Origin of the sequence: Acinetobacter sp. SH024, from assembly GCF_000163635.1 — a bacterium.
GTDB classification, from domain to species: domain Bacteria; phylum Pseudomonadota; class Gammaproteobacteria; order Pseudomonadales; family Moraxellaceae; genus Acinetobacter; species Acinetobacter pittii.
Genome location: NZ_GG753603.1, coordinates 234,469 through 291,345, shown reverse-complemented (window position 1 = coordinate 291,345; position 56,877 = coordinate 234,469). Strand labels below are relative to the sequence as shown.

57 protein-coding genes and 6 tRNA genes are annotated in these 56,877 nt (G+C 39.9%); 29 read left to right on the top strand and 34 right to left on the bottom strand.

From position 1 onward, the window contains the following. Positions 1-55: 55 nt before the first annotated feature. The 9 genes from HMPREF0013_RS20170 to HMPREF0013_RS20130 all read right to left on the bottom strand — a co-directional run bounded on the left by HMPREF0013_RS20170 (position 56) and on the right by HMPREF0013_RS20130 (position 9,638). A complete protein-coding gene (locus HMPREF0013_RS20170; protein ID WP_005078486.1) occupies positions 56-880 on the bottom strand; it encodes a putative RNA methyltransferase in 825 nt (274 codons plus the stop codon). A gap of 2 nt (positions 881-882) precedes the next feature. Next, positions 883-1,215 carry a hypothetical protein gene (locus tag HMPREF0013_RS20165; RefSeq protein WP_005804527.1) on the bottom strand — a complete coding sequence of 111 codons (333 nt, stop codon included), beginning with the start codon at positions 1,213-1,215 and terminating at the stop codon, positions 883-885. A gap of 59 nt (positions 1,216-1,274) precedes the next feature. Continuing rightward, positions 1,275-2,393 carry a phospho-N-acetylmuramoyl-pentapeptide-transferase gene (gene mraY, locus HMPREF0013_RS20160; RefSeq protein ID WP_002116751.1) on the bottom strand — a complete coding sequence of 373 codons (1,119 nt, stop codon included), beginning with the start codon at positions 2,391-2,393 and terminating at the stop codon, positions 1,275-1,277. Then, the gene (locus HMPREF0013_RS20155; RefSeq protein ID WP_002116900.1) at positions 2,394-3,794 is read right to left on the bottom strand and encodes a UDP-N-acetylmuramoyl-tripeptide--D-alanyl-D-alanine ligase; all 1,401 of its coding nucleotides are present in this window, start codon (positions 3,792-3,794) and stop codon (positions 2,394-2,396) included. A gap of 8 nt (positions 3,795-3,802) precedes the next feature. Continuing rightward, a complete protein-coding gene (locus HMPREF0013_RS20150) occupies positions 3,803-5,302 on the bottom strand; it encodes a UDP-N-acetylmuramoyl-L-alanyl-D-glutamate--2,6-diaminopimelate ligase (RefSeq protein ID WP_005804526.1) in 1,500 nt (499 codons plus the stop codon). Positions 5,303-5,305: 3 nt separating this feature from the next. Continuing rightward, positions 5,306-7,138, bottom strand: coding sequence for a penicillin-binding protein PBP3 (ftsI, locus tag HMPREF0013_RS20145; protein WP_002117016.1), 1,833 nt, complete (start codon positions 7,136-7,138; stop codon positions 5,306-5,308). Positions 7,139-7,149: 11 nt separating this feature from the next. Continuing rightward, on the bottom strand, positions 7,150-7,482 hold the full coding sequence (ftsL, locus tag HMPREF0013_RS20140) for a cell division protein FtsL (RefSeq protein ID WP_002116847.1): 333 nt from the start codon (positions 7,480-7,482) through the stop codon (positions 7,150-7,152). Then, the gene (rsmH, locus tag HMPREF0013_RS20135) at positions 7,482-8,405 is read right to left on the bottom strand and encodes a 16S rRNA (cytosine(1402)-N(4))-methyltransferase RsmH (RefSeq protein ID WP_002116998.1); all 924 of its coding nucleotides are present in this window, start codon (positions 8,403-8,405) and stop codon (positions 7,482-7,484) included. The genes ftsL and rsmH overlap by 1 nt, the downstream gene beginning before the upstream one ends. 231 nt (positions 8,406-8,636) lie before the next feature. Beyond that, positions 8,637-9,638 (bottom strand): sulfate ABC transporter substrate-binding protein, encoded by a 1,002-nt coding sequence (locus HMPREF0013_RS20130; RefSeq protein WP_005067060.1) that lies wholly within the window; start codon positions 9,636-9,638, stop codon positions 8,637-8,639. Between the two features lie 399 nt (positions 9,639-10,037). Here HMPREF0013_RS20130 and HMPREF0013_RS20125 point away from each other — a divergent pair, with 399 nt between their 5' ends. The 8 genes from HMPREF0013_RS20125 (at position 10,038) to HMPREF0013_RS20090 (ending at position 15,068) form a co-directional block, all read left to right on the top strand. Beyond that, complete coding sequence (locus HMPREF0013_RS20125; protein WP_002116889.1) at positions 10,038-10,337, top strand: hypothetical protein; 300 nt, start codon at positions 10,038-10,040, stop codon at positions 10,335-10,337. 117 nt (positions 10,338-10,454) lie between these two features. Next, positions 10,455-11,963: a glutamate--tRNA ligase gene (gltX, locus tag HMPREF0013_RS20120; protein ID WP_005067056.1), complete on the top strand. Its 1,509-nt coding sequence runs from the start codon at positions 10,455-10,457 to the stop codon at positions 11,961-11,963. A gap of 57 nt (positions 11,964-12,020) precedes the next feature. Beyond that, positions 12,021-12,096 (top strand) — tRNA-Ala (locus HMPREF0013_RS20115). 25 nt (positions 12,097-12,121) lie between these two features. Continuing rightward, a tRNA-Glu gene (locus tag HMPREF0013_RS20110) sits at positions 12,122-12,197 on the top strand. 128 nt (positions 12,198-12,325) lie between these two features. Continuing rightward, entirely contained in the window at positions 12,326-13,747 is a 1,422-nt protein-coding gene (locus HMPREF0013_RS20105; RefSeq protein ID WP_005067053.1) for an amino acid permease, read from the top strand. A gap of 120 nt (positions 13,748-13,867) precedes the next feature. Then, entirely contained in the window at positions 13,868-14,767 is a 900-nt protein-coding gene (locus HMPREF0013_RS20100) for a hypothetical protein (protein ID WP_078210317.1), read from the top strand. A gap of 121 nt (positions 14,768-14,888) precedes the next feature. Next, positions 14,889-14,964: transfer RNA gene (locus HMPREF0013_RS20095), tRNA-Glu, on the top strand. Positions 14,965-14,992: 28 nt separating this feature from the next. Beyond that, positions 14,993-15,068 (top strand) — tRNA-Glu (locus HMPREF0013_RS20090). 90 nt (positions 15,069-15,158) lie between these two features. Here the strand turns inward: HMPREF0013_RS20090 and HMPREF0013_RS20085 are convergent. Next, the gene (locus HMPREF0013_RS20085; protein ID WP_002116860.1) at positions 15,159-16,106 is read right to left on the bottom strand and encodes a hypothetical protein; all 948 of its coding nucleotides are present in this window, start codon (positions 16,104-16,106) and stop codon (positions 15,159-15,161) included. Positions 16,107-16,379: 273 nt separating this feature from the next. Between HMPREF0013_RS20085 and HMPREF0013_RS20080 the strand changes: the two genes are divergently transcribed. Then, positions 16,380-16,718: a hypothetical protein gene (locus HMPREF0013_RS20080; protein WP_002117013.1), complete on the top strand. Its 339-nt coding sequence runs from the start codon at positions 16,380-16,382 to the stop codon at positions 16,716-16,718. A 19-nt stretch (positions 16,719-16,737) separates the two neighbouring features. Here HMPREF0013_RS20080 and HMPREF0013_RS20075 read toward each other — a convergent pair whose 3' ends face one another. From HMPREF0013_RS20075 to HMPREF0013_RS20040, 9 genes are all read right to left on the bottom strand, one after another. Further along, positions 16,738-17,694: a cation diffusion facilitator family transporter gene (locus HMPREF0013_RS20075; RefSeq protein WP_005804524.1), complete on the bottom strand. Its 957-nt coding sequence runs from the start codon at positions 17,692-17,694 to the stop codon at positions 16,738-16,740. Positions 17,695-17,826: 132 nt separating this feature from the next. Next, positions 17,827-20,985, bottom strand: a complete 3,159-nt coding sequence (locus tag HMPREF0013_RS20070) for an efflux RND transporter permease subunit (protein WP_025464173.1) — start codon at positions 20,983-20,985, stop codon at positions 17,827-17,829. Then, positions 20,975-22,183 (bottom strand): efflux RND transporter periplasmic adaptor subunit, encoded by a 1,209-nt coding sequence (locus HMPREF0013_RS20065; RefSeq protein ID WP_005804521.1) that lies wholly within the window; start codon positions 22,181-22,183, stop codon positions 20,975-20,977. Before HMPREF0013_RS20065 ends, HMPREF0013_RS20070 begins: the two co-directional genes overlap by 11 nt. Then, the gene (locus tag HMPREF0013_RS20060) at positions 22,183-23,592 is read right to left on the bottom strand and encodes a TolC family protein (protein ID WP_005804520.1); all 1,410 of its coding nucleotides are present in this window, start codon (positions 23,590-23,592) and stop codon (positions 22,183-22,185) included. The genes HMPREF0013_RS20065 and HMPREF0013_RS20060 overlap by 1 nt, the downstream gene beginning before the upstream one ends. 57 nt (positions 23,593-23,649) lie before the next feature. Further along, positions 23,650-24,042 (bottom strand): cation efflux protein, CzcI-like, encoded by a 393-nt coding sequence (locus HMPREF0013_RS20055; protein ID WP_031944216.1) that lies wholly within the window; start codon positions 24,040-24,042, stop codon positions 23,650-23,652. Between the two features lie 196 nt (positions 24,043-24,238). Beyond that, positions 24,239-24,412, bottom strand: a complete 174-nt coding sequence (locus tag HMPREF0013_RS24740) for a hypothetical protein (RefSeq protein WP_191113142.1) — start codon at positions 24,410-24,412, stop codon at positions 24,239-24,241. Between the two features lie 144 nt (positions 24,413-24,556). Further along, positions 24,557-25,174, bottom strand: coding sequence for a methyltransferase family protein (locus HMPREF0013_RS20050; RefSeq protein ID WP_002116753.1), 618 nt, complete (start codon positions 25,172-25,174; stop codon positions 24,557-24,559). Further along, positions 25,165-25,359, bottom strand: coding sequence for a hypothetical protein (locus HMPREF0013_RS25365; protein WP_005804517.1), 195 nt, complete (start codon positions 25,357-25,359; stop codon positions 25,165-25,167). Before HMPREF0013_RS25365 ends, HMPREF0013_RS20050 begins: the two co-directional genes overlap by 10 nt. A gap of 56 nt (positions 25,360-25,415) precedes the next feature. Further along, on the bottom strand, positions 25,416-25,814 hold the full coding sequence (locus HMPREF0013_RS20040) for a cation efflux protein, CzcI-like (protein WP_005804516.1): 399 nt from the start codon (positions 25,812-25,814) through the stop codon (positions 25,416-25,418). A gap of 147 nt (positions 25,815-25,961) precedes the next feature. Between HMPREF0013_RS20040 and HMPREF0013_RS20035 the strand changes: the two genes are divergently transcribed. Together HMPREF0013_RS20035 and HMPREF0013_RS20030 are read left to right on the top strand one after the other, a co-directional pair. Further along, entirely contained in the window at positions 25,962-26,654 is a 693-nt protein-coding gene (locus tag HMPREF0013_RS20035) for a hypothetical protein (protein ID WP_005804515.1), read from the top strand. A gap of 339 nt (positions 26,655-26,993) precedes the next feature. After that, on the top strand, positions 26,994-27,377 hold the full coding sequence (locus tag HMPREF0013_RS20030; RefSeq protein ID WP_002116715.1) for a tetratricopeptide repeat protein: 384 nt from the start codon (positions 26,994-26,996) through the stop codon (positions 27,375-27,377). A gap of 43 nt (positions 27,378-27,420) precedes the next feature. Here HMPREF0013_RS20030 and ettA read toward each other — a convergent pair whose 3' ends face one another. Continuing rightward, positions 27,421-29,082, bottom strand: a complete 1,662-nt coding sequence (gene ettA / locus HMPREF0013_RS20025) for an energy-dependent translational throttle protein EttA (protein WP_005067029.1) — start codon at positions 29,080-29,082, stop codon at positions 27,421-27,423. Between the two features lie 295 nt (positions 29,083-29,377). Between ettA and HMPREF0013_RS20020 the strand changes: the two genes are divergently transcribed. Continuing rightward, positions 29,378-30,655 (top strand): O-acetylhomoserine aminocarboxypropyltransferase/cysteine synthase family protein, encoded by a 1,278-nt coding sequence (locus HMPREF0013_RS20020; RefSeq protein ID WP_005804514.1) that lies wholly within the window; start codon positions 29,378-29,380, stop codon positions 30,653-30,655. Between the two features lie 274 nt (positions 30,656-30,929). Beyond that, a complete protein-coding gene (locus HMPREF0013_RS20015) occupies positions 30,930-31,820 on the top strand; it encodes an SDR family NAD(P)-dependent oxidoreductase (protein ID WP_002116932.1) in 891 nt (296 codons plus the stop codon). Between the two features lie 68 nt (positions 31,821-31,888). Here HMPREF0013_RS20015 and HMPREF0013_RS20010 read toward each other — a convergent pair whose 3' ends face one another. Next, a complete protein-coding gene (locus HMPREF0013_RS20010) occupies positions 31,889-34,075 on the bottom strand; it encodes a SulP family inorganic anion transporter (protein ID WP_005804513.1) in 2,187 nt (728 codons plus the stop codon). 295 nt (positions 34,076-34,370) lie between these two features. Next, positions 34,371-36,719 carry a Tex family protein gene (locus HMPREF0013_RS20005; RefSeq protein ID WP_002116875.1) on the bottom strand — a complete coding sequence of 783 codons (2,349 nt, stop codon included), beginning with the start codon at positions 36,717-36,719 and terminating at the stop codon, positions 34,371-34,373. Positions 36,720-37,375: 656 nt separating this feature from the next. On the opposite strand from HMPREF0013_RS20005, the gene ompR reads away from it, so the two are divergent. The 5 genes from ompR (at position 37,376) to HMPREF0013_RS19985 (ending at position 41,883) form a co-directional block, all read left to right on the top strand. Next, positions 37,376-38,140: a two-component system response regulator OmpR gene (gene ompR / locus HMPREF0013_RS20000; protein WP_000060753.1), complete on the top strand. Its 765-nt coding sequence runs from the start codon at positions 37,376-37,378 to the stop codon at positions 38,138-38,140. A 17-nt stretch (positions 38,141-38,157) separates the two neighbouring features. Beyond that, positions 38,158-39,615 (top strand): ATP-binding protein, encoded by a 1,458-nt coding sequence (locus HMPREF0013_RS19995; protein WP_005804509.1) that lies wholly within the window; start codon positions 38,158-38,160, stop codon positions 39,613-39,615. Between the two features lie 33 nt (positions 39,616-39,648). Beyond that, positions 39,649-39,771, top strand: a complete 123-nt coding sequence (locus HMPREF0013_RS24735; RefSeq protein WP_078210314.1) for a hypothetical protein — start codon at positions 39,649-39,651, stop codon at positions 39,769-39,771. Positions 39,772-39,806: 35 nt separating this feature from the next. Further along, positions 39,807-41,321, top strand: coding sequence for an acetyl-CoA hydrolase/transferase family protein (locus HMPREF0013_RS19990; protein WP_002116671.1), 1,515 nt, complete (start codon positions 39,807-39,809; stop codon positions 41,319-41,321). Between the two features lie 130 nt (positions 41,322-41,451). Continuing rightward, a complete protein-coding gene (locus HMPREF0013_RS19985; RefSeq protein ID WP_005804508.1) occupies positions 41,452-41,883 on the top strand; it encodes a GNAT family acetyltransferase in 432 nt (143 codons plus the stop codon). Positions 41,884-42,052: 169 nt separating this feature from the next. On the opposite strand, the gene HMPREF0013_RS19980 is transcribed toward HMPREF0013_RS19985, so the two are convergent. From HMPREF0013_RS19980 to HMPREF0013_RS19970, 3 genes are all read right to left on the bottom strand, one after another. Then, positions 42,053-42,128: transfer RNA gene (locus HMPREF0013_RS19980), tRNA-Phe, on the bottom strand. A 126-nt stretch (positions 42,129-42,254) separates the two neighbouring features. Further along, positions 42,255-42,330 (bottom strand) — tRNA-Phe (locus tag HMPREF0013_RS19975). Positions 42,331-42,436: 106 nt separating this feature from the next. After that, positions 42,437-42,820 carry a GNAT family N-acetyltransferase gene (locus tag HMPREF0013_RS19970; protein WP_002116928.1) on the bottom strand — a complete coding sequence of 128 codons (384 nt, stop codon included), beginning with the start codon at positions 42,818-42,820 and terminating at the stop codon, positions 42,437-42,439. Between the two features lie 102 nt (positions 42,821-42,922). Here HMPREF0013_RS19970 and hisB point away from each other — a divergent pair, with 102 nt between their 5' ends. The 5 genes from hisB (at position 42,923) to hisA (ending at position 46,386) form a co-directional block, all read left to right on the top strand. Beyond that, on the top strand, positions 42,923-43,516 hold the full coding sequence (hisB, locus tag HMPREF0013_RS19965) for an imidazoleglycerol-phosphate dehydratase HisB (RefSeq protein WP_002116767.1): 594 nt from the start codon (positions 42,923-42,925) through the stop codon (positions 43,514-43,516). Continuing rightward, the gene (gene hisH, locus HMPREF0013_RS19960; protein WP_002116911.1) at positions 43,516-44,133 is read left to right on the top strand and encodes an imidazole glycerol phosphate synthase subunit HisH; all 618 of its coding nucleotides are present in this window, start codon (positions 43,516-43,518) and stop codon (positions 44,131-44,133) included. Before hisB ends, hisH begins: the two co-directional genes overlap by 1 nt. 149 nt (positions 44,134-44,282) lie before the next feature. Further along, positions 44,283-44,831 (top strand): DUF805 domain-containing protein, encoded by a 549-nt coding sequence (locus HMPREF0013_RS19955; RefSeq protein WP_005804506.1) that lies wholly within the window; start codon positions 44,283-44,285, stop codon positions 44,829-44,831. Positions 44,832-44,918: 87 nt separating this feature from the next. Next, on the top strand, positions 44,919-45,560 hold the full coding sequence (locus HMPREF0013_RS19950; RefSeq protein ID WP_005804505.1) for a 3'-5' exonuclease: 642 nt from the start codon (positions 44,919-44,921) through the stop codon (positions 45,558-45,560). Between the two features lie 94 nt (positions 45,561-45,654). Beyond that, positions 45,655-46,386, top strand: coding sequence for a 1-(5-phosphoribosyl)-5-[(5-phosphoribosylamino)methylideneamino]imidazole-4-carboxamide isomerase (hisA, locus tag HMPREF0013_RS19945; protein ID WP_000905538.1), 732 nt, complete (start codon positions 45,655-45,657; stop codon positions 46,384-46,386). A gap of 68 nt (positions 46,387-46,454) precedes the next feature. Here hisA and HMPREF0013_RS19940 read toward each other — a convergent pair whose 3' ends face one another. After that, entirely contained in the window at positions 46,455-47,006 is a 552-nt protein-coding gene (locus HMPREF0013_RS19940; RefSeq protein WP_005804503.1) for a helix-turn-helix domain-containing protein, read from the bottom strand. Between the two features lie 97 nt (positions 47,007-47,103). On the opposite strand from HMPREF0013_RS19940, the gene HMPREF0013_RS19935 reads away from it, so the two are divergent. Further along, on the top strand, positions 47,104-48,006 hold the full coding sequence (locus HMPREF0013_RS19935) for a DMT family transporter (RefSeq protein ID WP_005804502.1): 903 nt from the start codon (positions 47,104-47,106) through the stop codon (positions 48,004-48,006). 40 nt (positions 48,007-48,046) lie between these two features. Here HMPREF0013_RS19935 and HMPREF0013_RS19930 read toward each other — a convergent pair whose 3' ends face one another. From HMPREF0013_RS19930 to HMPREF0013_RS19915, 4 genes are read right to left on the bottom strand one after another with little or no spacing between them, the layout of a single operon-like run. Continuing rightward, entirely contained in the window at positions 48,047-48,352 is a 306-nt protein-coding gene (locus HMPREF0013_RS19930; RefSeq protein ID WP_005804501.1) for an antibiotic biosynthesis monooxygenase family protein, read from the bottom strand. Between the two features lie 3 nt (positions 48,353-48,355). Further along, complete coding sequence (locus HMPREF0013_RS19925; RefSeq protein ID WP_005300857.1) at positions 48,356-48,748, bottom strand: DUF4870 family protein; 393 nt, start codon at positions 48,746-48,748, stop codon at positions 48,356-48,358. Positions 48,749-48,784: 36 nt separating this feature from the next. After that, complete coding sequence (locus HMPREF0013_RS19920) at positions 48,785-49,414, bottom strand: DUF1294 domain-containing protein (protein ID WP_005078530.1); 630 nt, start codon at positions 49,412-49,414, stop codon at positions 48,785-48,787. 12 nt (positions 49,415-49,426) lie between these two features. Beyond that, on the bottom strand, positions 49,427-50,377 hold the full coding sequence (locus tag HMPREF0013_RS19915) for a homoserine kinase (RefSeq protein WP_002117011.1): 951 nt from the start codon (positions 50,375-50,377) through the stop codon (positions 49,427-49,429). A 112-nt stretch (positions 50,378-50,489) separates the two neighbouring features. Here HMPREF0013_RS19915 and hisF point away from each other — a divergent pair, with 112 nt between their 5' ends. Continuing rightward, on the top strand, positions 50,490-51,248 hold the full coding sequence (hisF, locus tag HMPREF0013_RS19910; protein ID WP_025464171.1) for an imidazole glycerol phosphate synthase subunit HisF: 759 nt from the start codon (positions 50,490-50,492) through the stop codon (positions 51,246-51,248). A gap of 41 nt (positions 51,249-51,289) precedes the next feature. On the opposite strand, the gene HMPREF0013_RS19905 is transcribed toward hisF, so the two are convergent. Then, positions 51,290-51,928 carry a hypothetical protein gene (locus HMPREF0013_RS19905; protein ID WP_025464170.1) on the bottom strand — a complete coding sequence of 213 codons (639 nt, stop codon included), beginning with the start codon at positions 51,926-51,928 and terminating at the stop codon, positions 51,290-51,292. 108 nt (positions 51,929-52,036) lie between these two features. Between HMPREF0013_RS19905 and HMPREF0013_RS19900 the strand changes: the two genes are divergently transcribed. The 3 genes from HMPREF0013_RS19900 to HMPREF0013_RS24730 all read left to right on the top strand — a co-directional run bounded on the left by HMPREF0013_RS19900 (position 52,037) and on the right by HMPREF0013_RS24730 (position 54,070). Then, positions 52,037-53,041: an AraC family transcriptional regulator gene (locus HMPREF0013_RS19900; protein WP_005804497.1), complete on the top strand. Its 1,005-nt coding sequence runs from the start codon at positions 52,037-52,039 to the stop codon at positions 53,039-53,041. A gap of 132 nt (positions 53,042-53,173) precedes the next feature. Beyond that, positions 53,174-53,863 (top strand): aquaporin Z, encoded by a 690-nt coding sequence (aqpZ, locus tag HMPREF0013_RS19895; protein WP_001045987.1) that lies wholly within the window; start codon positions 53,174-53,176, stop codon positions 53,861-53,863. A gap of 42 nt (positions 53,864-53,905) precedes the next feature. Beyond that, positions 53,906-54,070: a hypothetical protein gene (locus tag HMPREF0013_RS24730; protein ID WP_005804496.1), complete on the top strand. Its 165-nt coding sequence runs from the start codon at positions 53,906-53,908 to the stop codon at positions 54,068-54,070. Between the two features lie 10 nt (positions 54,071-54,080). Here HMPREF0013_RS24730 and HMPREF0013_RS19890 read toward each other — a convergent pair whose 3' ends face one another. From HMPREF0013_RS19890 to HMPREF0013_RS19880, 3 genes are all read right to left on the bottom strand, one after another. Continuing rightward, positions 54,081-54,323 carry a hypothetical protein gene (locus HMPREF0013_RS19890; protein ID WP_005804495.1) on the bottom strand — a complete coding sequence of 81 codons (243 nt, stop codon included), beginning with the start codon at positions 54,321-54,323 and terminating at the stop codon, positions 54,081-54,083. 45 nt (positions 54,324-54,368) lie between these two features. Continuing rightward, the gene (locus HMPREF0013_RS19885) at positions 54,369-54,968 is read right to left on the bottom strand and encodes a LysE family translocator (protein ID WP_005804494.1); all 600 of its coding nucleotides are present in this window, start codon (positions 54,966-54,968) and stop codon (positions 54,369-54,371) included. A 98-nt stretch (positions 54,969-55,066) separates the two neighbouring features. Continuing rightward, positions 55,067-56,146: a DNA/RNA non-specific endonuclease gene (locus HMPREF0013_RS19880; protein WP_005804493.1), complete on the bottom strand. Its 1,080-nt coding sequence runs from the start codon at positions 56,144-56,146 to the stop codon at positions 55,067-55,069. Positions 56,147-56,401: 255 nt separating this feature from the next. Here HMPREF0013_RS19880 and HMPREF0013_RS19875 point away from each other — a divergent pair, with 255 nt between their 5' ends. After that, positions 56,402-56,845: a hypothetical protein gene (locus HMPREF0013_RS19875; RefSeq protein WP_005804492.1), complete on the top strand. Its 444-nt coding sequence runs from the start codon at positions 56,402-56,404 to the stop codon at positions 56,843-56,845. Positions 56,846-56,877 lie beyond the last annotated feature (32 nt).

The window sequence follows — 56,877 nt, the reverse complement described above, 5'->3', positions numbered from 1 at the left end:
AAAAAAGAAGCCATCATCAGATGGTCTTCTTTTTTTGCGCTCTTAAAATAGATCGTTAGATGGCTTTTTTATTGCGCTTCTGAAAGACATAAATTTGAAAAGATGCAGTTATTTCTAATTGTGACTGCTGCTCTAACTGCGAACGGCGCTCAGGAGAGGCTTTATAAGCATAAGGTGTCATAGCAATCAGATTTTTTAGAGCCTGTTGATCAAGCACAAAAGGCGCATCAATAATTTGCTCTTGCTTTAATTCAAACAAATCTTGTAGTTGCTCTACAAACTTTTCTGGTGTGTGAGGATTAACTTGCTCAAATAAAGCCTCACGCATGGCATACAAATGTTCAGAAGCAGGCGTAACAACAATTAAATGACCCTCATCTTTTAAAACACGCGCAATTTCTGCTTGCGGAATTGGGCTAAATAAACTGGTGCAAGCATCCATACTCCTATCCAATACAGGTAAAGTTGCTCCTGTTCCCACCACCCAAGTTACTTCAGTGTTGAGTTTTGCCGCACGTTGTACCGCGTTTTTTGCAATATCAACTCCAACACACTGCTCAACAACTTGCTGCATAGCACTTGTATAGTAGCCCTCACCACATCCGATATCGAGTATTGCTTTTACATCTAATTGCTTTAATAAAGCGACTACAGCCTGCTGTAAAGGCTGATAATAACCACCTTGCAAGAAAGCTCGTCGCGCATCGACTGACTCGGGCGTATCCCCTGGGTTTTTACTATGTTTATGTTGCACCACATGTAAATTGACATAGCCTTGTTTAGCTACATCATAACTATGTCCTTGCTCACATCGCCAAGTTCGTTCAGTTAAATTCAGGGACTGACGACACACAGGACACATTAAAACTTGCTTAGCCACTTTTAATTATTCTCTTGTTCTTTTTGTTGTAAATAAGTCTTTGCGTGTAGTCCAACAAAGGTGCGGCCTGCATTTGTACCATTAATCCATTCATCGACCTGAAACAAATCAAACAGACCTACTTTGACTAACGTTGGAATTGCGATCTTCAGCTCTTCCTCAATTTGTCCTCTTTGCCCTGCATTATATAATTCAATATTGTGCAGCATTGTCGCTACAGTTCCTGTTTGCACCTGACTTCCATCTTTAAGTATGACTTGAGGTAATACTTCGCCCTCTCCAACTACTTTTTGATTAATCACAGATAATTGGTCTAGACCAGCAACTTTTGTCATTCACCTCTCCAATAAAAAAAGCCAGTAGAACTGGCTTTATATTGACACTAAAATAAGATCTATCGCAATTTTAAAGTCATTAGACCTAAAACTACTAATATAATTGTAATAATCCAAAAACGGATCACAACTTGCGTTTCTTTCCAGCCCTGCTTTTCATAGTGATGATGCAGCGGCGCCATTAAGAACACACGTTTATTACGCATACGCAAGGAACCGATTTGTAAGAATACAGATACTGCCTCCATTACAAATACACCACCCATAATTGCAAATACGATTTCTTGACGAACCATAACTGCAATTGTTCCAAGCATCGCACCTAAAGCTAAAGCACCGACATCGCCCATAAACACTTGAGCAGGATGCGCGTTATACCAAAGGAATGCCAAACCAGCACCAATCATGGCAGAACAGATTACTACGAGTTCAGATGTATATTTCACATATGGAATATGTAAGTAGTTAGCGAAACGGATGTCACCAGACAAGTAAGCAAATACGCCTAAGCCCGTAGCTACCATGACAACTGGCATGATTGCCAAGCCATCTAAACCATCTGTTAAGTTAACTGCGTTAGAAGCACCATTAATCACTAGATAGGTAAATACAATAAATGCCAGACCTAAAGGAACAATTGAGAGTGGAATTGAAAGATTCTTAAAGAATGGAATCAATAAATCCAACATGTTTGCGGTATGTTCTGCATTTGACTGTTGAGTTGCGATTAAATATAACGCAATACCAGCACCCAGCGATGCAACAGAAGTCCAGAAAAACTTCTTACGTGCAGGTAAACCTGCATTGTCTTTATAGCGAATTTTAATCCAGTCATCTGCCCAGCCTACAGCACCGAATACAACCATTACACCAAGCACAATCCAGACATAAGGGTTAGATAAATCAGCCCATAGTAAAGTACTAATACCAATTGAAAGCAGAATTAAAATTCCGCCCATCGTTGGTGTACCCATTTTTTTAGCATGATTTTCAGGAGCAAACGAACTTACTGCCTGACCGTATTTTAACGCTTGTAATTTACGAATCATGATCGGCCCAAGGACCAGACCAATGGTCAGTGAAGTTAATACACTGAGTAAAGAACGTAATGTTAAATAACGAACGACCTGAAACGAGCTGTGATAGCCCGCAAGTTGTTCAAACAACCATAACAGCATTTAAAGTTTCTCCATCAAATCAGCCATCAACGTTTCCATATGAGTAAAGCGAGAACCTTTAAACAGGAAACTCATGGACTGGGGTTGATGTGTTTGGATTAGATTGATTAAAAATGGAAGCGCCTCAGCTTGTGTCTGAAATGCTTTCACTTTATTAGAATGAGAGTCTGCACCCTCGAGAGCAGCTGGAGCGAACTGTCCAACTGCAATAATATGATCTAAAGGAAGTTCGGCAAGATCACGACCTAAATCATAATGCTCTTGCCAACTGCTATCACCTAACTCACCAATATCCCCCATGACCATCACTTTTACGCCTTGTTGCTGCAACAACACTTGTGCAGCAGCACGCATAGAAGTCGGATTGGCATTGTAGGTATCATCAATAAATAAGTAAGGTGACTTTTGAATAAAGTTAAGACGACCTTTGGCCCCCTGAGCTTGCTCTAGTCCTTGGACAATATCTTCTAGTCCAATACCAATTGCTAAAGCAAAAGCTACAGCTGCGGTCGCATTTTGAACATTATGCTCACCCGCAAAAGGAAGCTTAACTGCACTGCTACCTTGTGGTGTATGAAGGCTAAAATTCGTTGATTGAGGCAATAACTCCACATCTGTTGCATAGACATCGCCTCCTACACCAAATGTAGAAATACGATGAGCTTTCGCAGCATCAAGAATTTCGGCAGTGAAGTCATCTTGTTGCGGCACGATTGCAACGCCATTTGGTAAAATGTGACGATAAATTTCCGATTTTGCGCGGCAAATACCTTCACGGCCACCAAACTCGCCTAAATGAGCTGTACCAATATTTAATATGCCCGCAACATGAGGCTGAACGAGTTTTGATGTGTAATCAATCTCGCCTTGATGGCTTGCACCCAACTCCATCACCGCATATTGATGTTCCTTGCGAAGCTCTAGCAACATCATTGGTACACCAAGGTCATTATTTAAATTGCCTCGGGTGATTAGTGTCGGTGCTAAGCGCGACAATATACTTCCCAGCATTTCTTTGGTTGTAGTTTTACCACTACTTCCAGTTAAGGCAATCACCTTTAATTGTGAGTTTTGCTCACGGCGATAAGCGCCGAGTTGCCCTAAAGCCAATCGGGTATCGGCAACAACGAGTTGCGCAATATCTACATCTAGCGGACGTTCAACAATAGCTATTTGACAACCATTTGCAGCAACTTGCGCAACGAAATCATGCGCATCGAAACGCTCACCTTTTAGTGCTAAAAAGGCATCCCCAGTTTCCGCATGACGAGAGTCCGTCAAAATACGTTTAATTTCAGTTTGAGGGATTTGGTCTTTATGCCAGTAGCCCTGTGTTGCCTGTTGTAATTGTTGAGCTGTCCACGGTTCCAAAGGCACGGTACTGGTGGTTGAAGTATGCATAATTTGTCCTATTGTGCAGGGTAAGCAGCGTCTACAGTGTGATGTTGTGCATCAATCGCAGAACGCACTTCAACAACATCATCAAACCAGTGACGTACGCCATTAATTTCTTGATAATTTTCATGTCCTTTACCGGCAATCACAACAATATCACCAGCCTGAGCCTGCTGTGCAACAAATTTAATTGCTTCACGGCGGTCATGAATTTCATGCATACGGTGCCCTGAAAAATCGATTCCTTGCTTCATGTCAGCAAAAATTTGTTCAGGGTCTTCTGTTCTTGGGTTATCCGACGTCAAAATAACTGGATTTGCGCCGTCTAAAGCTGCTTGAGTCATTAATGGGCGCTTACCGCGATCACGGTCCCCGCCACACCCAAATACAGCCCAAAGTTGATTCGAAACATGACGTTTTAATGTTTTAAGCACTTGAATTAATGCATCTGGTGTATGCGCATAATCAACAACAAATAAACGCTCACCATCACGAATAACTTGCATTCGACCTGGAGCACCAATCAGCTCAGGAACGAAAGCTACTAGCGCTTTTAAATTAAAACCTGCTTGCTCAGTAGCAATAAGAGCTGCAACCAAGTTTTCGACATTAAAATGCCCTAACAATGGACTTTGCACAGCAAAAGAACCTTGCGGGCTCACTAAATTAAATGTCGCCCCCGCTAAACTGTAACTCAGGTCAGTAATATAATAATCAGCAGTATTTTGAGTAAGTGAATACGTTAAAATTTTCGGTTGAGCAGGATTTTGCTTTGCTGCATTAATCATGAGAGCTGCATGCTCATCATCTAAATTAATAACAGCTACTTTTAAAGAGCTAAAACGGAATAAAAGAGCCTTCGCTTCAGCATACGCCTCTAAAGTGCCATGGTAATCCAGATGGTCACGACTCAAATTGCTATAAACAGCAATCTCAATCGCACAACCATTTAAACGACCTTGTTCCAAACCATGTGAACTTGCCTCTAAAGAAGCAAAAGTCGCACCTTGTTTTGCATAATCATGCAATGCATTTTGCAGTTGTAAAGCATCAAGCGTAGTGTGAGTTGATGGTGTTAAGTCTGGTAAAATACCATTGCCTGTAGTGCCCATCACAGCACAGCGCTGTTGTTGAGAGCTAATTAATTCAGCCACTAGACGCGAAATTGTGGTTTTACCATTTGTACCAGTCACTGCAATAATACGCACTGGTACTACGGGATCTATATGCTGTAAATAACGTTCTTGCCATTCACCCATACGTTGACGCACATCAGAACGCACCCACTCATTTGCTACGCCCAACTCAGTCTCGCTAATAATGGCAAGTGCACCATTAGCTAAAGCTGACTCAGCAAAAGCGCGTGTTTTTTCAGGTTGGCTATAACTGGTCAAAGCGATAAAGATCTGGCCTGACGCAACCTTACGGCTGTCTAAACTAAAGCCTTGAAAAGGCTGTTTAGACCACTGTGCATCGATCTCGACTGGATTAATTTCTTGGAAAGAAACAGACATAGCTTACCTGCGAATAGGATTTTCTGGAGTATCAAGGGGCTTATCAAGCGGCACATTCATTAAGCGCAATGATTCTTGCATAATTCGTGCGAAAACAGGGGCCGCAACCAAACCACCGTAATAACGGCCTTGTGGATTTTCAACAACTACAATAACCGCTAAACGAGGATCACTAATCGGAGCTACGCCTGCAAATAAAGCACGGTATTCATTATTTGAATAACCTTTACGATCTGCACGAAGTTTATGAGCTGTACCTGTTTTACCACCAACGCGATAACCCGGAATATTAGCTTGCTTTGCAGTACCGCCCGGCATCGTCACCTGCTCAAGCATAAGCAAAACCTGATCAGCAATTTTTGGAGCAAGAACTTGCTCACCTTTAGGAGCTTGGTCGAGTTTATGCAAACTTAGAGGCATTTTTACCCCATGGTTTGCAAGCATTGCATAGCCTTGCGCCAACTGAAGAATAGTTGCATTTAGACCATAACCGTAAGCCATGGTACCAATTTGGGAAGAGTTTAACTTGCTTACAGGAAGTACTAAACCAGAGCTTTCACCAGGGAACTTCACAGCAGAACGCTTACCAAAGCCAGCACGGTTAAAGAAGCTTGGTAATGTTTCCTTAGGAAGTGACAACGCAATTTTTGCCGAACCCACGTTTGATGACTTAATAATTACGCCACTAACAGTCAAAGCACCATAGTTATGCGTATCACGAATAGTATGCCAGCCTAAACGCATTGAACCTGGCGAAGTGTTGACAATCGTATTTGGGGTATATTGTCCAGTTTCGAGTGCAGCAGAAACTGTAAAAGGCTTCATGGTAGAACCCGGCTCGAACATATCAATCGCACCGCGGTTACGCATGGCATCTTTATTAGATAAACCGTTTTTATCATTCGGGTTATAAGATGGCCAACTGGTCATAGCCAGAATTTCGCCTGTTTTAACATCTACAGCAATTGCTGTCGCCGAACGGGCGTTATTTGCGACACCAGCAGCAGTCAACTCACGGTACATAATGTATTGCAAACGAGAGTCGATACTTAAAGTGATGTTTTCGCCTGGTTCACCTTCACGAATAACCTCTGATACTTTTAAGCGGTTACCACGTTTATCACGAATAATTTTTTGTTCGCCATCTACCCCAGACAGTTGTTTATTCAACTGCATTTCCAAGCCTTCAATCCCTTGGCCCTCACTATTGGTTAAACCAATAATCTGAGCATTTGGCTGCGGTTGAGGATAATAACGTTTATATGTTTTTTCAGCATAAACGCCTTGGAAGTTACCCTTTGTAATGAGATCGGCCTGTTGTGGCGGCACTTCTTTTTTCAAAACCAAATAACGAGAACGTGGCCGCGCATTCATCTGTTTTTTTAGATCTGCACGATCTAAACCAACCACATCCGCTAACTCATCAAGGTTTAGGTTTTTATCTGGTAATTGTCGTTTTAACTTACGATTATTTGGATCTTTTTTTAATTCCGCTGTAATTTCGTCATATAAATGCTTGGTATCAAAGTAATCACGTGGATCAATGACAATTTTCATAATAGGCGTACTAATGGCCAAAGGCACGCCATGACGGTCGCTAATAACCCCACGCATTGCCTCAATACGTTCAGTACGCAAAATATTGGCATTGGCCTTGTTTTGTAAAAAGTCTTTATTAATCACTTGCACATAAAATGCACGTGCAATTAATACAACAAAACAGAGCAGTACTGTTGCCCAGAGCAGATAAAACCGCCACATATCAAAGGCAAGAGTTGGTTTTTCCGAAATAGACTGCTGTTTTTTCCGTGTTTGCTTTGTTCGCTTATCTACCATACAGCAAGGCCTTACTTATTTTGCTCTGAGGTCATCGGTAAAGAAATTACCACCGTTTCTGCAGCAGGTGGCGAAAACATGCGTAGTTGAGTTACAGCACGCGTACCAATCTGTGCTGTTGCACCAAAGGTTTGTTGCTCAATAAGCAAACGCCCCCATTCAGCATTGAGATCATCACGTTCACGCATATAAGAGCTGAGCTCTCTATAATCATGACGATATTCAAATACTTGAAATACCACCATCATGGCACTGATAAAAACAAGCGCCACTAATACGGTGTATGCCACAACTTTTTTGACCACTTTATTTTCGGTGGTTTCAATTTCATCACTGCTTTTCATTACGCGCCTTTTTGTTCCAAGCGTTCAGCAACCCGAAGCCATGCACTACGTGAACGTGGGTTCGCTTTTACTTCTTCTTCACTTGCACGAACCCGTGAAATTTTCTTTAACCTTCTTGTATCTACCTGTTGCTGAGGCATTCCCCAGCCAATATCTTCTGCCAAAGTCGATTCTTTTTGAATAAATTGTTTGATTAAACGATCTTCAAGAGAATGAAAGCTAATCACAGACAAACGCCCTTTTGGTTTTAGTAAGTCTACAGCTTGTGGTAAAAATACTTCAATATCATCTAGTTCTTTATTAATAGCAATACGAATTGCCTGAAATGTACGTGTTGCTGGATGTTTATGTTTTTCCCATTTTGGATGAGCTGTTTTAACAAGTTCTGCCAATTGGGCTGTCGTGTCTAGTTTTCCAGCTTGTTTAATCGCTTTTGCAATACGTCGACTATAACGCTCTTCGCCATATTGATAAATAATATTTGCTAATTGTTCTTCTTCAATTTCAAGTAACCACTCAGCTGCGGTTAACCCCTTAGAATTATCCATTCGCATGTCTAGAGGACCATCTTGCATAAAACTGAAACCACGTTCAGCTTGGTCGAGTTGAGGAGATGAAACTCCTAAGTCAGCCATAATGCCATCAACACTCATCACACCAATTTCCTGCATTTTTTCTTTAATATCAGCAAAACTGGCATGAATAATGGTAAATCTCGGGTCTTCTTGCGCCAAAGCAGCTGCAACTTCCAAAGCTTGAGGGTCTTTATCAAATGCATATACTCGTGCATTTTCATCAAGTTTCGAGAGCAATAAACGTGTATGCCCACCTCGTCCGAAGGTTGCATCGATATACACCCCTGTTGTGCGATCTGCCAATAAGCTCTCAACGGTCTCAAAAAGTAAGACAGAAATATGCGACATAGGTGTTAAATCATTGCGTAAAAATGTAACTGCACATTATCACCTTGTTTATGACCAACGCCAAACGGCTTTTTGTAGGAAAATATTAATTTTTCATAGATAAAACCGTTTTGTTAGCATTTTTTAAGCAAAAAAAGAAAGCAAGCTTACTTTTTTAAGTTTGCTTGCTTTCTTTATGAATATTTAACTTCTAAGTTTTCTTTTTGGACTATTGTTTTTAGATCATTTTATTTACTGCTTGCCATCATAAATTTGATCAAAAATAGCACCGTTTGCAAAGTGAGTTTTCTGAGCTTTAGCCCAGCCACCGAACACATCATTAATGGTAAATAATTTAATTTTTGGAAATTGCGCTGCATATTTCGCAGCCACTTGAGCATTACGCGGGCGGAAATAATGTTTAGCAGCTAATTCTTGGCCTAAAGGTGAATATAAAAAGTTCAGATAACCTTTTGCCAAAGTCCTATTTCCATCTTTATCTACGGTTTTATCTACAATCGCTACAGATGGTTCTGCCAAAATTGAAACTGATGGATAAACAATTTGATATTTATCCTTATCAGGTCCTTTCGTCGCCAACAAAGCTTCATTTTCCCAAGACAATAAAACATCACCAATGCCACGTTCGGCAAATGTAGTAAGTGAACCACGGGCCCCCGAATCTAGAACTTTCACATTGTGATAAAGCTTTTTCACCAACTCTCGAGCCTTAGCATCATTTCCACCCGGCTGTTTTAATGCATATCCCCACGCAGAGAGATAAATCCAACGCGGTGCACCACCCGTTTTAGGGTTAGGAGTGATAATTTCCACGCCTGGTTTTGTTAAATCATTCCAGTCGCGTATATTTTTCGGATTACCTTTTCGTACTAGAAACACGACAGTCGAAGTATACGGGGCAGAATTATTTGGAAATTCTTTTTGCCAGTTCGGCTGAATAAACCCAGCTTTCACAATCTCATCAATATCATTCGCTAATGCTAACGTTACTACATCAGCTTCAAGTCCTGTGGCTACCGCGCGGGCTTGTTTGCCAGATCCACCATGTGACTGTTTGAATTCAACGTCTTGCCCTGTTCGCTGTTTCCAAAATTTACCAAATGCTTGGTTATATTCTTGATAGAACTCTCGAGTCGGATCATAAGAAACATTTAAAAAAGAGGTCGCTGCTTGAGCCGCTGTTGTCGCTATTCCCACATATAAAGCGACAGCTATTATTGATATTTTTTTCATTTACAAAATCCATCATTCGTTTTAGTTTAACTATATTTTTAATTTTATTTTTTACAATCAATTACTTATATTTATATCTTTTTTATTAATCTTTTTTAGATATATAGCTTAGAATGTCTAAGTTATTTCATTTTTGAAAAATTTTGTAATTATTCTTACAACTTATTTAGGACCTTCACTTTATCTACACATTAATTTGTTAAATAATGAAGCGTAAAGGATACATATGGTCTACATTTGAGTCGACCAGTTTAAAATATAGGTAAATTTTGTAAAAAGTGTGACACAGTTCCACTTTTTTATTAATATTTATGTTTAAATCGTAGCATTACCGTAATTTTACATTTTGTTAAACTCAAAAAATAGATGAAATGTAATGAACAGAGGGGATGATTAACAATGAAAATTCATTATGGAAAAGCTTTAAGCTTAAGTTTGGTGCTGAGTTTGGCATCACAGTTTTCTGCAGCAGCAGTACTTAAAGATACTCCAAGCAAAACTGGTTCAGAGAAACAGACTTCGCTTATTGAAAAAGCTTTAGATCAGCAGAAACGTAACCCTATTGTGTTACCTTCTACAAATGATGAGCTTAAAGTTCTAAATACGATTCGCGTTACACCAACTCAAAATTTTCTTGCTGCACAACACGAACGTTTTTCACGTTTTGTTCAGGCAATCTTTCAGCCCCATGCTTCTTAAAATCTGAAACACCCCCCTCTTCGTTTCAGTTTTAGCCCAGACTGACGTTAAATAAAACGTCAGAATACTGGGCTTTTTCGTTATAATAGTTTCAATTTTTATTCTGACCCATTATCTATGAAAGTTCGTACTCGTATTGCACCTTCCCCTACTGGTTTTCCTCATGTGGGCACAGCCTATATTGCTTTATTTAACATGTGTTTTGCGAAACAACATGGCGGAGAATTTATTTTAAGGATTGAAGATACAGACCAACTTCGTTCTACACCAGAGTCTGAAAAAATGATTTTGGATTCATTACGTTGGTTAGGTTTGAATTGGTCTGAAGGTCCAGATGTAGGTGGCCCACATGCACCATATCGCCAATCTGAACGTATGGGAATTTATAAGCAATACGCATTAGAACTTGTTGAAAAAGGTCATGCTTTTTACTGTTTCGCAACAGCAGAAGAACTTGACCAAATGCGTGTTGAACAACAAGCACGTGGCGAAACACCAAAATATGACGGCCGCGGTTTAAAACTTTCTCAAGAAGAAGTGACTCGACGTCTTGAAGCGGGTGAACCTCATGTCATTCGTATGAAAGTGCCTGAAGAAGGTGTTTGTAAATTTAACGACTTGCTACGTGGAGAAGTTGAAATTCCTTGGGCTCAAGTCGATATGCAAGTCCTTCTTAAAACAGATGGCTTACCTACTTACCACTTGGCTAACGTTGTTGATGACCATTTAATGGAAATCACTCATGTATTGCGTGGTGAAGAATGGCTTCCATCTGCACCGAAGCATCAGTTGCTTTACCAATATTTTGGTTGGGAAATGCCAACTCTTTGCCACATGCCATTGTTGCGTAACCCAGATAAATCAAAACTATCTAAACGCAAAAACCCGACATCAATTAACTACTACCGCGATATCGGTGTATTACCAGAAGCCTTACTCAACTATTTAGGCCGCATGGGTTGGTCAATGCCGGATGAAAGAGAAGTTTTCACATTACAAGATATGATGGATAACTTTGATATTCAACGCGTATCACTAGGTGGACCAATTTTTGACGTTGAAAAATTGAACTGGCTTAACGGTCAGTGGATCAAAGGGTTAACTCCAGGTCAACTATTAGACCGTTTATTAACATGGAAGAGTGATCGCAACACTTTAGAAGACATTGCTGCCGCTATTCAACCACGTATTAATTTACTTTCAGAAGCTGTGAATTGGGCTGGTTTCTATTTTAACCATATGCCACAAATTACTGCTGAAATGTTTGAAAGTAAAAAATTGACTCAAGAGCAAGTTCGTCAAAGTTTACAATTTGCAATTTGGCGTCTTGAAGGTCAGTTTACTTGGAATAATGACACCGTTAGCCAAACCCTAATGGATCTTGCGAATCAGATGGGCATTAAACTACGTGATTTCATGCCAGCGTTCTTTATCGCAATTGCCGGTTCAACGAGTTCAACACCAGTGATGCAATCAATGGTTACGCTTGGGCCTGATTTAACTTTCGCTCGCTTACGTCATGCCTTAGAAATTGTGGGCGGACCGAGCAAGAAAGAAGTTAAAAATTGGGAAAAACTCAATGAGAGCTTAAAATTGCCGAAAAATGACGCAACTAGCGAAGTTTAATTCATTTTTTTGTTGACGTGTGAGCGCATTCACCCTAAGATTGCGCTCACACAAACTGGGGTCATAGCTCAGTTGGTAGAGCGCTACAATGGCATTGTAGAGGTCAGCGGTTCGATCCCGCTTGACTCCACCACGCTCCTTTGTGTTTGCCTCATCAAGTCCCTATCGTCTAGAGGCCTAGGACATCGCCCTTTCACGGCGGTAACCGGGGTTCGAATCCCCGTAGGGACGCCATATTCTGCTTTAAAAATTATAAAAAGACTCTATCGTCACCTTACTGTTTATTCTTTATCTCTTTCTAGATTGCACATTTGTCTATTTTATCTAAAATAGCGTCTTTCTTAATTCTCTCAATGTGTAATATGCAGCCATCTGACAATCAACTAGATGCTCATCAGCATCAGAACAGTACTGCACCTTTAAAAAGAGCCATGAGTACGCGCCATCTTGTGATGCTATCACTGGGCGGAGCGATCGGAACTGGTCTATTTTTAGGTTCAGGGGAAGTCATTTCACAAACTGGAGCTATTGGCGCAATTATTGCCTATATTCTTGGTGGCGCGATCGCTTACATGGTCATGCTCTGCCTAGGAGAACTCGCTGTACACATGCCTGTTTCAGGTTCTTTTGGTGCCTATGCCAAAAAATATATCAGTCCAAGTACTGGCTATATGATTTCTTGGATGTACTGGCTCACCTGGACTGCAACGCTTGGAACCGAATTCACTGCCGCAGCCCTACTCATGCAAGAATGGTTCCCGCAGATTTCGATGTGGATTTGGACAATTATTTTTGCAGTTACTATTTTTGGCTTAAATATTAGTTCAACTCGTATTTTTGCTGAGTCTGAGTTTTGGCTGGCTCTTGTTAAAGTCGTTACCGTGATTGCCTTTATTGTGCTTGGCTTATTAGCAATTTTTGGTTTAATTCCATTCCATGGTGCGCAAACTGCTCCACTCTTTAGCAATCTTACGGCTCAAGGCTGGTTCCCTCATGGTTTAATTCCTATTTTTACGACCATGTTAATTGTTAACTTTGCATTCTCAGGAACCGAATTAATTGGTGTAGCAGCTGGCGAAACAAAAGATCCAGCTCAAAATGTACCAAAAGCGATTAATGCCGCGATCTGGCGTCTCCTTATTTTCTTTGTGGGTACCATCATTGTTATTAGCGCTTTACTTCCTTTCCAACTTGCAGGTTTAGGCGGTGACGGTGTAAGTAGCAGTCCTTTTGTGACGGTATTTAATTATATTGGCATTCCATATGCGGATGACATTATTAGGTTTGTAATTATTACAGCTCTGCTTTCAGCAGCAAATTCTGGCCTATATGCAGCTTCACGTATGATGTGGTCTCTATCAGAACAAAAACTACTACCTAGTGTGTTTGCGACTTTATCAAAAAGTGGAACACCAATCGTAGCTCTAGTTGTAACTATGTTCGGTGCAATTCCAGGTTTATTATCAGAGCAATTTGCACCTGAGACTATTTTTAAGAATCTGCTGGGTGTAGCTGCTTTTACCATGGTCATCGTATGGATGAGCATTTGTTTAAGTCAGTTCAATTTCCGCCGCCAATGGTATAGATCAGGTCATACAGTTAAAGACTTACAATATGCTGCGCCTTTATTCCCTATTGTGCCAATTTTAGGTTTTGTTTTCTGTTTTATTACTTGTTTGAGTATGGCAGCAGACCCTGAAATGCGCGCTGGTTTTGTAGGCTGTCTTATTTTTACAGCTTTATGTTATGTCAGTTATTTTATTTTTTATCGCAATAAAGACTAAACGCGTCGTTATTCAATTAAAGTGTAGCAAAAAGCTACACTTTTTTTTGCCTATATACTGGTTTTAAATAACATACCGTTGTAGATTAAAATTTATATTAAAAACAAAATCTTGTATAGAATGAAAATTATATTTATCCACGGGATGAATCAACAAAACTACACAGCACATCGCTTGAAAGAGCATTGGTTAAAAGTGTTTAAGCTCGGCCTAAAACAAATGCCTTGCAGAGTTAATGTCCGCGATCTTCATATTCACATGCCATTTTATGGCGACTTAATGACCAAATACCAATTAAGTAACCAATTAGACCTTAACACGTTGTTACCTAAGTCATTTTTTAATAATTATTTTCCTATTAACTTACACCCAAGTAATCCTCCGACTAGAGAGCACACTCCATTTGTTCCATTGTTACGTCCCTCAACCGATCAAGCTGATAAAAGCTTCTCAGAACGGCTTTATCTGACTTCTCAATTAGTTAAAGATCGTGTACTGAAAGAACTAGTTGTTTTATTAAATAACTTTCCTAAACTGCATGAAAGTTTGATTCAACAATTCCTCATCGAAACCTATATGTATCTATCTAACCCAGAGTTTATGGAGGAAGTACATCAAAGAATTTTAAAGAAAATGCGAGAAGACGAAGATTATATTGTGGTCGGACACTCTCTTGGTTCAGTTATCGCTTTCCAATTATTATCAGATCCATCTTATCAATTCTCAGTTAAGCGTTTTATCACCCTAGCTTCCCCTTTATCTTTTCGCGTGATTCAAAGTAAGCTCCCGAGTCCAATTTCTAGACCGCCATGTATTTACGGTGATTGGTTTAATTTTTACTCTCAGGATGATTTTTTGACTGCATTTCCATTGTGCGAAGCCCCATTTAATTTTGAACCTGCCATTATTAATCAGAAAATTTATACTTTCGCCAACCAACCTCATGAGATTTTAGGATATTTACAACATCCGTCGGTCATAAAGGCAATTATTGAGCCTTTTCAGAAGAATGAGGGCTAAATGTATATATTTTCTACAATTTGAGTTATTTTTAATCGCTTGACTGTTTTTTTTAATATTTCTTCAGAAAACTATTTGACACTTTTATTAAATCGACCTAATATACGCCCACCTCTGAAACGTCCCTATCGTCTAGAGGCCTAGGACATCGCCCTTTCACGGCGGTAACCGGGGTTCGAATCCCCGTAGGGACGCCAATATTTTTCAGATGTATGCCTCATATAAGTCCCTATCGTCTAGAGGCCTAGGACATCGCCCTTTCACGGCGGTAACCGGGGTTCGAATCCCCGTAGGGACGCCAAATTCTAAAAAGCCACTGCATAACGTCAGTGGCTTTTTTTGCCTAAAAAAATAAAAAGCCAATCAATGATTAGCTTTTTTATATGCTCTATCAACCCGCAATTCCCACTTGTACTTCAAGGCGACCTGACTGCACTCGTAGTCCTCTAATTTCAAACTGATCGACTAACTGCTGCACAAGCTCGCGACTTTCTCTCAAAATATTCAAGCCCGGTAAAATACTAAAATCAGTCAAACTTAAAAGCTTTTCAACCATCCATGAACGGTTGTTAATAAAGTCAATAAATCCTGCTTGCTCTAGGTCAATAAACCACATGCGATGCCCATCGCGTTGGATTCCGGGAATATCACCAATCAAATGATTAATAAGTGATGGAATAGGTAACATATTTACCACTTCGAAACCAACTCGACCAATACGGCGCACCGCCCAATTTGACAGCGTTCCTCCATGTCGAATCTGCACATCAAGACTTTCATCCATTTGACGTAGGCGTAAGAATTTTTCCTGCCCAATACGACATTCCAATACTTTAAAATCTAGACTCAAACGATACATGAAACGATGATAATGCCCATCAATCTCGACTTGGAAACTGTCATTGCCGCATTTAATTTTAATATCATCAATTTCTGAGCGATCAATGCGCTTACGAATTTGATTATTTAATAACATTTCGGGTAAGTACAACGTTAAGGTACTTTTGCCCAAAAAAGTACGCGCCATAATCAATGCGACTTGGCGTGCTGTTTCACTGGTTTCAGACACCATATCTCTTACCGTGCCTGCTGCCAGATTTGTCATTCCGACAACTCCACGTCGTGTATGAGTAGTTACTTGATCGAGCGCGTCCAAAGCAGCATCAGCAACCTCTGCAATATTACGTGTCGTGTCGCTAGCAAACCCAACTGCATCTTGGGCATGTTGCAATGTCTTATGCAGTAATCGACGAGATAATGACGGTTTAGCGGTATCTGGGGTAGCTAAAACCGATGCTGTCGTTGTAGGCTGCGACTTATTGTCATCTTGTTGACCCAAGTCCCTCTCTCCTTTTTATATTTATCCCACATCCTATTCGAGTATTTAAGCTCATTTATTGTGCTAATCACACTTCATTTTTCTGTAGATTAGCATGCTCTACAATATTATTTTAATTTTTATGTGTACGGATAAATCATCTGTTTTTTATATTTCTTTGTTTATTCATAAGTAATTTTTCTGCTAACTCAACGCATTTCATCGATATCTTACAAATTTTTTTCTTTCTACACATTTCCGTTAGAATAGATTCAAACTAAATGTGGAGTTCTCATGCAATATCGTTGCCCTAAATGTCAAAGTGTTAAAATTATGCCTGTGAGCCAAGGCGTGAACAGCGCAAAACCTGTCGTTCCTAAAAGTCTGGTTATCTTGATTCCTGCAATTTTTGTGCTTTTACTGTTAGTAGTTATTAGCATTTTTATGTGGATTTTTGGCAATGGTGCAGGTAGTTCTCTTCAAATCGCAACAGTAGTTGCATTTGTGGTTACGGTAGGAGCAGGTTTTATGTTCTGGCGTGATTTGCCTGATTTCAAATTATCTATGCAAGCATTTATGCAGTCACAAAAACACTGGAAATGCCGTGACTGCAATAACGAATGGGAAATTTAAAAAAACTGTTCACATCAGCTTAATGCTGATGTGAATGTGCATTGTCTGCTTCATCATGTTTATGCGAAGCATGCTGAGCAATGTGCTGACAATTAATCTCAGCATCGTCCTCAATTTGCAATGTCACTTCACCAATACCATGTTCATGAGAAAGCATTTCAACAGCATCTTGATACAACTTGGTACGATCAGCTTCAGGCGCAAATAAGTGCACGGTTAAATGGATATTTTTAGACGTAATCGCCCACACTTTGAGTTGGTGAATACTCTCAACACCATTTAAAGAAAGTAAATCTGCACGTAGCTTCTCAATATCAACCTCTTCGGGTACACCTTCGAGCAAAATGTTAATACTTTGCTTAAGTAAAACCCATGTTCTTGGCAGCACCCAAAATCCAATCAGTACCGCAATAAGCGTGTCAATCCAGTACCAATTAGTGAAGTAAATAATAATTGCACCAATAATAACGCCTACCGAACCTAGTGCATCACTCAATACTTCTAGATAAGCACCTTTCACATTTAGGCTGTTATTGGCACTCGACATTAAAAGTTTCATTGAAATGAGGTTAATTACTAAACCAATAGTCGCTACAACCAGCATACCCATACTTTGAATTTCGGGTGGCTTAGAGAAACGGATATAGGCTTCATATAAAATATAAATTGCCACCACGAACAGCATGAGTGCATTAAATAAAGCGGCCAGAATTTCAAAGCGTTGATAACCAAAAGTACGCTTATTATCAGCGGGACGTTTTGAAATCTGAATTGCGACCAGAGCAATTGCCAAAGCAGCTGCATCTGTAAACATATGCGCAGCGTCAGAGAGCAACGCCAGACTTTGTGTGATTAAACCTGCAATAACCTCAACAATTAAAAATGTCGTAGTAAGCGCCAAGGCAATCGTTAATTTCTTGGCATTACCTTCAGTCACTACAGCATGACTATGGTCATGACCATGTTGTCCACCCATTTTGCGGACTCCTTATTATTTATCTTTATGGTGAGGTAAAGGTAACCATGAATTCATGCTTACCTTTACCTGTTTCAAATACTTTTCTGACTCAAACTTTTTCATCAAAAAAGATATCTCAAATCGATGACATTATGAATGCTCAACTTTATTCGTCTTGCTTTCATTCATCCATCGATAAATGACTGGCAATAAAACCAGCGTTAGTATCGTAGATGAAATAATGCCACCGATTACTACCGTTGCCAAAGGTCGTTGTACCTCTGCACCAGTTCCAGTTGCCAAAGCCATTGGAATAAAACCAAGTGAAGCAACAAATGCCGTCATTAATACAGGGCGTAGTCGCAGTACAGCACCTTTCCAAGTAGCTGCATGAACATCTAGGGTTGCTCTTAGCTCTTTAATGAATGTGAGCATGACCAAACCATTCAATACCGCAACACCTGATAAAGCGATAAACCCGACTCCAGCAGACATAGAAAGCGGAATATCTCTCAGCCACAAAGCGACTAATCCACCAGATAAAGCGAAAGGAACTCCGCTAAATACAAGTAAGCTGTCTTTAAAATTACTAAATACCGCCATCAGCAATACAAAGATCATGATGAGCGCCATCGGTACAACGATTTGCATTCTTGCAGTGGCAGAAGCAAGATTCTCAAACTGTCCTCCATAACCCAACCAATAACCGCTAGGTAGCTTTTGCTGCGCCAGTTTGCTTTGCATCTCTTGTACAAAAGACCCAAGGTCACGATCACGCACATTTGCCGTCACAATCACTCGGCGTTTGCCATTTTCACGGCTCACTTGAGCAAGGCCCAGAATATTCTCAACCTTGGCAACGTCTTGTAACTGGATCAGACCGCCGTTTGGTAAGCGAATCGGTAATTGTGCTAGCTGCTGAGGCGTACGCATGTTTTCCTGTAAGCGAATCACGAAATCGAAACGTCTATCGCCCTGTAAAATTTGCCCTACACTCTGTCCTCCAATACTCGCAGCGACAATATCCTGAATAGACTTGACTGATAATCCATATTGAGCCGCTAGTGCATGATTAACATCTACATTAAGTAATGGCAAACCATCGGTCTGTTCGACTTTGACTTCACTAGCACCTGGAATGCTACGTAGCTGTTGGGCTATTTTTTCTGCTTCCTGATTGAGGACTTGCATATCATCCCCAAAAACTTTCACCCCGATATCACTACGGACACCTGAAATGAGTTCATTAAAACGTAGTTCGATGGGTTGCGAGAATTCACTGTTATTACCAGGAATCTGATTCACGAATTGCAGCATTCTGGTACGCAATTCATCTACCGTTTCCTTCTGATTAGGCCATTGATCATGTGGCTTTAGTAAAACAACACCATCGGAAATATTAGGAGGCATGACATCGGTAGCAACCTCGGCTGTTCCTGTTCTTGCAAAAATAGCCTTAATTTCAGGAAAAGCTTTGAGTAACTGCTTTTCTACGGTCTCTTGAATCCTAAGTGATTCCTCTATACCAGTACTTGGCGCACGCATGAGTTGCAAGGCAAAATCCCCCTCACTGAGTTGAGGCGCAAACTCACTACCTACTCTTGTTGCAATTGCACCAGTAAGAATCAAGATGCTGACTGCTGCTGTTACAACAACATATCGGAAAGCATAAGCTTTATCGAGTAAGCCTGCATAACCTTTTTTCAGCATCATCATCCAGCGGCTTTCTTTTTCCTTCACTTCACCCGTAACAAACAGAGCTACTGCTGCTGGCACAAAGGTCACAGATAAAATAATTGCTCCTAATAATGCTAGGACAACGGTCATTGCCATAGGATGAAACATCTTTGCTTCAACGCCTGCTAAAGCAAAAATTGGTAGGTACACGACCATAATGATGATCTGACCAAATATTAATGGTCGGCGTGCCTGTTTAGCCGCTAGAAAGACCTCAGTGAAACGTTCGGAATGTGTTAATAAGCGACCTTTTAAATGCTGCGCTTCAGCTAAACGCCGAATACAGTTTTCAACAATAACAACGGCCCCATCAACAATGATCCCGAAGTCCAAAGCACCCAAACTCATCAGGTTGGCACTGATTTTTTGTTCCGCCATACCTGTTAAGGTAAAAAGCATTGCCAATGGGATAATACAAGCAGTGATTAAAGCGGCGCGAAAGTTTCCTAAAAAAATAAAAAGGATAACGATGACTAAAATCGCCCCTTCAATCAAATTTTTAGCTACTGTTTTAATCGCTTTATCTACGAGGCTACTACGATCATAGACTGTTTCAATCACCACGCCCTGAGGGAGTGATCTTTGAATTTCCTGAACTTTGTCGTCAATCGCCTTAGCAATAGTTTTACTGTTTTCACCCATCATCATCATGGCGATACCTAAAACAGTTTCCTGTCCATTATAGGTAGCACCACCTGTACGCAAATCATGACCAATCGATACTGACGCTACATCCGCAACCCGTATAGGTAAACCGTTTTTAGTGGCGACCGTAACATTCTGGATATCTTGTATCGATGTCAGCATACCCGGAACACGAACTGTGAGTTGCTGACCATTCTCTTCAATAAATCCAGCACCGCGGTTTTCATTATTATTTTGAAGCGCATCCTGTAAGTCGGTGAGTGGAATTTGCAACTGTTGTAACCGTGTCAGATCTGGAGAGACCACATAGGTTTTGTTATATCCACCAATGCTATTAACCTCGGCTACCCCTTGTACACGTTGTAACTGGGGCCGAATAATCCAGTCTTGAATTTCACGCAGGTCCATCGCGCTATAAGCTGAACCATCTGCTTTTTTAGCATTTGGCTCTGCTTTTACCACCCATTGATAAATCTCACCGAGTCCAGTCGAAATTGGAGACATTTGCGGATCAATGCTATCTGGTAAAGCACTCTTAGCTTCTTGTAAACGTTGGTTAATCAGCTGTCTTGCCCAGTAAATGTCAGTACCATCTTTAAAGATAATCGTGACCTGAGAAAGACCATATCTGGAAATTGAACGAGTCTGTTCCAGATTGGGAATACCAGACATGGCATTTTCAATCGGATAAGTAATTCTTTGCTCAACTTCAGGTGCTGTAAAACCATTGGCCTGACTATTGATCTGCACCTGTACATTGGTGATATCAGGCACGGCATCAATTGAAAGTTTTTGGTAGCTATAAATTCCGACACCAATCCAAGCAATAACAAACATCATGACCCAAATGGCGTTGTTAATTGAAAACTGAATGATCCGATCAAACAAACCTTCAACCTCTGGCAAATCAGGTTTATTAATGTCCATGCTCAGCCTCCCCTTTTTCAAGTTCGGACTTAAGCAAGAAACTACCTTGAGTCACATATTGCTGTTTTTCAGTAATTCCTGATTTAACTTCTACCCATTGTGCATCTGAAGAATAATTGCCTAACTCAACGGCAACAGGGGCAAAATGAATTTTGTCCTTCTCCTGTTTTGCAATAAAGACGACATTCTTTCCATCAATCTGTTGTATCGCTGTCTTGTTAACCCGTAATACAGTCGCTGCATTATTTTGTTTCAGTAACACATTGACCATTAAGTTAGGGCGTAATTCTTTTGAAGGTGTCAGTACCTTGGCACGAACCTGTAAACGACCAGTTTGAGTATCTGCTTCTGAAGTTAGGCTTTGCACCTGCGCTTTAAAAATATTGTTCGTTTGCAACGATTTAAATTCAATTTCCTGATTAGGCTGAATATTGGTATTTGCACTTGGTAGCACAAACTCGACCCATAACTGATCCAGGCGATCAATAACAAATAATTGTTTTTCAGGACCAATTTGCTCACCAATGACAATATCTTTATTACTGATTACACCACTTAAAGGTGCTGTTAAAACATATCGGCCTTTACTTGAGCGATTCGCTCCCAATGCAGATAAACGGCTATTTGCAGCTTGTACCTGAATTTGCGCTTGACGATATGCATTGTAAGCGCGCTGGTAATCTTGACGTGCTGAAACCCCTTGTTCCCACAATTGTTTTTCACGTTGATAATCTTGCTGGGCTAATGTCAGTGCTTCTTGCGCCATGCTTAAGTTAGCTTGTTGATCGACCAAATCAGGTACAAATAAAGTCGCAAGCGCCTGACCCTTTTCAACTTGTTGTCCCAACGCAACATTTACGCTATCTACACGTGCTGAAAACGTTGAAGAGACATGTGCTTGCTGGTCTGTATTTACAACGAGTTTGGCCGGATAAGAGAGGCTCTGTTCAACTTCTCCACGTCCTACTTGCTCTAACTTCACTCCATATTCAACCAGTTGCTTAGAAGTCAGGTTTAAACTTCCTTCCTCTTTTTCAGATTCTTCATGACCAGCTTCACCCTCTGCATGCGCTTCTTCACCTTCATCAGTATTAGGCTGTTTTTTTCCAGAGAAAAATAACCAAGTACTTAAAGTAAGGCAGACAATCAGCAGCAAAATAGCAATAAGCCATTGGTTTTTCATTTTTTTAACTGACATTACTCTGCCCCTCCAACTATCGGCAAGTTATAGGTGTCTTGCCATAAATTTTGATTAATTTGATTTAATGCATCTCCAGACATCACCATATTTGGATCGATCCCGAGAGCTAAACTTTCTGCCTCAATGGCTTTTTGCCAAGCAGATTTAAGGAGTTGAACTTTCTTCAAACGTTGTTCTTGTAATTGAAGGGTAGATTGCTGAACATCGGTAATTGCAAATTTACCGACTTTAAAGCCAAGCAGCATTTTCTCTTGTACCGTCTCTGATAAAGGGATTTGCTGCTCATTCATTAAATTATATTGCTGCTTTAAACCCGCTAACTCGTACTGTAGAGTACGAATAGAATTCTCGCTTTGCTTTTTATAAAAGCTTTGCTGCTGGTCAATTAAATCGAGTTTGCTTTGTGCAACTCTTAGGGCATATTGCTGGCGATTAAAAATGTTTAAAGGAACCGCTATACCTACTCGGATCTGATTTTCGGTACTGCTCGTTTCTGCGGTTTTACTACGAACCACGCCCATATTTACAGTAGGCGTAGGCCGATTTTTTGCCTTTAAATAATTAATTTCAGAATTTTGTTGCATTGCTTGAAGCCGCAGGGACTGTTCTAACAAATTCTGTTTTAAGTATTGATCGATATCACCTTCATTTTTTAAAGGCCACGCACTTTTTATATCTGGACGTAACGTGAAGTTATCTTCTGTCTCACCCCATAAGTTAGCCAATTTTCTTTTAGCACTACTCAGTGATAATTCAACTTCCTGATATAAACGCTGATTTTCAACATGCGTCATGAGAGTTCGATCTAAATCAACCTGAGCAATACTGCCTGCCTGAAAGCGTAAGCGGGTAGCATCAAGAAGATTTTTACTCGTTCTTAACTGGGCTTTAGCAACTTCATGTTCAAGCTCTAAAATAGATACTTGTGACCATAAATATTTTACCGCCAGCTTCAGTTGAGCCTGATATAAAACCTGATTTAACTCAACTTGATTTTGCTGAACACTTGCCAGTTTTTTTGCTGCAGAACGTACACCAAAAATATCTAGTTTTTGCGAGATCCCAAGTTCTAATTCCTGATCTTTTCCAGATTTAAAACCCGTTTGCTGTACAGAAACCGTCGGATTTTCCCATAGCTGGCTCTGTTTGATATTGCTCTCGGCGATATCTTGTTGAGTTTGCCAAATTCCTGTTTGAGTCTGAAACTGCTTAACCTGATCGAGCACCTGTTCAAACGTTAAAACATTCTGTACACGCTGTGGTTGTGTATTCTCAGCAAGGTTCTGATTTGAACTGGCTGCGTTTGTTACGACACCAGTTGAAAGTGCAACAGCAACAACTAATGATTTAAATACCCAAGATGTGCTCAGACTAACGAAACGCTTTTCGTATAAAAAAATAGACATAAATTAACCCTATGAAATAAATAATATTTCTGGTGGGCTAATTTTCGGCTACCCCACCTATAGCAGGGCTAAAACAGGAGGCGGGTCTTGTTTAGAGATATGAGGGGACTTATAAGAATTGGACCAATAATATTGTTGTTTTGGCTCAGATGACTGTATTAACGGTGAAACAAGTTTTTCTTGTGCTTCTACAATCACAACATGAAAACATGAAGGCAAATGGTCATGATGATCGGACAAGTTTAAGGGAGCTTTATGAGTCCCTACGATATCTGTCTTTTCCGTATGGCTATGCTGTGAAGCTTCATAACTCAACGCTGCATGATGACCAAAATGATGTAATGCCTTTTCCTGATTTTCATGGGCGCAAAATGCCGCTGCCACATTCCATAAACTTTGGAATATAAGCAAACAGAATAAGACGGACATGAAAAGTGCAGAACGTGGCAACAGCACACCATTAAACTAAGAAGTTGAACAAAGCCACTATAGCAGGCAGTGGGCATGTAATAAAATTACATCTATAAGTAGCAGTATAGAAGCGATTCTAATCTCGCCTGAGTAAAGATAAGAATAAATCATTAAGAATCTCTATCTTTACTCATAGGAAACTAATTATTAAGTAATTAGTTTCCTACAAAAGAAATTATTTACGCTTACAAGTTAAATGAGGGTTCTTACTTTCTTCAGCTTTAGCTTTTGTTTCTTGCTGAGACTTAATATTCTTTTCGAGGAATATTAACCCTCCATCAGCATGAGCCAAACTTGTTGAAAGAAGTAAAACCATCAAAGCCGATTTTGTATTTAGTTTAATAGACATAATAATCACCAGATCTAAATATTCCGAATTTATTTAAGGACTTAGCCCAGAAATAAAATTAATTTTTCGCATGCTTTAGTTAATCAATTCAGGACAAATCTTCTGAGTCTCTAAGAAGCATGCGGATATACTTTCATTTCATTTTTAGAACCAACTAAACAATGAAGGGAGAACACCGTGTAGTCGCAACTCATCAAAAAGTTGGACTAAGGCTGCAACCCAGACAAACCACACCACCTGCGTTAAAAAAATACGGAAATGCTTCGGCGAAACCTGATAGAACTCAGGCTCTTTAAAATTTTTGAAACTTGGTAAAAAACGTGGAATTGTCTTTATATAATCTGAATATGCAGTTCCATATTTTTCACTCAGGAATGCTTCTTCTTGGCGTATAACAAAATGGTAGTAACAGAGAAAATAAAGTGTGAATAATATTGGGAAGATAAACGTCTCTGTAATCAACATGATCCCGACTCCACCCAGATAACTAAACAGATAGAGTGGATTTCTACATAAAGAATAGGGACCGTCTGTCACCAACTTGGCATTCTTAAATCCGGAAATGTAAAGACTGCACCATATTCTTCCCATTACTCCTATGCCCACAAAAAACCATCCAAAGAACCATAAAATATGTTCTATAAATGCCGCCTGGAAATGCCATTTACTAAAACTTAAAGCAAGAATAATAGCTAAAATCAGCCCAATCACTCGGGAGCTCACAGTTCTAACACGGGGGGTAAATAAAATATTCATTTCCATAAACCTCCATCACTGTGAATCATCAGAGATGAGATAACAGATTCATTAAAATGATATTTTTGTGTTCCAGAAAAATTTGTCAGAACTTTATATCCCGCCTTGTCATTAACATAAAGACGTGAATGTTTAAGCGAGTAATCTACATAGAAGATTGCTGCGCTTTGTTTGCACATATAATTAAGCATAAAATAACCCTTTGAAATAAATAAATTTCTGGTGGGTTATTTTTCGGCTACCCCACCTATAGCAGGGTTAAGACAGGAGGGGGATTTAAAGAGCCAAGATACGGAGACTGATAAGAATTAGACCAGTAATAAATTTGTGAAAGCTCATGTACACGCACAAAAGGTTCTTGAGCTTGTTGTGCATTTTCAGTCATCACTACATGAAAACATGAAGGTAAATGATCGTGATGATCTTGCCAGCTTAATGGAGCATTATCAGAATTTTCTACAATACCAACATGTTCAGTCTGCATATGGTCTGAAGATTGATATACATTTAAATCTGCATGATGACCGAAATGTTGTAATGCCTTTTCCTGATTTTTATGCACGCAAAATGCCGCTGCCACATTCCATAAGCTTTGGAATATAAGCAAACTAAACAAGACGGACATAAAAACTGTAGAACGTGGCAACGGTACACCATGACAGTAAATTGCACAAAGTCACTATAGCAAGCGATAGCAATGTAATAAAATTACAAAATGATTTTTGGTTAATTTATCGCTGTTTTAAAAAAGTTTTTTCTTTAGAAAAATTAATTTCCTGTTTGAGTTCCTGCAATGTATAAAATATTTTCCACCCTACTCGTTGTCGTCTGTTTAAATTTGAGTGCTTGTGCCACGACATTACTTTCAGAAGCTTTACCTAACGAAACCACAAAAACCGAGAAAATCATTTTAGCAAAAGATCAAATCATTGCTTTAGGACAAGCTGTTCAAAACCAGCAAGAACAAGGGATCGTCTTTGTAGGTCAAGATTTTAGTTATTTAATGACCGAAGGTAGCTCAGAATTTTTAACTATTATTAAAAATATTCCAGTAAATCAAAGAACTTTAATTATTCCCTCTCCTCTACTTCTTGAAATGGATGATCCCACTCATTTTCATGGAGAACTTCAATTCCTATATAAAACTCCTCTATTCGCTCTTTCTGAACAACAAAAAGAAAATTTAAAAAACCTAGGATTTAAAAATCATTTTGTTGTGATAGAAAATCAAAAAGATGTTTTATATCCTTACGCTTTTCTTAGCTTTAAAGGACAAATATATAAAGCTCCAGACATACAAAAAATTCAACAAACTCTTCCCATTCCTTATCCTATCGCCTTACAGCAAAAAGATGAAATAACAAAGAAACATCCGTTTAAACGTGTAACTCGTATGGCACTTTATCCATTAGCGATGGCATTTGATGTGGTCACGGTGGCCCCTTCTCTGATCTGGGCAGACTTACGAGGTGACTTTACAAAATAGAAGTTCCTGGGCAAAACTAATTGACTAGCTCTTAAGCTGGTTTTGTTTAAAGAAATTTCTTTTGTTTGATATTTATAAATTTTCTCAAAAGTCGTTTGCGCTAAATAATAGCTATTTTTTAATTTTAAAAGCTCTAATTTCACTTAAAATGCAGCTATTCTCATAGTAATTTCACTTAGCGTAAAAACACGTGTAACTTTTATGTAAGCCAAAACTTCATTATTTTTCATCCAAATGCGCTATATCACATTTACAAAAAAAAACATAATATTTCAATATAAGGGACTAGCTTAAAAGTGTGAGTCAATTCAATTAAATTGAGGAACAAGGGAGACTATCATGAATATGAAATCAATCAAGTATAGGCTTAATCACTTGTTTGCTTTTGAAAACTTACCTTCTGATATGCATTCACAAGCAGTTGATGAAATTGAACAGGGTTTACGCTTTGAGGAACTAGCCGAGCAAGACCATGAACGTATGCAAAACTGGTTAGATGTAACTCCTAATGACCGAAATGCTATGTGGTGCTACTTACGAGCAGCTTTACGTGGTAGCTCTGATGCTTCTTTTAAGCTTGGTATCGGTTACCTAAATGGTCAATTTGGATTAGATAAAAATTATCGTGAAGCTGAAAAATGGCTACAAAAAGCAGCAAGTCAGGGACATCCCGATGCTGAACGCTGCTTACAAGAAGCATTTAGCAAGCTCGCATTTTCTTAAAATAGAAAACCAGCCCTTAGGCTGGTTTTTAAATTAACAGAGATTATCCGCTAATTTTTTTGTATTTAGTACGTTTTTGAACAGCGTCTTCACCTAAACGTGACTGACGATACGCTTCATATTCTGCATAGTTACCTGTGTAGAATTCTGGCTGTTCATTTTCAAATGACAAGATGTGTGTCGCGATACGGTCAAGGAACCAACGGTCATGCGATACCACCATTACTGTACCTGGGAATACAAGAATTGCATCTTCAAGCGCACGTAAAGTTTCAATATCCAAGTCGTTTGATGGCTCATCCAGTAAGATAACGTTTGCACCTTGCTGTAAAATCTTCGCAAGTTGTAAACGGTTACGCTCACCACCAGATAATTCGCCTACGCGTTTTTGCTGGTCTTGGCCTTTAAAGTTAAAGCGGCCGATATAAGCACGTGAAGCAATTTCATAATCGCCCACTTTCAAGATATCTAAACCACCAGACACTTCTTCCCAAACAGTTTTGTTATTGTCTAGAGTGTCGCGAATCTGACCCACGTAAGCCACTTTAACTGACTCACCTAAAGTCACAGTGCCTGTATCAGGTTGCTGTTCGCCAGTCATCATACGGAATAAAGTCGTTTTACCCGCACCGTTTGGACCAACGATACCTACAATTGCTGTTGGAGGTACAGTAAACGATAAGTTTTCGTACAATACGCGGCCGTCAAATGATTTGCTGATACCTTCCACTTCCACAACTTTATTACCCAAACGAGGGCCAGGTGGAATGTAGATTTCAGACGTTTCATTACGTTGCTGGAATTCTTTAGAATTAAGCTCTTCAAAACGTTCCATACGCGCTTTGTTTTTCTTTTGCTGACCTTTCGCATTTGAACGAACCCATTCAAGTTCTTTTTTCAATGCTTTCGCAAAAGATTCTTCTTGTTTCTGCTCTTGTTCTAAACGAGCATTTTTTTGCTCTAACCAAGAAGAATAGTTACCTTGGTAAGGAATACCGTGTCCACGGTCAAGCTCCAAGATCCACTCGGCAACGTTATCCAAGAAATAACGGTCATGCGTAATCGCAACGATTGTGCCAGGGAAATCTTTCAAGAAGCGCTCTAACCAAGATACAGATTCTGCATCCAAATGGTTCGTCGGTTCGTCAAGAAGCAACATGTCTGGTTTTGAAAGTAATAAACGGCACAGTGCTACACGACGGCGTTCACCACCTGAAAGCTTAGTTACGTCTGCATCCCAAGCTGGAAGGTTTAACGCATCTGCCGCGATTTCAAGCTGGTTATTTAAGTTATGTGCATCCCAAGCATGGATAATTGATTCTAATTTTTCCTGCTCTTTTGCAAGTGCATCAAAATCAGCATCCGGGTCTGCATATTCTGCAAATACCTGATCAAGGCGCTCTAATGCATCTAAAGCTTCACGCACGCCATCTTCAACGTTACCACGAACGTCTTTAGTCGGATCAAGAGGTGGCTCTTGCTCTAAATAGCCGATTTTAATTCCAGGTTGTGCACGAGCTTCACCAGAGAAATCTTTATCTACGCCAGCCATAATACGAAGCAAGGTAGATTTACCTGCACCGTTCAAACCGAGCACACCAATTTTGGCACCCGGGAAAAATGATAAAGAGATGTCTTTCAAGATTTCGCGCTTTGGCGGAACCATCTTAGACACTCGGTTCATCGTATAAATATATTGGGCCACGCAGGACTCCTCAATTGAAAAACCAATACATCGCATAAGCGATAAATAATCGCGCGTATTATACGCTGAAAACCTCGATGACTTGAAGTTATGATTTCCATCGTACGGATTTATCAAACAATTTTCTTTTTCAATAAGTTGCAAAATGTTTATGAATAAGATTTGTACGGCATTTCAGCGTATATTTTTCTATCTATATTCCTAAAATTAGAAAACAAACCAGAATTTCTGCAATTTTCTATTTAACTTTTAAGCTAGACTCGCTCAATATTTAACTCACGAAGATGAAGTAATCATGACTTATAAAGATGAAACCTTAGCAATTCACGCTGGCTATTCACCCGAGGCAACAACAAAAGCGGTTGCGGTCCCTATTTATCAAACCACTTCATATGCATTTGATAATACACAGCACGGTGCCGACCTTTTCGATTTAAAAGTTCAGGGCAATATTTATACTCGCATTATGAACCCGACCACTGCTGTGCTTGAGCAACGTCTTGCTGCTCTTGAAGGCGGAATTGGTGCTTTAGCCTTAGCTTCTGGAATGGCAGCGATTACGTATGCTGTTCAAACGATTACAGAAGCGGGAGACAACATTGCCTCCGTCTCAACTTTATATGGCGGAACTTATAATTTATTTGCCCACACCTTACCAAAACAAGGCATTGAAGTTCGCTTTTTTGATTATCAACAGCCAGAAAGCTTACGCAATTTAATTGATGATAAAACTAAACTTGTTTTTGTTGAGTCAATTGGTAATCCACTAGGAAATATTATCGATTTAGAAGCAATTTCAAAAATTGCACATGAATATGGCGTACCTGTCATCGTCGATAATACGGTTGCCACCCCTGCCTTATTAAAACCATTTCAATATGGTGCCGATATCGTCATCCATTCGCTTACGAAATATATTGGTGGTCATGGCAATAGTATTGGTGGTGCGATTATCGATAGCGGCAAATTCCCTTGGGGTAAATATCCAGAGCGTTTTAAAGTTTTGAATACACCAGACCCAAGCTATCATGGTGTTAATTATGTTGAGGCATTAGGTGAGGCTGCCTATATAGCACGAGCTCGCGTTGTACCATTGCGTAATACAGGTGCTGCAATTAGCCCGCTCAGTGTTTTCTTGATTTTACAAGGCCTCGAAACTCTAAATCTCCACATGGAGCGTCATACTGAAAATGCGCAAAAAATTGCAGAGTATTTACAGACCCATCCAAAAGTAAAATGGGTGAATTACGCAGGTTTAAAAGATCATCCGCAGCACCAGCTTGCTCAAAAATATGTAAAAGGTAAACCTTCTGCAATTTTATCTTTCGGTGTACAAGATGGGCGTGAAGGCGGTACTCGATTCATCGATGCACTTCAGCTATTTACTCGTCTGGTGAATATTGGTGATGCGAAAAGTTTGGCTTGCCACCCTGCAACTACGACTCACCGTCAGCTCAATGAACAAGAGCTTAAATCTGCTGGCGTAAGTGAAGATATGGTTCGTCTTTCCATTGGAATTGAGCATATTGATGACTTAATTGCCGATTTAGAACAAGCACTTTCAGCTGTATAACTTTTAAACTATTTATCAAGCCTCTGGAAATAGAGGCTTTTTTCATTTTCTTGTTCATTTTATAACTAAAATAATTAATGGATTAAGATACTATTTTAGAGTTTTTACTCTAAATAAATTGTTAAATTTCATATATTTACAGACTAGACAATTTTTAAACATCTATTAAGATAAAGACAATATTTATGAGTTCATCTGGATGAATCTACGGTTGTAAAAAATAAAAATTACATACCGGAATAAATAGTCCCTGCCCCTACTTAGGTAAAATGCTGTGAATAAAAAATTAGAAGCTCTGTTCCAGGAAAAGGTACAAGATAAAGTCATTTTAGTGACAGGCGCCTCGAGTGGAATCGGATTAACGATTTCAAACAAACTTGCTGATGCTGGTGCCCATGTTTTACTGGTTGCCCGTACTCAAGAAACTTTGGAAGAAGTAAAAGCAGATATCGAAAAACGTGGCGGTAAGGCATCAATTTTCCCATGTGATCTTAACGATATGGAAATGATTGACCAAGTCTCTAAAGAAATTTTAGCGACTGTTGATCACATTGATATTTTAATTAATAACGCAGGTCGCTCTATTCGCCGTGCTGTACATGAGTCTTATGATCGTTTTCATGACTTTGAACGCACCATGCAATTAAATTATTTTGGCGCGGTTCGCCTAGTTCTCAATATCTTGCCGCATATGATTCAGCGTAAAGATGGACAAATCATTAACATTAGCTCGATTGGTGTGTTAGCAAACGCTACTCGCTTCTCTGCATATGTCGCCTCTAAAGCAGCGCTTGATGCATTTAGCCGCTGTCTATCTGCCGAAGTTCATGCACACAAAATCGCAATTACTTCAATTTATATGCCATTGGTTCGTACCCCAATGATTGCACCAACTAAAATTTATAAATATGTTCCAACCCTTTCACCTGAGCAGGCTGCTGACTTAATTGCTTATGCAATTGTAAAACGTCCAAAACGTATGGCAACCAACTTAGGTCGCTTAGCTTCAATGACTTATTCTGTAGCGCCAGGCATCAATAATATGTTTATGTCGATTGGTTTCCGTTTATTCCCAAGTTCAGATGCAGCGAAGGGACAAAAAACCGAGAAATTAAACTGGGCACAAAAAGCTTATGCACGCATTTTCCCAGGTGAACACTGGTAATTTTGAGTTAATCGCATAACAAATAAAAAAGCGCCTTAACTAAGGCGCTTTTTTAACTAAAGGACTGATCAATCAAGAAACTGAACGTGCCCTGTTTTTACATCGTAAATTGCCCCCACAACTACGATCTCACCTCGATCAACCATATCTTTAAGCACACTGCTGTTATTAATAATGTACTGGATGTTGTAATGAACATTCATTGCTGTGACTTGGCTAATAAAAGCATTCCCTAATTCACGTGGCTGCATAATGTCATATACGCTATCAACCGAATGCATTAATGGTCCAAGCACATATTGAATATGCGGCATCTCCTTCACATCAGACACTTGTTTTTGCTCTAAACGCAATTGACATGCACTTGTTACTGCACCGCAATCGGTATGTCCTAAAACAACGATGACTTTAGAACCTTTGGCCTGACATGCAAACTCAAGTGAACCCAATACTTTTTGCCCAGCAATATTACCTGCAATTCGTAAGCTAAACAGATCACCAATACCCACATCAAAAATCATCTCGGTGGGTGCACGTGAGTCCATACACCCAAGGACTGCTGCAATCGGATGTTGGCCTTCATCTGCGGTCACACGAATTTGTCGATAAATATCTCGTTGTAAACGTTCATTTTTTACAAAACGTTCGTTCCCTTCTTTAAGTAAGTTGACGACCTGTTGAGGACTCAGCTTTTGTTGTAAATCATGTGTACTAATATCAATATCAAGTACCGCATCATCAACATCTTGATAGTGCTGCTTAAACCCGACCAGTTTAAGATTTACTTGGCGTTTAATAGCCGTTTCACTTTGATAATCTTGAATAACTTGATAGATATCGGGATCGATCGAATCACATTGAGTTGCATCAATAATGAGTTGTTGATGTTTATGTACGTGTTCTAATGCCGAAATAAGCGCAGAACGATTAAGAAAGGTGACTTGAGAAGGAAGCTCAATACGAGTCACTACGCCATGCAAACGCTTCTCTCTATAAACACGAATACCTTTATTAAAATTGCCATAAAGAATAAAAGCACTACTGGTGAACAGACCAATTAAGATTCCCATTAAAAGATCGGTCAGTAAAATTGCAACTAAAGTAATGATAAAAGGTAAAAACTGTTTCCAACCTTTTTGATAAAGCTGTTTAAATAGTTTTGGATGAGTAAGCTTAAAGCCTGTCACAATAAGGATCGCGGCCAATGCAGACAAAGGAATCATGTTCATTAATGGCACAAAGAACAAAACCGCCAACAGCAATAATACCCCATGGATAATGGTAGAGCATTTACTACGCGCGCCTGTATTTGCATTCACCGAACTACGTACAATCACTGAGGTGACGGGCATTCCACCAATTAAGCCCGAAACGATATTCCCTGTACCTTGTGCCCAAAGTTCACGGTTCGGCGGAGAAGAACGTTTTTGAGGATCGATTTTATCTGCTGCCTCTAAATTCAATAACGTTTCTAAAGATGCAACGACAGCCAGAGTAATTGCCCCTGTGTAAATCATAGGCTCAGCTAAATAGCTAAAATCAGGGAAAATTAATACTTCTTCGGGAGCTTTTAATATATTCGGCAATTGAATGAGGTTATCAATTTGCACTGCCCATGCAGAGCCGATACTCACTAAAACAAAATTTAAAACTGCTGCGAGCACAACTGCAATCAAAGCCGAAGGTAAAGCTAGTTTTTTAAGCGGACTGCTATCCCACGCTAAAATTAGAAATAAACTGAGTAAACCAATAAGCGCAGCGCCTCCATCAAAACGTTGAAGGAATGCATCTGGGGTTGAAGTCCAAACTTGTTTCCATGAAAAATTAGAAAGTCCAAACAGATAAGGCAATTGCGTGGCAATCAGGATGACACCAATAGCAGCTAATAACCCTAAAATGACATTATTTGGAATAAAGTTCGCAAAAAAACCTAACTTAAATAATCCAAATAGAATTTGTAGGACACCGGCAAAAATAATACATAATAAAAAGGCGGCATAATTGCCGCCTAATTGTTCTAACTGTACAAGGATGACAGCAGTCAGCCCTGCCGCTGGGCCTGCAACGCTAATGTGAGAACCACTCAGTAAACCCACAATAATGCCGCCCACAATACCTGCAATAATACCAGAGATGATGGGAGCACCTGAGGCTAAAGCAATACCTAAACACAGCGGTAATGCCACGAGGAATACGACAACTCCGGACAAGAGGTCTTTCAAATGAAATCTATTTTTCAGGTTTAAAACCGACATAAAACAACCATTTATAATATAAAGAAATAAGCAAAGTTGTACTATTACAGCCTGAAAGTGAGTAAATGCTTCAAGGCTGGGTTGATGATGTCTAACAACTGAATATCATTAAAGTTTAGTTATGCTATAACGTTGTGTATTTAATTGTGTATTTAACAACGATTTGTTGATCTTAAGATTCACCTCATCTTTACAACTGTTTTTTTCTTATTTTGCTTTTATATAATTATTTAAAACATAATATTTAACCCATAAAAAGGCCTCCAATTGGAGGCCTTTTTTAAACTAAAAATTCTTATTTAGAACCTTTAATTCCTGCTTGTAATAACAATGCACCTAAACCACCAATCTTTTGTTCTTGTGGTTTCTCTTGCTTGCTACGCTGAGGACGTTCAGCTTGATCTTTACGCGGTTGAGGACGTTTACCTTGAGGCTTACGCTCAAAACGCTGTTCTGTATTTTGTTCACGGCGTGGTGGGCGCTGCGCTTTTACAGGTGCAGAACCTTCAGCACGCATACTTAAGTTCACGCGGTTACGTTCAACATCAACCTGCATAACACGCACTTGTACGATCTGACCTGGTTTTACAACTTTATGCGGATCAGAAACGAACTCATTCGCTAACTCAGAAATATGAACTAAACCATCTTGATGTACACCAATATCAACGAAAGCACCAAAGTTTGTGACATTAGTGATCACACCCTCAAGTTGCATACCTTCAGTTAATTGGCCCACTTCAGTAATATCTTCGCGGAATTTAGCAGTACGGAACTCTGGGCGCGGGTCACGACCTGGTTTTTCAAGTTCAGCTAATACGTCTTGTACTGTTGGCAAACCAAATTTGTCATCAACAAATTCATCAGCTTTTACTTGTCGAATGATTTCGGTATTACCAATGATGTCTTTAACAGTTGTCGCTTTTGCTGCAACAATTTTCTCAACAAGACCATAACTTTCAGGATGAACAGCAGAAGCATCTAAAGGTTCAGAACCATTTTGGATACGTAAGAAACCAGCCGCTTGTTCAAAAGTACGTTCGCCTAAACGTGGTACGCTTTTCAAAGCTTGACGGTTATCAAAACGACCATGCTCTTTGCGGTATTCAACAATTTGCTGAGCAATCGCTTTGTTTAAACCCGCAATGTAAGCCAAGATTGCTGGCGAAGCAGTATTTACATCAACACCAACAGCATTCACACAGTCTTCTACTACAGCGTCAAGAGTTTTTGCTAAACCAGTTTGGTTTACATCGTGTTGATATTGACCTACACCAATTGATTTCGGATCAATCTTAACGAGTTCAGCAAGTGGATCTTGTAAACGGCGAGCAATCGACACTGCTCCACGAATTGAAACATCAAGCTCTGGAAGTTCTGCCGCAGCAAGCTCACTTGCAGAGTAAACAGATGCGCCCGCTTCACTTACAGTCACACGTGTTAATTTGAGGTCGGTGTTTGCAGCCATCATTTCAGCCACTACAGCTTCTGTTTCACGGCTAGCAGTACCATTACCAATAGCAATAAGCTCTACATTATATTCACGGCATAGACGTGCAAGTTCAGCAATAGAACCTTCTTTATCTTCTTTAGGCGCAAATGGATAGATCGTGCTATGAGCAAGTACATCACCTGCATCGCTTACTACCGCAAGTTTCACACCAGTACGAATACCAGGGTCAACACCTAAAGTAGTACGACCACCTGCTGGCGCTGATAATAATAAATGACGAAGATTTTCAGCAAATACCTGCATTGCTTCTGCTTCGGCAGTAAGTCGTTTCTCTGTTAGCAATGAATGCTCGATTTGAGGACGAACTTTACCCAACCAGAATAATTTTGCAGTTTGTTTTAAGAAATCTTGACGTGCTTGAGGTTGAATTTGCTCAAGGTTGTATTCAGTTTCGATACGCGCTAATGGCGCATCATCTTCACCATCTACTTTTAAACCTAATACATTTTCTTGACGACCACGTAACATCGCCAATAGACGATGTGAAGGTAATTTGTTTAAACCTTCAGAAAATTCAAAGTAATCACGGAATTTTTTACCGACTTCTTTCTTTTCTTCAGAAGCAACTGTACTTTTTAAAACCGCAGTTTTTGCAAAAGTTGCTTTTAATTCTGTAGTAAGCGCAATATTTTGTGCCCAGTCATCAATCAGAATATGCTGGATCGCATCTAACTGACTTTCAACATCTGGATAGTCTTCATGACTAAAACCAGCCAATGCTTCTGTCGGGTCAACTTGTTCTGCAATAATTTTTTCAGCAATCGGTCCTAGACCTGCTTCTTTTGCTTTAAAAGACTTACTTGTACGCTTAGGACGATACGGTGCATAAATTTCTTCTAAAGCATTTTTTGTTTCGGCTGCATTCACCCGCGCCAACAAGTCATCATTCAATTTATTCTGTTCTTGCAATGACTGAATGACCTTTTCACGGCGCTCATATAAATCACGTAAATACGCTAAACGAGTATCTAATTGGCGTAACTGCGTATCATCTAAACCTTGTGTTACTTCTTTACGGTAACGGGCAATGAATGGAACACTGGCACCTTCGTCAATTAAGCGGATGGCAGCTTCTACTTGGTTTGGACGTACGGCAAGCTCACTTGCCAACTGCTGAACTAAGTCAGTCATCGTGTTTGATCCCACAAGGATAAAGTTTAAAAGCACTGATTATAAAGACCAAGCCCATAAAATCCACACTTGTTTGCGTATTCAAAACGTTTTTTTGTATTGACTCTGAATATTTATACTTTTTACGACTACTAGAGCACGTAAAAACAGTGGTTTAAGTATGAAAAAGTTAAAACTGAACCCTACCTTTTAATCTTTATAAAATATAAACGTATGACTTATGTCATGAGCATGAAAAAAATTAATATAATTTATGAGAAAATGATCATATTGATACATAGCCCAAAAGATAAAAATATTGAGGTTGAGCACTACTTTATTCTTCTAATTTTTTATCTACTCAGTTTTTTTATCTTATTCAGCAATCAAAAGTCTATTATATTTATTTCAAATAACTGATTTGAAACAATTAGTTATTACCATTGAGTTATTCGAAAATTATTGAAAATTTAACTATTTGTTGTTTTAGGGCGGTCTTTGCTAAATTATGGGCTTAAGATGTTGTTTTTTGGTTTCAAACCACCTTGAAAATTGTAATTTTGAGCAAATTGATACATAGTCTAAACAAGAACATCGGCATTATACTGAGGGCTTGTTGGCAATAAGCCTATCCGACCCAATAATATATAAATTATGACTTTAAAAGGGAGTACATCATGAGTTTAGTTGTACCTGCTGAACATCCTGAAACCGTACACAACGAAACGGATCGTGTCGAACGTATTTTAGTGGTCGATGACGATGTGCGTTTACGTACCCTCTTGCAACGTTTTTTGGAAGATAAAGGCTTTGTTGTAAAAACTGCCCACGATGCTTCGCAAATGGACCGTTTATTACAACGTGAGTTATTTTCACTTATCGTACTCGACTTTATGTTACCGGTTGAAGATGGTTTAAGTATTTGCCGTCGTTTACGCCAATCAAATATTGATACGCCAATCATCATGTTAACAGCACGTGGTAGCGATTCAGACCGTATTGCCGGTCTTGAAGCTGGTGCAGATGACTACTTGCCAAAACCATTTAACCCAAATGAGCTTTTAGCACGTATTCGCGCAGTATTACGTCGCCAAGTTCGTGAAGTTCCGGGTGCACCAAGCCAACAAGTTGAAGTAGTAAGCTTTGGTCCATGGTCTTTAGACTTGTCTACCCGTACACTGACACGCGAAGGACAAATCGTTACCTTAACAACTGGTGAATTTGCTGTATTAAAAGCATTGGTACAACATCCACGTGAACCATTAACACGCGATAAATTGATGAACTTAGCGCGTGGCCGTGAATGGGGTGCAATGGAACGTTCAATTGACGTTCAAGTTTCTCGTTTACGTCGTTTAATTGAAGATAACCCTGCACGTGCACGTTACATCCAAACGGTATGGGGTGTCGGCTATGTATTCGTTCCAGATGGTGCTGAATAAGCTTGAGATAAGATAGAGTGAGTTTAGAACCAATCGCCCCACAGAACTTTACCGATTACGTGACCTACTCAGAACGTAAACGGACTCGATGGGAACGTTTTCTCGACAAAATAAAGCCACGTTCTGCTGCCATGCGTACCACTATTTTGGTACTGCTGGTAGTGTTCTTTAGCTTATTTATGTCTTTATGGTTCTTTTGGCGCACTCTTTATTTACCTGAAATTCAACAGCACGCCCGTTATCTTGCGGTCGAGCTTGAGCTCGTCAATAATCCTGATATACGAATTTTTCATCGTGAAAATGAAGTAGATATTGATGCGTGGTTGCGTAATCGAGTCGGTATTGAATACGTTACCAACCCCAAAGAATATCCAAGTGTCCGAGAAAAGGTCATTGCCGAGTTTTTTACCAATCATGTCGAAAAAAAGCTGGCAAATGAGATTGGGACTAAAGACGTTACCGTTTACTTTCAGTTTAAACCGAGCCCACGCATTTGGATTCAAACTCCTGAAATGCATGGCAACTGGGTTCGCGAGCCTTTAAAAACCTATGCCAACTATAGTCCTGAACTTTTAGTGGGTTGGGTCGTGGGTGTTCCATTACTGTCGGCTATCATTATTTTGATTTTGGTCAGACAGATGAACCGCCCTCTGCGTCGTTTGCAGAATGCTGCCAATGAATACAGTAAATCTGGAACAGCGCCGTACCTTGATACCAATCATGGACCACTAGAAATTCGTCAAGTAAACCAAGCCTTTAATCGCATGGTCTACACACTCGATCAGACTGAGCGCGAACGACGTATTATGTTGGCGGGTATTTCACATGATTTGCGCACTCCTCTTACACGCATACGTTTAACAGCAGAGATGCTGCCTGATGAGTTTTTGCGTGAAGGTTTGGTTTATGACGTAGATGACATGGATGCAATTCTTAATCAGTTCATTTCGTACATGCGCGATGGCTCAGATGAGGAGTTGAAAGACACCAATATCAACATGCTTTTGCAAGAACTTGTTGTGCAATTTAAACCTCTCGATATTCAATTCGAGATGCAGGATGTACCTATTATTCCAGCACGTAGCCTTTCTTTAAAAAGATTGATTGCCAACTTGATTAATAATGCAAAACGCTATGGTGCTGAACCAATAGAGCTCAGTGCAAAAGTTGAAAATGAATGTATTTTAATTACCGTTGCTGATCATGGTGAAGGCATTCCTGCAGATCAAATTGAAGAGTTAATGCAACCTTTTGTTCGCGGAGACTCAGCAAGAACCATTCAAGGTAGTGGTCTTGGGCTGGCTATTGTTAAACGTATTGTCGATATTCATCATGGTGAGATTCAAATTCATAATCGTGAACAAGGTGGTTTAGAAGTTATTATTTCTTTGCCAATCCCAAAACCAAGTACCGAAGAAAATACCACGACCAATCCTTTGGAAAAAATAAAACAAACATTAAGTGAGCGCTTTTAATTTGATCAGTCAGCAATTAAAAGCCTTGTTTTAATGATAAATAAAAGCAATAAAAATCAATTAAATAAAAACCATAAATATAATTTATACCGCCATTTATTTACAAAATTAGACCTTAGCCTAACACCTATGCACTTTTCAATTTTTCATAGCTAAAATCCCGTATGTTTTGACAATATTGAGGATGTCCAATGTCTTTAAGTCGTATTCGCCTAGCTTCTCTTCATGACAAGGTCATCAGTGCTGAACAAGCTGCGCAATTCATCGAAAATGGAATGACCGTTGGTATGAGTGGTTTTACTCGTGCCGGTGAAGCTAAAGCTGTTCCACAAGCACTTGTAGAGCATGCAAAGAAAAATCCGTTAAAAATCACGTTAATTACGGGTGCTAGCTTAGGTAATGACTTAGACAAACAACTCACGGAAGCAGGTGTTTTATCTCGTCGTATGCCATTTCAGGTAGACAACACTTTACGTCGTGCGATTAACAACGGCGAAGTTATGTTTATTGATCAACATTTATCAGAAACTGTTGAGCAAATGCGTAACCAGCAACTTAAACGTCCAGACGTTGCGGTGATTGAAGCAATTGCGATTACTGAAGATGGCGGTATTATTCCAACAACTTCTGTAGGTAACTCTGCAAGCTTTGCTATTTTTGCTGAAAAAGTTATTGTTGAAATCAACACCTCTTTAAGCGAAAGCTTTGAAGGTTTGCACGACATCTATATTCCGACTTATCGCCCAACACGTACTCCAATTCCATTGACAAAAGTGGATGAGCGTATTGGTACAACAGCAATCCAAATTGATCCTGCAAAAATTGTAGGTATTGTATTTAACGATACACATGACTCACCATCAACAGTAACTCCTCCAGATGATGAGACTCAAGGCATTGCAAACCACTTAATTGCTTTCTTTAATAAAGAAGTTGCAGAAGGTCGTTTACCGAAAAACCTTGGTCCATTACAAGCAGGAATTGGTTCTATTGCCAACGCTGTATTAACAGGTTTAAAAGATTCTGATTTTGAAGACCTCATCATGTACTCAGAAGTACTACAAGACTGTACTTTTGAACTCATTGATGCAGGCAAAATGAAATTTGCTTCTGGTAGCTCAATTACCCTTTCTGCAAAATGTGGCGAAAAAGTTTTTGGTAATATCGAAGCTTACAAAGACAAATTAGTGCTTCGTCCACAAGAAATTTCTAACCATCCTGAATTGGTTCGTCGTTTAGGAATTATCGGCATTAACACTGCGCTTGAGTTTGATATTTACGGTAACGTGAACTCAACTCACGTGTGTGGTACCAAAATGATGAACGGTATCGGTGGTTCAGGTGACTTCGCTCGTAACGCTCACTTAGCGATCTTTGTGACCAAATCAATTGCTAAAGGCGGCGATATCTCTTCTATCGTGCCAATGGTGAGCCACGTTGACCACAGTGAACACGATGTTGATATTTTAGTGACAGAGCAAGGTTTAGCTGACTTACGCGGTTTAGCGCCTCGTGAACGCGCTCGCGCTATTATCGATAATTGTGTACACCCACTTTATCGTGATGCATTAAATGACTACTTTGACCGTGCATGTGCTAAAGGTGGACATACCCCTCACTTACTTCGTGAAGCATTGTCTTGGCATGCAAACTTCGAAGAAACAGGTCAAATGCTTCAAGCAGCACCAGTTGCAAAATCAGCTTAAATCACTGGTTTAATTCAAGCACTCCTTCGGGGGTGCTTTTTTATTTGTTTAAATTATTAATAAAAAACTGCTCAAGCCCGAATTTTTATTTTATCTTTTCAGCACATCAAAACAAAAAGTAGAAATCCATATGTTTATTATTCGTCAATTTACAAATGCAGATCTAGATGATGTCGTTATTTTATGGGAAAGCTGTGGTCTGACTCGTCCTTGGAATAATCCTGAAACCGATATTTTCAGGAAAGTCTCGCAACAGGATGATTTGTTTTTAGTTGCTATTAAAGATGAGCAACTGATTGGTACGCTTATGGGCGGCTACGATGGCCATAGAGGCTGGATTAACTATTTGGCTGTTCACCCCCACCAACAACGCTTAGGAATCGCTACAGCGCTTGTTCAGCAGCTTGAGAAGCGCCTCATCGCTCGTGGCTGCCCAAAACTACAATTACTCGTCCGTAAAGACAATTTGAATGTGTTGAACTTTTACGAACAACTCGGTTACGATGAAGTAGAAGCCGTGTGTTTAGGAAAACGGCTGATTAATGATAGCCCTCACGATTAGAGACAAGTTTTCAGTTGAGCCATTTTTAGAAAGTTAAGGCAATATTGGGGATAACCCTCTTTGCTTGTGGATAAAATGAGATTTATACACAGGTAAGGTCTTAATATTTTTATTAAATAAACAGGCATGAAAAAAGCCCCATACATAATGTATGGGGCTTTTTCGAATATGGTGGCGAGACCCAGGATCGAACTGGGGACACACGGATTTTCAATCCGTTGCTCTACCTACTGAGCTATCACGCCGATGGCCTGTATTAAGCCGTATCTCAGAACAATAGTCAACAATTATCCTGAGTTTCTGATTTAAATGAGTATTTTTTATACTTAAAAAAAATCCCTGATGGGATCAGGGATTGAAAACACAAATAATGGTGGCGAGACCCAGGATCGAACTGGGGACACACGGATTTTCAATCCGTTGCTCTACCTACTGAGCTATCACGCCGAAGTGGGCGTATTAAACAATGTTTATAAGAAGACGTCAAGCAACTTCCGTGTTTTTTGTAACAAGTGATTATTTTTAAATCACAACCACAAAATAATAGAAGCTTTTAGTGATGTAGTTTACCAATGTGAGCCAAACAGCGATGAATCGCGCCACAACCTGGTTCAAAAGTTTTAACACCTTTTGACTCTTCTATACGGCAAGCTTCTTCAACTAAGCGCTCAGCTACACCACGACCACGGTTCGCAGGGTGCACAACGATATATTCAAGAACCTTGCTTTCGCCTTGTCCTGAAGACCAGATTGCGCCTATAATTTTGGTGTTAAATTCGGCAGTGTATAGCGTGGTATACTGTTGTAAATCTTGTTCAAGTTGTTCAATCGCATCGTGCCCGTCACCAAACTCCGGACTTGTATCATACAGTCGCTCAAGCTGATCGCGGATCTCTGAATTATCTAGAGAACTATAAGCATGTACGGTAATAGGCATTGATTAACCCTCCTGAGCAAACTATGATGCTGTCACGAATTCGTCACAGCGAAATTGTCGTTAACATCCAATCATTTTTGACGTTTTTTGAGGAACGTGTCCATGACGCAACGTATCAGTGAAGTGGTTAGAAATACCAATGAAACCAAAATTCGAGTTCGTTTAAATCTCGACGGTACTGGTCAAGGCACACTAAACACTGGAGTTCCATTTTTAGACCATATGATTGATCAAATCAAGCGACATGGCTTATTTGATATCGATATTCATTGTGACGGAGACCTCGAGATTGATGATCACCACACCGTAGAAGACTGTGGTATCACGCTTGGACAAGCTTTTGCACAAGCTTTAGGTGATAAAAAAGGTTTAAAACGCTATGGTCATTTTTATGCACCATTAGATGAAGCTTTATCTCGCGTTGTTGTAGATTTATCTGGTCGTCCGGGTTTATTCATGGATATTCCATTTACTCGTGCGCGCATCGGTACATTTGATGTCGATTTATTTTCTGAGTTTTTCCAAGGTTTCGTAAACCATGCGCTTATGACCTTACACATCGATAACTTAAAAGGTAAAAATAGCCACCATCAAATCGAAAGTGTGTTCAAAGCACTTGCTCGTGCTTTACGTATGGCATGTGAAGTTGATCCACGTGCAGAAAACACGATTGCATCGACAAAAGGTAGCCTCTAATGACACGTATCGCGTTACTTGATTATGGCATGGGCAATCTACACTCAGCGGCTAAAGCACTTGAGCATGTGGGCGCTACAGTCGATGTGACCAATGATCCAAAGTTAATTGCACAAGCCGACAAAATTGTTTTTCCAGGCGTTGGTGCAATGCGTGACTGCATGCAAGGTATGCGTGAAGCAGGTATTGATGAAGTTGTACGTAAAGCTGCTTTTAATAAACCTGTTCTTGCGATTTGCGTAGGCATGCAAGCATTACTACAAAGTTCTGAAGAAAATGGCGGTGTAGACGCATTAGGTATTTTTGACGGCGTAGTAAAACATTTCCCTCAAATGGAAGGTTTAAAAGTACCACACATGGGCTGGAACCAAGTTCACCAAATGGACCCAAGCCATCCAATGTGGAACAACATCGAACAAGATGCTCGCTTCTACTTTGTACATAGTTACTATGTCGAACCAAAAGATGAAAGCGTTGTGGCTGCGACTTGCGAGTATGGTGTGAACTTCTGCACAGCGATTCATAAAGATAATTTATTCGCGACTCAATTCCACCCAGAGAAAAGTCATACTGCTGGTTTGCAGTTACTTAAAAACTTTGTGGAATGGAATATTTAAACTGATTTAAAACTGAAAAAGATCAGGTCTAGATGGCCTGATCTTTTTTTATTTACAATGATAACTAATCATTTATAGAATGATGTTTTATTCAACAAAATGTTGAATATTTATACTTTTAAATAAAACCAAATGATCAGGAAAACAAAATGAATTCACCTTTCGAAAATCAACCACTTCAACAAGATTCCCCCTTTAAAGCTAGTGGTCGTTTTGGGCGACTCTCTTATGCTGCTTGGACATTCTTATTTTCACTCGTCATCGGTATCGCCGTTGTCATCATCGCTTTTACTTTTGGGTTTACATCTAGTCAGGAACTAACAGGCCTTTCTACGGCAGGCATGATTGTTATCGCTATTCTCTATATTGTTTGCCTCTATGTAAGTTTTGTATTTACCATCCGCCGTTTGCATGACCGCAATAATACAGGATGGCTATCGTTACTGATGCTGATCCCTGCCGTAAACCTGATTTTTATGATTTATCTCTTTGCGGCAAAAGGTACAGAAGGCAATAATGATTACGGCCCACAGCGCCCTACTCCTGGTTGGGAACGCGTTTTAGGCTGGATTTATATTATCCTAATTCCACTTGCTTTGTTTTTTGCTGTCGTTGCCACAATCATGTCTCCGACCTATGAAGGCTATGTTGAGAAAAGCGAAAGTGTGGTCATTGGTACACCTTCTCAGTCTCAGTAATTTTTTAAAGACATTCATAAAGCCTAGTCCTCTAGGCTTTATTCATATATAAAGTGAATAGCCCAATTCATTTGTACGCTGTTAAATATGTCCGAAGCCGTTGCCCTCCTTGATAAAGCCTCCATTCAGCAGCTTCCTCCTTTTGAAAATCTTAACCACCATAATATTGTGGTGATTGAAAATATTGAGCAATGCAAAAGTATTGAAGAAGAATTAAAAAACGCTGCAATTTTGGGATTTGATTCTGAGTCTAAACCTACATTTAAAGTGGGTGAAATCTCAACTGGTCCACACTTAATTCAACTTGCTACAGCACAAAAAGCCTATTTATTTCATGTCAATTCATCGACTTTAAAATTCTTGCAGCCCATTTTATCTAACCAGAAGCAAATTAAAGTCGGTTTTGGCCTTAAAAATGATAAGCATATTTTTCATAAAAAAGGTATAGAGCTAGAAAGTTGTGTGGACCTTGCCAAAGGTTTTAGTCACTTTGGTTTTAAACAGCAAATGGGCTTACAAAAAGCGGTGGCGCTGTTATTTGGACAATATCTCGCAAAGTCGAAAAAAGTCGGAACTTCAAACTGGGCAAGAAAGCCACTTACATCTCAGCAAATAAATTATGCCGCCGCCGATGCTTATGCTGCATTACTCGTATTTGAAGAGCTCAGAAACCAAAAACTATTACCTGCTCACATTTCACAAACTATTCAAACCGCACTTCAAGCGTAAAGTAATAAAAGTCTTTTCTAAGGCTTAGCGATTGATCAATACTTTGCTAAGATGTGCACAATTTCATAAACATGATGAAGCAAGGAGCGGAAGCATGCTAATCATTCCAGCAATTGACCTGAAAGATGGTAAATGTGTGCGTTTAAAACAAGGGCGTATGGAAGACGATACCGTTTTCTCTGACGATCCGGTTGCAACTGCCCAGCATTGGGTAAATGAAGGTGCGCGCCGTTTGCATTTGGTTGATTTGAATGGCGCTTTCGCAGGTACTCCTATTCATAAACCTGTAGTTGAAGCAATTGCTAAAGCTCAGCCAGAATTACCAATTCAAATTGGTGGTGGTATTCGCTCATTAGAAACGATTGAACACTATTTAGAAGCTGGCGTGACTTTTGTCATTATCGGCACTAAAGCTGTTCAAGAACCTGAATTTGTAGAAGAAGCTTGTAAACGTTTCGCAGGCCACATCATTGTTGGTATTGATGCCATGAATGGTATGGTTGCAACTGACGGCTGGGCAAACGTTACTGATGTGAAAGCAACTGATTTAGCGAAACGCTTTGCAGATGCAGGCGTGTCTAGCATTGTTTATACAGACATTGCTCGTGATGGCATGATGCAAGGCGTAAACGTTGAGCAAACTGTAAACTTGGCTCAATACTCAGGCTTACCAGTAATTGCTTCTGGTGGTGTTACCAACCTTGATGACGTTCGTAACTTAAAAGGCCAACCGGGCATTTTAGGCGCGATCACAGGCCGCGCAATTTATGAAGGTACTTTAAACCTTCGTGAAGCTCAGCTTTTGTTGGATGAAAACCGTCTTTAATTCTTAAGATGTAAAAAAGAGCCGCTTTAGGCTCTTTTTTTATTGCTGTCATGAAAATATATTCTAAATCAATACACTACATTACGAGTAAATTTAAGAACTTGTTTACCACTATTGATATAGGTATAAGTAACAGAACTTTCAAAAATAAAAGATGAACCAGCAGGTATTATTTTTTTGCTGTCTGTAAATTGTATGATCAACTCACCTTCTAATACGTAAATAATTTCCTGCCATCCGTCAGCATCTGCTTCCGCCACGTAAGACTCTCCCACTGCCAAAGACCATATCCAAAGCTCAACTTGGGAACGAGATGGAACTGAAGCGAGCAAGGTTGCTTTACTTTCTTCATCTTTACCCTGCCAAGCGAGTGCATTTACTACGGCATGTTCTTTATGCTCAGGTGCACTCACAATCGTTTTAAAATCGACACCCAACACTGCTGCAATCGAGTCGAGTTTGGCCAAACTAATATTGACCTGCCCTGTTTCCAAAGCAGCAATGGTTCGTCTACTCACCCCTGCCAGATCTGCCAAATCTTGTTGACTCAAATCTCGTTCATCTCTTAATGAACGAATATTTGTGCCCACGTGCTGTAAAACGGTACTCGACTGGCTCATAGAATGGATTAGTAAGAAAATTTGAGCAATATATTGCACAAAATACAAGAATAGCGCAATATGTGCAGTATATTGCACAATTTAATTTAACTTGAGTATGTCACCAATTTCTCTGAGTTCAAGCAAAGCCCCACAGTTAGCCCTCATTTTGATTACGATCATTTGGGGTGGAACATTCCTTACTGTGCAGTATGCGCTGAATTTTGCATCACCTATGTTTTTTGTAGGCTGTCGTTTTGCTGTAGCAGCTCTTACTTTGCTTCTTATCTCATTAAAAAGTATGAAAGGTGTTACTTTAAAAGATTTAGGCGCTGGTAGCGCGATTGGTCTTGTGATTGCGGCAGGCTACGGCACCCAGACCATTGGCCTACAAACCATTCCGAGTAGTGAATCCGCTTTTTTAACGGCGCTATATGTTCCGCTTGTTCCTATTTTAATGTGGCTCATCTTTAGAAAAACTCCACATATTATGACTTGGGTGGGAGCTGCTCTTGCGTTTGCTGGCCTTGTTTTCTTAACGGGAAATGGTTTTGAGCAAATTTCATTAAGTTTTGGGCAGCTGTTAACAATCTTGGGTGCCTTTGCGATTGCTTTAGAAATTATTTTTATTAGCTACTTTGCTGGAAAGGTAAATTTACGCCGCGTCACAATCATTCAACTTGGCGTCGCTTCTCTACTTTCTTTCGCCATCATGCCTGTGGTGGGTGAACATATGATTCCAGCATTTTCATGGCCCCTAGTACTGATTGCTATTGCATTAGGTTTAGCGAGTGCACTCATTCAATTTGTTATGAACTGGGCTCAACGTGTGGTTGATCCTTCACGTGCTGCAATTATTTATGCAGGCGAACCTGTTTGGGCGGGCATTATTGGCCGAATTGCAGGTGAGCGTTTGCCAATGATTGCCCTTTTTGGCGGTGCTTTAGTAGTCTTAGGCGTTTTAGTCAGTGAGTTAAAAATTAAGTTACCAATTAAAAAAGCTAAAAGAATTCGAGAATAAAAAAAGAGAGCTTAACGCTCTCTTTTTTACTATCTATCTATTATTTTTTCTTCAATAACGTACACGGTTGGTAGTACTCAACCGTCGGCATTGGGTCATAAAATGGATGGAGCAAAGTCTTCCACTCCTGATAAGCCTCAGACTTTCTAAACCCTTCTGTATGGTTTTCAATTTCATCCCAGAAAATCATTAAAATATAATGATGGGGATCGGTTGCATGCTTAATCAGTTGGACCGCATTAAAGCCTTCCATTGGATAAACAATATGTTTAGCCTGCTCGAATGCTTCAAGAAATGCTTCACTTTGCCCAGACTTTATACTCAAATGTACATGTTCAATAATCATAATTTATTGATACATCGGGCGGTTATCATTTAACGCAATCAATCCACGAATTGCACGATATACAATCCAGATCCACGCAGCACCAATTACACCCACACAGAATACGGTCGATGAAATGGCAACCCCTGCAAACAGGTCAGTATTTTCACCTGTAAAGAACAAGAAAATAAACGGCAGAAAGGCAATAATATTCCAAGCCAGATACCACCAGAATGTTCTGATTTGCCATGTAAAGTGGCTCGCAAAAATCGAGCCTTGTACATCAGACCGTTTTACGTAGTTAATAATTAAAGCAATAACCGCAAGTAAGCCGCCTGTAAAAATGGCAACAATATAAAGTACATATAAAATAAGTGTTAAAGTACGATTTGGATCTTGGTCGATAGAACTATTCATTTTTATACCTCTCAAGTTTATTAAAACGATTTACTTTTATGAGCCCCGCAATACGTTTAAGGGAGAAATTAGCCACAAAATCAAAAGTAAATGAAAGAATATGGTACAAAAATAAATCTTACGAAAGGGTTGTTTTTGTGTTTTATGTCTCAGTTTTTGTTGTGCCCACCATGCAGCTGGCCAACCTCCTAAAAAGCTAACAATGTGCAATGTTTGTTCAGGTACACGGCGATTACCCAATTGTGCGGCTTCTTTATCTTGAGAATAAAGCCAATAACTTAAGGCATTCATCATTAAAACAAATAACAACGTATAAGCTGGTAAAATATGGATAAAACTCATAATTCCCATTAAAACGAAATAAAACACGATCCCCATTTGCATTGCAGACCAAGGGTTAGCTTGAAAGGAAGATTCTGCTTTTGCAGGCTTTGACGCTTTTCGGGTTTGAGATGCTTTTAAATAGGTGACCTGCTGAGCACGAAAACGGCCTCGTTCATCGAGAATCACCCGATATTCCAGTGCACATCCAATAATTGGCCGAGGTCCGGGGCGTGCAAAATCTTTGATATGCAAAAAGACTCGCTCTTTTTCAGCATCATCCGGCTGAATAAAGCCATAACCTTTTTCGTCGAACCATTCGACTAAACGCCCCTGATCTCGCATGTTTATTCCCTTTTATGCTTTTACATGACTTAAACGGTCTTGCATCATTGCTCGCATTTCTTGCGGGTCTTTTTGCAAAATGTCATCGCCGGTACGTCCTTCTTCTTTATTTTTTTGAGCAACTTGCAAACGCATTGACCAAAAACGGCATGCTGCCATTGCCAAGAATACATCTAAACATGCAAGCTCATCTGATGTAAGCGTACGAACTTTTTGGTATGCCGCTAAGTAAGCTGCGACTTTGTCTGAGTTTAAATGCGCTGCTGGATATTCGGTACAAAAATCATTAATGGTAATCGCAATATCAAATAGCAATTCATCTTGATTTAACTCATAAAAATCTAGGATACCTTGTAATTGCTCACCTTCAAACAAAGTATTGTCACGGAACAAATCAGAGTGAATAAAACCTGTTGGTCGGTTTGAATACTGCGCTGTTTTCGCATTAAAAGCTTGATAGACCTGCTCAAGTAAAGTTTGATCATCTTGAGTCATGCTTGGTTTCAGCTGCTCTGCAACACCTGTCCAGTATTGGTGATCACGGCGATATTCACGTTCAAGTGGAAAATCTTGTAAAGCCACATGCAGTTTCGCCTGTGCATCTGCAATCGCTGCAACTTGCGCTACTGTGGTTTGCATGGGATGGTGACCCATTAAACGTGGTGCAATCTGTGCAGGCTTGTCTGCAATCACATGAACCGCTTGTCCGCTATGTTTTAACGGCACTGCAACAGGTACATCATGAGTCCCTAATTGTTCAAGTACCGGAATGAGTTCGCCTGCTCCTTGTGCATCTAACTCTTCAAACACTGTGAGTACATATTGTTTGCGGTTTACATCAACCAGAAAATAATTGGTGTTTTGAATACCTCCCTGAATTGGGTTCAGCTCCAACACCTCTAATCCATAAGGTGCAGCAAAGGTGCGAACTTCATCTAAACTCAACGGGGTATAAACCGACATGGAAAACCTGCAAAAAACATCTGTGAAGTTTGATAGAATACCTCTTCCCTCCATGAAGGTGTAGCGCCTGTGTAGGAACTTTCACCAACGGCGATTATTTTTGGAAAAAGCTATGCTTGCTAAACGTATTATTCCTTGCCTAGACGTTGATAACGGACGCGTAGTTAAAGGCGTTCAATTCCTCGATATTCGTGATGCTGGCGACCCTGTTGAAGTGGCACGTCGCTATAACGAACAAGGTGCAGACGAAATTACTTTCTTAGACATTACCGCTACACATCATGGACGCGATACCACTTACCGTACTGTTGAGCGTATGGCTGAGACTGTATTTGTGCCATTAACTGTCGGTGGTGGTGTACGTAAGGTTGAAGATATTCGTGCGTTATTAAATGCAGGTGCAGATAAAGTGAGTATTAACTCAGCTGCTGTATTTAATCCGGAGTTTGTTCAAGAAGCTTCACAGCACTTTGGCGCGCAATGTATTGTAGTTGCGATTGATGCCAAAAAAACTGGCGCTAACAAATGGGAAATCTTTACTCACGGTGGCCGTAAACCAACGGGTATTGATGCCATTGAATGGGCTGTAAAAATGGCTGACTACGGTGCGGGTGAGTTACTGATTACCAGTATGGATGCCGACGGTACTAAAGCGGGTTATGATATTGCGTTAATGCGTGCCATTAATGACCGCGTTACCATTCCAACGATCGCTTCAGGTGGTGTGGGCAACTTACAACATCTTGCAGACGGTATTTTACAAGGTGGTGCCGATGCAGTATTGGCAGCAAGTATTTTCCACTTTGGTCAGTTCACCATTCCAGAAGCTAAACAATATTTAGCTGAACAAGGCATCGAAATGCGCTTGTAAACTTATTGATATTTAAAGGGGCGACATGCCCCTTTATTTTTTTATGCAGCGCCATCTACCGCATTTATGTCACTAACCAATTGAGGCTTTTCTTTTTTCTCGACCCATTTTGCAGGAAAAATTTTTTCTATAGCTTGAGACAATGGTCTAGCAAGCGCAGTAGGTAACCGTATACCCAAAGGATTTTGTTCTTTTAAATCTGCCGACGACACCACCCGTGTTCCCATTACATAATCAAACCAAGGCTTGGTCACACACCAATTGGCGTCTTGATTAGAGTTCATGTGGTGGTCGTAATGCCATGGAATTTTACGCTTTGCCCATTCAGGCTCTAAATGTGCACGGCGATGAATATAATAATAATTTCCAGCACTGTACCAAGCTGCGAGTGCCATGCCTTTTGAAAATGGATAGAAAATTGCGCTTGAAACGGTTGCCACCACAGCAAGCGAAATTAACTCATTTTTAGTTCGCCAGTTTCTTACGCCCTCAACATAGCAATCATCATGAAATTGTTGTTTACGGACTTCACGATGGTGTGCCCAATGAGATTCCATACTTTTTGGTACTGGGCTATAACGTGGTTTTCCAGCACGGTGTACACCATGCAAAATATATTTGTGTGCTACCCATTCAAATGCATTCGCAACTGCAATTCCGGCAATAAACCCTTTTAACATCACCTAACTCCTTTTTCTTTTTATTCAGCATATAAAATTCGTTATGCTAGGTATTGACCAGAATTTATGGTTTCATTGACAAATCACGACAAGAAGAGGTGGTTAGGGATGCCACAATTAAAAAATTATACAGGCTCAGTGTATGGAGGACTGGGGCATCTTTTAAAGGCTTACTGTGAAGCCAATCAATTAGCTATTCCTGAACAATTAGAACAAATTCAAAATCTGGAACGCTTTGACTATGTGGTTTGGCGTGATCTATTAGAAGTGATTTATAAACTAGACCCAAAGCCGGGTTTAGGACTCGAAATTGCCAAATATGTGCAACCCAAACACTTAGGGATTATTGCTTACCTCGCGCTCTCTTGCGACAACTTAGGTGAAGCCTTAATTCGCTATCATGATTTTCACCGTCTGATTTATGACGGGAGCCCATTAGTGGTTGAGCTACAAGGGAGATATGGTTCTATTCGCTGGGAAGCGACTGAGCTACACCCTACCCAGCTTACCGATGAAATCGCGATTGCGTTGGTGATTCAGTTCTTACGTCTTTTTATGTCTCATGAAGACGTGCATTTACATGAAGTACGTTTCTTAAATGCTGCCCCTAAAAATATCAGGGTTTATGAACAATACTTCCAATGTCCCGTTCGTTTTAGCCAGCCACGTACAGAGTTACTCATTCCAATTACAGAAATTCATAAGCCACTTAGCAGCGCTGACCACACGTTGCAGCAACTATTGGTTCAGCAAGCACAAGCGCTGTTAGAGCAATTACCAAATTCAACCCAACTTGATCAGCGTTTACAGCATTCAATTTTGACTGGGCTGCAAAAGAATCAATACCAAATTGAACATATTGCTGCTCAATTAGGCCTGTCCGTGCGGCAACTGCAAAGACATTTACAGCAACAAGACACTACCTTTCAGGAGCGCGTTCAGCAAGTGCGCTTTATGCTCGCAACCGAGTATTTAAAAGATCCGCATTTAAGCTTACAAGAGATCGCACTTTTACTTTGTTATTCAGAACAAAGTGCGTTTCAAAGAGCATTTAAACATTGGACCAATCAAACACCCCAGCAATGGAGGGATCAATTTTTAGACAAAGAATAACCAACCAAAACTTACAAATCTTTTCTTGATTAAAACAACACTGAAAACAAAAATTTCATATAGTCACATGCTTAATTTTTTGTGACATATTTCACACTAATTAAAAAATACATCAATAGATGAGTAATCACAATGAATAAATATTTTGCTGAATTCCTAGGTACGTTTTGGCTAGTCTTTGGTGGTTGTGGTAGCGCAGTTTTAGCCGCAGCTTTCCCTGAACTTGGTATTGGCTTTGCAGGTGTAGCCCTTGCCTTTGGTTTAACCGTACTCACAGGTGCTTATGCTCTAGGGCATATCTCAGGTGGACATTTTAATCCCGCGGTAAGTGTTGGCCTTTGGGTCGGTGGCCGCTTCGATGTTAAAGATTTAATTCCCTATATCGTTGCTCAAGTGGTCGGTGCGACTGCTGCTGCATTTGTTCTCTATATTATTGCTCAAGGCCAAGCGGGCTTTAGCGGTGTTGGTGGTTTTGCTACCAACGGTTTTGGTGACTTATCACCAAACAAGTTTGGCTTAGGTTCTGCTTTCATTATTGAAGTGGTTCTTACAGCTTTCTTCTTAATCATTATTTTAGGTGCAACTGATCGCCGCGCACCTGCTGGCTTCGCTCCTATTGCAATTGGTTTGGGCTTAACACTCATTCACTTAATCAGTATTCCGGTGACGAACACTTCGGTAAACCCTGCACGTAGTACAGGTGTTGCGTTCTTTGCTGAAACGGCTGCTTTAAGCCAGTTGTGGTTGTTCTGGGTGGCACCGATTTTAGGGGCTGTGATTGGTGCGATTATTTATAAGGTAGTTGCTGGGGATAAGGATTAACTCTTCTTAGACACAATCTACTATCGCGGATAGGTGACATGGATGTCACCTGTTGAACAGGGGTACATGGATGTGCCCTCTGATCAACAAAGCCTTTTGTTTACTTTTGGGCTTTCAAAAGTAAAAAATGTCTATACACATTTAATAAAGTTTAACGTGGTATTAAAGACTGTATGGCAGCATGACCATACTAAATATCACGCATAGCATGCATAAATTACAAAAACGGATTATTAATTTCTTGTTCAGCTGGACGTTCAATTTTCTCAGGCAATTCTTCTTTTTCCAAAGCCGCAACGACATCATTTACAAAGCTCTGCAATGCCTTTGCCTGTTCTAACCCAACTTTGTCTTTAGTGATTTGCAAATTGCCATAAATACTGACGCAATCGACATCATTTTCTAATGTTAAATCTTCAATTGATGAAGACTCTGTACCCTTTTCAAATGGCTTAAACATATGTGTTGTCTCGTTGTTATATATTCACAGTGTAATACGATCAATTTAAAAAAAATCGATCAAAATTAAAAGAGCCGATAAAATTAAAAAAGCGCCCATCAAGATATTAAAATATTTCAAACGGTTGCCCTGATTGAGCACCACTGAAAATTTATCACCACAGAACCCCCAAAAGAACAAACACGCGTAGCAAGTGAAAAAATAAATAACGATAAAGATCGGCAACGACTGCGGGTTTTCAATGCTAGTAAACATGGTAATGCCTGACACACAAGCCAACCACGCTTTGGGATTCAGCCATTGTAATAAGAACCCATCTTTAAAATTAGGAATAATCATTTGTTCTACAGGAGCACTGGAAATAGAAATATTTGCAGCAGAAAGAATAATTTTAATCCCGATATAACAAACAAATAGCGTTCCACAAACTGCAAGAATCTTTAATACAACAGGAAACTGAGTTAATAAACTCTGAAGACCAAATGCCATAAAAATTAAAAGCAGGGTAAAACCAATTGTGGCGCCTGAAATATAGGGAAGCGATCTTTTTAAACCGTGATTTAAACTGGTCGATAAAATGACAGTATTTACTGGCCCTGGGGTTATAGACATTGCAAATGAAAAAAGAAACATCGAGGCAAACATTGTTATTGTCCTTATTAAAATAGAATCCATAGACAGATCTGTCTATGAATTCTATTTTAATCAATTACGGTGTTGCAATAACAATCAAAAAAAGCTGCTTATTTCATTATTTGCAAGAAATAGTTCACCAAGGCTTCTACCAGTTGTTTCACAATCGCCTTTCTCGTTTCTTCATCAATTGTTGGAACTTTTGCTTCCATTGGCTCCGAAGAACCAGTTTTTTGCTTTTTAAATTGGTCTTGTAGCGCTTGAATCTGGTCAGCGTTTAAGTCCTGCTCACACTGACTTTCGCCATCCCAGTGTAAATAGTCTAGCTTTTGATTTGGCTTAACTTGGCTCGCTGTTAAAGGTAGACGATAGACATTACGTTTTTGTTGCTCAGTTAACTGCGGGAACAGGTTAACGCCTAAGCGCTCCTCAAGGTAGCAAACACTCACAACCTTCACTTGTAGAGAGTTATTGTTAGGTGCGTAATAAGCCCCGATTGCGCCAGTTTTTGGCATATACACCGCTTTATAAACTGCGGTTGGAACAATGACACCCTGCCCAATCGTCTTAAGACGTTTGCCTTCAAAAACAGGACCTGTCACTACATAAACATCTTGTTTTTGTTTAGTGGCAATAGCACGGGTTGCTTCTTCGAGCTTACGCCATACTTCTTGGTTATTTTTAGGCGCTTGAGGCACCATGTTACTGAGCGAGAAACTATCAGATTGGGATTCTTTATTTGGCATATCACCATTTGGCGCCATATGCCCACGGTCATAGCCTGAACCACGATAATCACTTAACAGTGCCCGATGTCTTTGAGCAACACGGGTTTCTTCATGAAAGTTATCTTCACGCTTAATTTTGGTACTCAAACGTTCTGCATTTAAATGCTCAGCCGACCACAACGGCGTTTTAGAAATGCCTGAATACAAAACGTTAAAGCCATTAAAGCACAGCGGATAACTGTCTTTTTTGAGGCTTTCTTTATTTAAAGCAGGTGGAACTTCACGATAAAACTGATTAAGACAAGTCGAGTTAGTCGTTAAAGGCGAAAACCACTGCGAAATCTTTTCACTACCAAAAGCAATCGCAAAACTTCCAGCCGCAATACAAGCAAGAATAATCTTGCCAAAATGCTGACTTATAGAGAATGAGTTTGTACCTTTACTACGTTTTTTACTTGCCATGTTTCTATCAATACCACTGTCCACACGCAGCTTAACAATCCTGCTTTTTTAAGTATATCTCTTATCTTTCAAATGGTTAAAACATGGTCATCTTTTTTGTAACTCCATTACCCATTACGTAACAATCTGTTGGAATTATGAGAGCCTTTGGCTATTGAATTGCGCCAATTGCGTATCTTTCGTTGAAAAACACTGATTGCTTATGACATGGTTAGCTCCACAAATTTGGATAAAAATATAATCGGAGTCCACTTAATGATCCATTCAAAGATTATTGGTATTGGCGTAATCACGGGATTATGTAGTATGGCCGCTTTGGCTGAGCCAGCAGTGCAGCCAGGAGATACTTTAGAAAGTTTGTCTAAAGTAAAAGTAACCACAACGGTAAACGGCCAACCAGGCTCTATTAGCGATTTAGTCAATAGCGGACAAGTACAGCAAGTTTCTGCTGCACCAACAAATGCAGCGCCTACAGGTGCTCCTATTCCGGCAGACGTTCCACCAGCACCTCCAGCAGGCGGTGAAATGGCACCTCCAGCAGCACCAACTGATGCAGTACCACCTGCACCGAACCAAGCGCCTCCAGCGCCACAAGATCCGAACACTCCACCGCCTCCGGCAGATCCAAGTCAGTCGGCAGACCCGATGGCAAAAGACGGTGCTTTACCAGCAGATGCCCCTATGTCACAAGCTCAATAATCAGAGCCATAAAAAANACACACACTACGTAC

Bases quoted from the DNA above. Each gene is read 5' to 3' on its own strand.
- HMPREF0013_RS20165 (WP_005804527.1), bottom strand. From the start codon at position 1,215: ATGACAAAAGTTGCTGGTCTAGACCAATTATCTGTGATTAATCAAAAA.
- mraY (WP_002116751.1), bottom strand. From the start codon at position 2,393: ATGCTGTTATGGTTGTTTGAACAACTTGCGGGCTATCACAGCTCGTTT.
- HMPREF0013_RS20155 (WP_002116900.1), bottom strand. From the start codon at position 3,794: ATGCATACTTCAACCACCAGTACCGTGCCTTTGGAACCGTGGACAGCT.
- HMPREF0013_RS20150 (WP_005804526.1), bottom strand. From the start codon at position 5,302: ATGTCTGTTTCTTTCCAAGAAATTAATCCAGTCGAGATCGATGCACAG.
- ftsI (WP_002117016.1), bottom strand. From the start codon at position 7,138: ATGGTAGATAAGCGAACAAAGCAAACACGGAAAAAACAGCAGTCTATT.
- ftsL (WP_002116847.1), bottom strand. From the start codon at position 7,482: ATGAAAAGCAGTGATGAAATTGAAACCACCGAAAATAAAGTGGTCAAA.
- rsmH (WP_002116998.1), bottom strand. From the start codon at position 8,405: ATGTCGCATATTTCTGTCTTACTTTTTGAGACCGTTGAGAGCTTATTG.
- HMPREF0013_RS20130 (WP_005067060.1), bottom strand. From the start codon at position 9,638: ATGAAAAAAATATCAATAATAGCTGTCGCTTTATATGTGGGAATAGCG.
- HMPREF0013_RS20125 (WP_002116889.1), top strand. From the start codon at position 10,038: ATGAAAATTCATTATGGAAAAGCTTTAAGCTTAAGTTTGGTGCTGAGT.
- gltX (WP_005067056.1), top strand. From the start codon at position 10,455: ATGAAAGTTCGTACTCGTATTGCACCTTCCCCTACTGGTTTTCCTCAT.
- HMPREF0013_RS20105 (WP_005067053.1), top strand. From the start codon at position 12,326: ATGCAGCCATCTGACAATCAACTAGATGCTCATCAGCATCAGAACAGT.
- HMPREF0013_RS20100 (WP_078210317.1), top strand. From the start codon at position 13,868: ATGAAAATTATATTTATCCACGGGATGAATCAACAAAACTACACAGCA.
- HMPREF0013_RS20080 (WP_002117013.1), top strand. From the start codon at position 16,380: ATGCAATATCGTTGCCCTAAATGTCAAAGTGTTAAAATTATGCCTGTG.
- HMPREF0013_RS20075 (WP_005804524.1), bottom strand. From the start codon at position 17,694: ATGGGTGGACAACATGGTCATGACCATAGTCATGCTGTAGTGACTGAA.
- HMPREF0013_RS20070 (WP_025464173.1), bottom strand. From the start codon at position 20,985: ATGGACATTAATAAACCTGATTTGCCAGAGGTTGAAGGTTTGTTTGAT.
- HMPREF0013_RS20065 (WP_005804521.1), bottom strand. From the start codon at position 22,183: ATGTCAGTTAAAAAAATGAAAAACCAATGGCTTATTGCTATTTTGCTG.
- HMPREF0013_RS20060 (WP_005804520.1), bottom strand. From the start codon at position 23,592: ATGTCTATTTTTTTATACGAAAAGCGTTTCGTTAGTCTGAGCACATCT.
- HMPREF0013_RS24740 (WP_191113142.1), bottom strand. From the start codon at position 24,412: ATGTCTATTAAACTAAATACAAAATCGGCTTTGATGGTTTTACTTCTT.
- HMPREF0013_RS20050 (WP_002116753.1), bottom strand. From the start codon at position 25,174: ATGGAAATGAATATTTTATTTACCCCCCGTGTTAGAACTGTGAGCTCC.
- HMPREF0013_RS25365 (WP_005804517.1), bottom strand. From the start codon at position 25,359: ATGCTTAATTATATGTGCAAACAAAGCGCAGCAATCTTCTATGTAGAT.
- HMPREF0013_RS20035 (WP_005804515.1), top strand. From the start codon at position 25,962: ATGTATAAAATATTTTCCACCCTACTCGTTGTCGTCTGTTTAAATTTG.
- HMPREF0013_RS20030 (WP_002116715.1), top strand. From the start codon at position 26,994: ATGAATATGAAATCAATCAAGTATAGGCTTAATCACTTGTTTGCTTTT.
- HMPREF0013_RS20020 (WP_005804514.1), top strand. From the start codon at position 29,378: ATGACTTATAAAGATGAAACCTTAGCAATTCACGCTGGCTATTCACCC.
- HMPREF0013_RS20010 (WP_005804513.1), bottom strand. From the start codon at position 34,075: ATGTCGGTTTTAAACCTGAAAAATAGATTTCATTTGAAAGACCTCTTG.
- HMPREF0013_RS20005 (WP_002116875.1), bottom strand. From the start codon at position 36,719: ATGACTGACTTAGTTCAGCAGTTGGCAAGTGAGCTTGCCGTACGTCCA.
- ompR (WP_000060753.1), top strand. From the start codon at position 37,376: ATGAGTTTAGTTGTACCTGCTGAACATCCTGAAACCGTACACAACGAA.
- HMPREF0013_RS24735 (WP_078210314.1), top strand. From the start codon at position 39,649: ATGATAAATAAAAGCAATAAAAATCAATTAAATAAAAACCATAAATAT.
- HMPREF0013_RS19990 (WP_002116671.1), top strand. From the start codon at position 39,807: ATGTCTTTAAGTCGTATTCGCCTAGCTTCTCTTCATGACAAGGTCATC.
- HMPREF0013_RS19985 (WP_005804508.1), top strand. From the start codon at position 41,452: ATGTTTATTATTCGTCAATTTACAAATGCAGATCTAGATGATGTCGTT.
- HMPREF0013_RS19970 (WP_002116928.1), bottom strand. From the start codon at position 42,820: ATGCCTATTACCGTACATGCTTATAGTTCTCTAGATAATTCAGAGATC.
- hisB (WP_002116767.1), top strand. From the start codon at position 42,923: ATGACGCAACGTATCAGTGAAGTGGTTAGAAATACCAATGAAACCAAA.
- hisH (WP_002116911.1), top strand. From the start codon at position 43,516: ATGACACGTATCGCGTTACTTGATTATGGCATGGGCAATCTACACTCA.
- HMPREF0013_RS19955 (WP_005804506.1), top strand. From the start codon at position 44,283: ATGAATTCACCTTTCGAAAATCAACCACTTCAACAAGATTCCCCCTTT.
- HMPREF0013_RS19950 (WP_005804505.1), top strand. From the start codon at position 44,919: ATGTCCGAAGCCGTTGCCCTCCTTGATAAAGCCTCCATTCAGCAGCTT.
- hisA (WP_000905538.1), top strand. From the start codon at position 45,655: ATGCTAATCATTCCAGCAATTGACCTGAAAGATGGTAAATGTGTGCGT.
- HMPREF0013_RS19940 (WP_005804503.1), bottom strand. From the start codon at position 47,006: ATGAGCCAGTCGAGTACCGTTTTACAGCACGTGGGCACAAATATTCGT.
- HMPREF0013_RS19935 (WP_005804502.1), top strand. From the start codon at position 47,104: ATGTCACCAATTTCTCTGAGTTCAAGCAAAGCCCCACAGTTAGCCCTC.
- HMPREF0013_RS19930 (WP_005804501.1), bottom strand. From the start codon at position 48,352: ATGATTATTGAACATGTACATTTGAGTATAAAGTCTGGGCAAAGTGAA.
- HMPREF0013_RS19925 (WP_005300857.1), bottom strand. From the start codon at position 48,748: ATGAATAGTTCTATCGACCAAGATCCAAATCGTACTTTAACACTTATT.
- HMPREF0013_RS19920 (WP_005078530.1), bottom strand. From the start codon at position 49,414: ATGCGAGATCAGGGGCGTTTAGTCGAATGGTTCGACGAAAAAGGTTAT.
- HMPREF0013_RS19915 (WP_002117011.1), bottom strand. From the start codon at position 50,377: ATGTCGGTTTATACCCCGTTGAGTTTAGATGAAGTTCGCACCTTTGCT.
- hisF (WP_025464171.1), top strand. From the start codon at position 50,490: ATGCTTGCTAAACGTATTATTCCTTGCCTAGACGTTGATAACGGACGC.
- HMPREF0013_RS19905 (WP_025464170.1), bottom strand. From the start codon at position 51,928: ATGTTAAAAGGGTTTATTGCCGGAATTGCAGTTGCGAATGCATTTGAA.
- HMPREF0013_RS19900 (WP_005804497.1), top strand. From the start codon at position 52,037: ATGCCACAATTAAAAAATTATACAGGCTCAGTGTATGGAGGACTGGGG.
- aqpZ (WP_001045987.1), top strand. From the start codon at position 53,174: ATGAATAAATATTTTGCTGAATTCCTAGGTACGTTTTGGCTAGTCTTT.
- HMPREF0013_RS24730 (WP_005804496.1), top strand. From the start codon at position 53,906: ATGTCACCTGTTGAACAGGGGTACATGGATGTGCCCTCTGATCAACAA.
- HMPREF0013_RS19890 (WP_005804495.1), bottom strand. From the start codon at position 54,323: ATGTTTAAGCCATTTGAAAAGGGTACAGAGTCTTCATCAATTGAAGAT.
- HMPREF0013_RS19885 (WP_005804494.1), bottom strand. From the start codon at position 54,968: ATGTTTGCCTCGATGTTTCTTTTTTCATTTGCAATGTCTATAACCCCA.
- HMPREF0013_RS19880 (WP_005804493.1), bottom strand. From the start codon at position 56,146: ATGGCAAGTAAAAAACGTAGTAAAGGTACAAACTCATTCTCTATAAGT.
- HMPREF0013_RS19875 (WP_005804492.1), top strand. From the start codon at position 56,402: ATGATCCATTCAAAGATTATTGGTATTGGCGTAATCACGGGATTATGT.